The 56,936-nt window shown below is 65.4% G+C and carries 56 protein-coding genes and 1 tRNA gene (2 of these 57 cut by a window edge); 40 read left to right on the top strand and 17 right to left on the bottom strand.

Annotated elements, in window-relative coordinates:
- A protein-coding gene (locus ACZ46K_RS27060) for an ABC-F family ATP-binding cassette domain-containing protein (RefSeq protein WP_464745784.1) crosses the window boundary here: on the bottom strand, positions 1-1,606 show its 5' portion. It extends 32 nt beyond the left edge of the window; the window shows 1,606 of its 1,638 coding nt (coding positions 1-1,606); the start codon lies at positions 1,604-1,606; its stop codon lies beyond the left edge, outside the window.
- Between the two features lie 55 nt (positions 1,607-1,661).
- Here ACZ46K_RS27060 and ACZ46K_RS27055 point away from each other — a divergent pair, with 55 nt between their 5' ends.
- Positions 1,662-2,171: a pyridoxamine 5'-phosphate oxidase family protein gene (locus ACZ46K_RS27055; protein ID WP_054807421.1), complete on the top strand. Its 510-nt coding sequence runs from the start codon at positions 1,662-1,664 to the stop codon at positions 2,169-2,171.
- Positions 2,172-2,175: 4 nt separating this feature from the next.
- Here the strand turns inward: ACZ46K_RS27055 and ACZ46K_RS27050 are convergent, their stop codons facing one another.
- The 4 genes from ACZ46K_RS27050 to ACZ46K_RS27035 form a co-directional block, all read right to left on the bottom strand.
- On the bottom strand, positions 2,176-2,820 hold the full coding sequence (locus ACZ46K_RS27050; protein ID WP_054807422.1) for an FMN-dependent NADH-azoreductase: 645 nt from the start codon (positions 2,818-2,820) through the stop codon (positions 2,176-2,178).
- Positions 2,821-2,829: 9 nt separating this feature from the next.
- Entirely contained in the window at positions 2,830-4,188 is a 1,359-nt protein-coding gene (locus ACZ46K_RS27045) for an MFS transporter (protein ID WP_054809914.1), read from the bottom strand.
- A 128-nt stretch (positions 4,189-4,316) separates the two neighbouring features.
- The gene (locus ACZ46K_RS27040) at positions 4,317-5,414 is read right to left on the bottom strand and encodes a S1C family serine protease (protein ID WP_464745782.1); all 1,098 of its coding nucleotides are present in this window, start codon (positions 5,412-5,414) and stop codon (positions 4,317-4,319) included.
- Complete coding sequence (locus ACZ46K_RS27035) at positions 5,411-6,520, bottom strand: NAD(P)-binding domain-containing protein (RefSeq protein ID WP_464745780.1); 1,110 nt, start codon at positions 6,518-6,520, stop codon at positions 5,411-5,413. Before ACZ46K_RS27035 ends, ACZ46K_RS27040 begins: the two co-directional genes overlap by 4 nt.
- A 173-nt stretch (positions 6,521-6,693) precedes the next feature.
- Between ACZ46K_RS27035 and ACZ46K_RS27030 the strand changes: the two genes are divergently transcribed.
- The 8 genes from ACZ46K_RS27030 (at position 6,694) to ACZ46K_RS26995 (ending at position 15,276) form a co-directional block, all read left to right on the top strand.
- Positions 6,694-7,581, top strand: a complete 888-nt coding sequence (locus ACZ46K_RS27030; RefSeq protein WP_054810311.1) for an SPFH domain-containing protein — start codon at positions 6,694-6,696, stop codon at positions 7,579-7,581.
- Between the two features lie 9 nt (positions 7,582-7,590).
- Positions 7,591-7,794, top strand: coding sequence for a type II toxin-antitoxin system antitoxin (locus ACZ46K_RS27025; RefSeq protein WP_054806810.1), 204 nt, complete (start codon positions 7,591-7,593; stop codon positions 7,792-7,794).
- Positions 7,795-7,948: 154 nt separating this feature from the next.
- Positions 7,949-8,590, top strand: a complete 642-nt coding sequence (locus tag ACZ46K_RS27020) for an ABC transporter permease (protein ID WP_054810312.1) — start codon at positions 7,949-7,951, stop codon at positions 8,588-8,590.
- Entirely contained in the window at positions 8,590-9,792 is a 1,203-nt protein-coding gene (locus tag ACZ46K_RS27015; protein WP_054810313.1) for an ABC transporter ATP-binding protein, read from the top strand. Before ACZ46K_RS27020 ends, ACZ46K_RS27015 begins: the two co-directional genes overlap by 1 nt.
- Positions 9,789-10,526 (top strand): ABC transporter permease, encoded by a 738-nt coding sequence (locus ACZ46K_RS27010; protein ID WP_054806809.1) that lies wholly within the window; start codon positions 9,789-9,791, stop codon positions 10,524-10,526. The genes ACZ46K_RS27015 and ACZ46K_RS27010 overlap by 4 nt, the downstream gene beginning before the upstream one ends.
- Entirely contained in the window at positions 10,523-11,503 is a 981-nt protein-coding gene (locus ACZ46K_RS27005) for a glycine betaine ABC transporter substrate-binding protein (RefSeq protein WP_464745776.1), read from the top strand. The genes ACZ46K_RS27010 and ACZ46K_RS27005 overlap by 4 nt, the downstream gene beginning before the upstream one ends.
- Positions 11,504-11,590: 87 nt before the next feature.
- Positions 11,591-13,324, top strand: a complete 1,734-nt coding sequence (locus ACZ46K_RS27000; RefSeq protein WP_054810314.1) for an ABC transporter ATP-binding protein — start codon at positions 11,591-11,593, stop codon at positions 13,322-13,324.
- Positions 13,321-15,276, top strand: coding sequence for an ABC transporter ATP-binding protein (locus ACZ46K_RS26995; protein WP_464745774.1), 1,956 nt, complete (start codon positions 13,321-13,323; stop codon positions 15,274-15,276). Before ACZ46K_RS27000 ends, ACZ46K_RS26995 begins: the two co-directional genes overlap by 4 nt.
- Positions 15,277-15,297: 21 nt before the next feature.
- Here the strand turns inward: ACZ46K_RS26995 and ACZ46K_RS26990 are convergent, their stop codons facing one another.
- Positions 15,298-16,284 (bottom strand): Acg family FMN-binding oxidoreductase, encoded by a 987-nt coding sequence (locus ACZ46K_RS26990; protein WP_464745773.1) that lies wholly within the window; start codon positions 16,282-16,284, stop codon positions 15,298-15,300.
- A 151-nt stretch (positions 16,285-16,435) separates the two neighbouring features.
- On the opposite strand from ACZ46K_RS26990, the gene ACZ46K_RS26985 reads away from it, so the two are divergent.
- The 17 genes from ACZ46K_RS26985 (at position 16,436) to mddA (ending at position 34,152) form a co-directional block, all read left to right on the top strand.
- Positions 16,436-17,167, top strand: a complete 732-nt coding sequence (locus ACZ46K_RS26985; RefSeq protein WP_464749484.1) for an enoyl-CoA hydratase — start codon at positions 16,436-16,438, stop codon at positions 17,165-17,167.
- Positions 17,164-18,282: an MBL fold metallo-hydrolase gene (locus ACZ46K_RS26980; protein WP_464745771.1), complete on the top strand. Its 1,119-nt coding sequence runs from the start codon at positions 17,164-17,166 to the stop codon at positions 18,280-18,282. Before ACZ46K_RS26985 ends, ACZ46K_RS26980 begins: the two co-directional genes overlap by 4 nt.
- Before the next feature lie 118 nt (positions 18,283-18,400).
- Positions 18,401-20,881, top strand: a complete 2,481-nt coding sequence (locus ACZ46K_RS26975; RefSeq protein WP_464745769.1) for an HAD-IC family P-type ATPase — start codon at positions 18,401-18,403, stop codon at positions 20,879-20,881.
- Positions 20,882-20,975: 94 nt separating this feature from the next.
- A complete protein-coding gene (locus tag ACZ46K_RS26970; RefSeq protein ID WP_054807595.1) occupies positions 20,976-21,221 on the top strand; it encodes an antitoxin in 246 nt (81 codons plus the stop codon).
- Positions 21,222-21,313: 92 nt separating this feature from the next.
- Positions 21,314-21,493, top strand: a complete 180-nt coding sequence (locus tag ACZ46K_RS26965) for an antitoxin (protein WP_464749483.1) — start codon at positions 21,314-21,316, stop codon at positions 21,491-21,493.
- 95 nt (positions 21,494-21,588) lie between these two features.
- Entirely contained in the window at positions 21,589-23,223 is a 1,635-nt protein-coding gene (locus tag ACZ46K_RS26960) for a Na+/H+ antiporter (RefSeq protein ID WP_464745767.1), read from the top strand.
- Between the two features lie 30 nt (positions 23,224-23,253).
- Positions 23,254-24,477 carry a sensor histidine kinase gene (locus ACZ46K_RS26955; RefSeq protein ID WP_464745765.1) on the top strand — a complete coding sequence of 408 codons (1,224 nt, stop codon included), beginning with the start codon at positions 23,254-23,256 and terminating at the stop codon, positions 24,475-24,477.
- A gap of 31 nt (positions 24,478-24,508) precedes the next feature.
- Positions 24,509-25,291, top strand: coding sequence for a LytR/AlgR family response regulator transcription factor (locus tag ACZ46K_RS26950; protein ID WP_054807827.1), 783 nt, complete (start codon positions 24,509-24,511; stop codon positions 25,289-25,291).
- 65 nt (positions 25,292-25,356) lie between these two features.
- Entirely contained in the window at positions 25,357-25,662 is a 306-nt protein-coding gene (locus tag ACZ46K_RS26945) for a hypothetical protein (protein WP_464749482.1), read from the top strand.
- A 6-nt stretch (positions 25,663-25,668) separates the two neighbouring features.
- Entirely contained in the window at positions 25,669-27,441 is a 1,773-nt protein-coding gene (locus tag ACZ46K_RS26940) for a sodium/solute symporter (protein ID WP_464745763.1), read from the top strand.
- 125 nt (positions 27,442-27,566) lie between these two features.
- The gene (locus tag ACZ46K_RS26935) at positions 27,567-27,929 is read left to right on the top strand and encodes a DUF485 domain-containing protein (RefSeq protein WP_054806936.1); all 363 of its coding nucleotides are present in this window, start codon (positions 27,567-27,569) and stop codon (positions 27,927-27,929) included.
- Positions 27,926-29,560, top strand: coding sequence for a solute symporter family protein (locus ACZ46K_RS26930; protein WP_464745761.1), 1,635 nt, complete (start codon positions 27,926-27,928; stop codon positions 29,558-29,560). Before ACZ46K_RS26935 ends, ACZ46K_RS26930 begins: the two co-directional genes overlap by 4 nt.
- 109 nt (positions 29,561-29,669) lie before the next feature.
- Positions 29,670-30,101: a type II toxin-antitoxin system Rv0910 family toxin gene (locus ACZ46K_RS26925; protein WP_464745759.1), complete on the top strand. Its 432-nt coding sequence runs from the start codon at positions 29,670-29,672 to the stop codon at positions 30,099-30,101.
- A 49-nt stretch (positions 30,102-30,150) separates the two neighbouring features.
- Positions 30,151-32,427: an ATP-dependent DNA ligase gene (locus ACZ46K_RS26920; protein ID WP_054810361.1), complete on the top strand. Its 2,277-nt coding sequence runs from the start codon at positions 30,151-30,153 to the stop codon at positions 32,425-32,427.
- 202 nt (positions 32,428-32,629) lie between these two features.
- Positions 32,630-32,890, top strand: coding sequence for a LuxR C-terminal-related transcriptional regulator (locus ACZ46K_RS26915; protein WP_054720073.1), 261 nt, complete (start codon positions 32,630-32,632; stop codon positions 32,888-32,890).
- A gap of 76 nt (positions 32,891-32,966) precedes the next feature.
- The gene (locus ACZ46K_RS26910) at positions 32,967-33,296 is read left to right on the top strand and encodes a YnfA family protein (protein ID WP_054806935.1); all 330 of its coding nucleotides are present in this window, start codon (positions 32,967-32,969) and stop codon (positions 33,294-33,296) included.
- Positions 33,297-33,372: 76 nt separating this feature from the next.
- Positions 33,373-34,152 carry a methanethiol S-methyltransferase gene (gene mddA, locus ACZ46K_RS26905; protein ID WP_464745757.1) on the top strand — a complete coding sequence of 260 codons (780 nt, stop codon included), beginning with the start codon at positions 33,373-33,375 and terminating at the stop codon, positions 34,150-34,152.
- Here the strand turns inward: mddA and ACZ46K_RS26900 are convergent.
- Positions 34,139-34,597 carry a hypothetical protein gene (locus ACZ46K_RS26900; RefSeq protein ID WP_054810360.1) on the bottom strand — a complete coding sequence of 153 codons (459 nt, stop codon included), beginning with the start codon at positions 34,595-34,597 and terminating at the stop codon, positions 34,139-34,141. The two genes, mddA and ACZ46K_RS26900, sit on opposite strands and share 14 nt — an antisense overlap.
- Positions 34,598-34,787: 190 nt before the next feature.
- Between ACZ46K_RS26900 and ACZ46K_RS26895 the strand changes: the two genes are divergently transcribed.
- Positions 34,788-35,681: a siderophore-interacting protein gene (locus ACZ46K_RS26895; protein ID WP_054806934.1), complete on the top strand. Its 894-nt coding sequence runs from the start codon at positions 34,788-34,790 to the stop codon at positions 35,679-35,681.
- 25 nt (positions 35,682-35,706) lie between these two features.
- Here the strand turns inward: ACZ46K_RS26895 and ACZ46K_RS26890 are convergent.
- Positions 35,707-35,779, bottom strand: a tRNA-Arg gene (locus ACZ46K_RS26890).
- A 242-nt stretch (positions 35,780-36,021) separates the two neighbouring features.
- On the opposite strand from ACZ46K_RS26890, the gene ACZ46K_RS26885 reads away from it, so the two are divergent.
- Positions 36,022-36,834, top strand: a complete 813-nt coding sequence (locus ACZ46K_RS26885) for a M23 family metallopeptidase (protein WP_464745755.1) — start codon at positions 36,022-36,024, stop codon at positions 36,832-36,834.
- Positions 36,835-36,986: 152 nt separating this feature from the next.
- A complete protein-coding gene (locus ACZ46K_RS26880; RefSeq protein WP_464745753.1) occupies positions 36,987-38,498 on the top strand; it encodes a glutamate-cysteine ligase family protein in 1,512 nt (503 codons plus the stop codon).
- 11 nt (positions 38,499-38,509) lie between these two features.
- On the opposite strand, the gene ACZ46K_RS26875 is transcribed toward ACZ46K_RS26880, so the two are convergent.
- The 3 genes from ACZ46K_RS26875 to ACZ46K_RS26865 form a co-directional block, all read right to left on the bottom strand.
- The gene (locus ACZ46K_RS26875; protein WP_464745751.1) at positions 38,510-40,819 is read right to left on the bottom strand and encodes a M28 family peptidase; all 2,310 of its coding nucleotides are present in this window, start codon (positions 40,817-40,819) and stop codon (positions 38,510-38,512) included.
- A gap of 79 nt (positions 40,820-40,898) precedes the next feature.
- Positions 40,899-42,131 (bottom strand): globin domain-containing protein, encoded by a 1,233-nt coding sequence (locus ACZ46K_RS26870; protein ID WP_054809683.1) that lies wholly within the window; start codon positions 42,129-42,131, stop codon positions 40,899-40,901.
- Positions 42,132-42,149: 18 nt separating this feature from the next.
- Entirely contained in the window at positions 42,150-42,590 is a 441-nt protein-coding gene (locus ACZ46K_RS26865; protein ID WP_054807200.1) for an RrF2 family transcriptional regulator, read from the bottom strand.
- A 145-nt stretch (positions 42,591-42,735) separates the two neighbouring features.
- Here ACZ46K_RS26865 and ACZ46K_RS26860 point away from each other — a divergent pair, with 145 nt between their 5' ends.
- The 4 genes from ACZ46K_RS26860 (at position 42,736) to ACZ46K_RS26845 (ending at position 47,041) form a co-directional block, all read left to right on the top strand.
- Entirely contained in the window at positions 42,736-43,644 is a 909-nt protein-coding gene (locus tag ACZ46K_RS26860) for a universal stress protein (protein ID WP_464745748.1), read from the top strand.
- Between the two features lie 64 nt (positions 43,645-43,708).
- Positions 43,709-44,749 carry an LLM class F420-dependent oxidoreductase gene (locus ACZ46K_RS26855; protein WP_464745745.1) on the top strand — a complete coding sequence of 347 codons (1,041 nt, stop codon included), beginning with the start codon at positions 43,709-43,711 and terminating at the stop codon, positions 44,747-44,749.
- A 45-nt stretch (positions 44,750-44,794) separates the two neighbouring features.
- Positions 44,795-45,703 carry a universal stress protein gene (locus tag ACZ46K_RS26850; RefSeq protein ID WP_464745743.1) on the top strand — a complete coding sequence of 303 codons (909 nt, stop codon included), beginning with the start codon at positions 44,795-44,797 and terminating at the stop codon, positions 45,701-45,703.
- Positions 45,704-45,748: 45 nt separating this feature from the next.
- Positions 45,749-47,041, top strand: a complete 1,293-nt coding sequence (locus ACZ46K_RS26845) for a TerD family protein (protein WP_464745741.1) — start codon at positions 45,749-45,751, stop codon at positions 47,039-47,041.
- 730 nt (positions 47,042-47,771) lie between these two features.
- Here ACZ46K_RS26845 and ACZ46K_RS26840 read toward each other — a convergent pair.
- Positions 47,772-48,359 carry a TetR/AcrR family transcriptional regulator gene (locus tag ACZ46K_RS26840; protein WP_054805505.1) on the bottom strand — a complete coding sequence of 196 codons (588 nt, stop codon included), beginning with the start codon at positions 48,357-48,359 and terminating at the stop codon, positions 47,772-47,774.
- A 116-nt stretch (positions 48,360-48,475) separates the two neighbouring features.
- Between ACZ46K_RS26840 and ACZ46K_RS26835 the strand changes: the two genes are divergently transcribed.
- A complete protein-coding gene (locus ACZ46K_RS26835) occupies positions 48,476-49,432 on the top strand; it encodes an alpha/beta hydrolase family protein (protein WP_464745738.1) in 957 nt (318 codons plus the stop codon).
- Positions 49,433-49,460: 28 nt separating this feature from the next.
- Here ACZ46K_RS26835 and ACZ46K_RS26830 read toward each other — a convergent pair whose 3' ends face one another.
- From ACZ46K_RS26830 to ACZ46K_RS26815, 4 genes are all read right to left on the bottom strand, one after another.
- The gene (locus tag ACZ46K_RS26830; protein ID WP_054809675.1) at positions 49,461-50,237 is read right to left on the bottom strand and encodes a hypothetical protein; all 777 of its coding nucleotides are present in this window, start codon (positions 50,235-50,237) and stop codon (positions 49,461-49,463) included.
- Positions 50,234-50,377: a hypothetical protein gene (locus tag ACZ46K_RS26825; protein ID WP_464745736.1), complete on the bottom strand. Its 144-nt coding sequence runs from the start codon at positions 50,375-50,377 to the stop codon at positions 50,234-50,236. Before ACZ46K_RS26825 ends, ACZ46K_RS26830 begins: the two co-directional genes overlap by 4 nt.
- 146 nt (positions 50,378-50,523) lie before the next feature.
- Positions 50,524-50,808 (bottom strand): hypothetical protein, encoded by a 285-nt coding sequence (locus ACZ46K_RS26820; protein WP_054805507.1) that lies wholly within the window; start codon positions 50,806-50,808, stop codon positions 50,524-50,526.
- A gap of 44 nt (positions 50,809-50,852) precedes the next feature.
- Positions 50,853-51,332: a helix-turn-helix domain-containing protein gene (locus ACZ46K_RS26815; protein ID WP_464745734.1), complete on the bottom strand. Its 480-nt coding sequence runs from the start codon at positions 51,330-51,332 to the stop codon at positions 50,853-50,855.
- 260 nt (positions 51,333-51,592) lie between these two features.
- Between ACZ46K_RS26815 and ACZ46K_RS26810 the strand changes: the two genes are divergently transcribed.
- Positions 51,593-52,375, top strand: coding sequence for a hypothetical protein (locus ACZ46K_RS26810; RefSeq protein ID WP_054805509.1), 783 nt, complete (start codon positions 51,593-51,595; stop codon positions 52,373-52,375).
- A 349-nt stretch (positions 52,376-52,724) separates the two neighbouring features.
- On the opposite strand, the gene ACZ46K_RS26805 is transcribed toward ACZ46K_RS26810, so the two are convergent.
- Entirely contained in the window at positions 52,725-52,892 is a 168-nt protein-coding gene (locus ACZ46K_RS26805) for a helix-turn-helix domain-containing protein (RefSeq protein ID WP_464749481.1), read from the bottom strand.
- Between the two features lie 255 nt (positions 52,893-53,147).
- Between ACZ46K_RS26805 and ACZ46K_RS26800 the strand changes: the two genes are divergently transcribed.
- The 5 genes from ACZ46K_RS26800 to ACZ46K_RS26780 all read left to right on the top strand — a co-directional run.
- The gene (locus tag ACZ46K_RS26800) at positions 53,148-54,401 is read left to right on the top strand and encodes an IS30 family transposase (protein WP_464749480.1); all 1,254 of its coding nucleotides are present in this window, start codon (positions 53,148-53,150) and stop codon (positions 54,399-54,401) included.
- Between the two features lie 82 nt (positions 54,402-54,483).
- Positions 54,484-54,750 (top strand): hypothetical protein, encoded by a 267-nt coding sequence (locus ACZ46K_RS26795; protein ID WP_054805511.1) that lies wholly within the window; start codon positions 54,484-54,486, stop codon positions 54,748-54,750.
- Between the two features lie 247 nt (positions 54,751-54,997).
- The gene (locus ACZ46K_RS26790; RefSeq protein ID WP_464745733.1) at positions 54,998-55,348 is read left to right on the top strand and encodes a hypothetical protein; all 351 of its coding nucleotides are present in this window, start codon (positions 54,998-55,000) and stop codon (positions 55,346-55,348) included.
- On the top strand, positions 55,345-55,944 hold the full coding sequence (locus ACZ46K_RS26785; protein WP_054805512.1) for a DUF6036 family nucleotidyltransferase: 600 nt from the start codon (positions 55,345-55,347) through the stop codon (positions 55,942-55,944). The genes ACZ46K_RS26790 and ACZ46K_RS26785 overlap by 4 nt, the downstream gene beginning before the upstream one ends.
- 153 nt (positions 55,945-56,097) lie before the next feature.
- Positions 56,098-56,936: the beginning of a DUF6924 domain-containing protein gene (locus tag ACZ46K_RS26780; RefSeq protein WP_464745731.1), read on the top strand. 1,321 nt of this gene lie beyond the right edge of the window; only the first 839 of its 2,160 coding nucleotides appear in the window; its start codon is at positions 56,098-56,100; its stop codon lies off the right edge, out of view.

The raw sequence follows: 56,936 nt of genomic DNA, 5'->3' as shown, positions 1-56,936 counted from the left end.
CGAGCATCCACCTGCGGGTGCTGCGCGTGGTTTCGAGCATGCGGCGGTCGTGCGTCACCAACAGCAATGTGCCGTCGAAACTTTCGATGGCCTGCTCGAGCTGTTCGATCGCGGGCAGGTCGAGGTGATTGGTCGGCTCGTCGAGCACCAGCAGATTCACCCCGCGTGCCTGTAGCAGTGCGAGACCCGCGCGGGTTCTCTCGCCGGGTGACAGGGACGCAGCCGGTCGCAGCACGTGGTGTCCTTTGAGTGCGAACTTCGCGAGCAGCGTCCGCACTTCGGCGTCGGGCCAGTCGGGAATCTGTCGCCCGAACGCCTCGACAAGTGGCTCGTCTCCTTCGAAAAGAGCACGCGCCTGGTCGATTTCACCGATGAGTACCCCGGACCCGAGGGTTGCGCGTCCCGAATCGGGGGTGAGGGTGCCGAGGAGCATGCGGAGCAGGGTCGTCTTCCCGGCACCGTTCGGGCCGGTGACGATGATCCGGTCGCCCCACTCGACCTGGGTGGTGACGGGACCGAGCGTGAACCCGCCGCGCGTCACGACTGCGCCGTCGAGCGACGCGACCAGAGTGCCGCTGCGCGGCGCCGCAGCGATCGACATGCGCAGTTCCCATTCCTTGCGGGGTTCCTCGACCACGTCGAGACGTTCGATCCGCCGCTGGGTCTGCCGCGCCTTCGCCGCCTGCTTCTCGGTGGATTCGGCGCGGACCTTCCGTCCGGCCTTGTCGTTGTCCTTGGACTTGCGGCGCGCGTTGCGCACGCCGTGTTCGAGCCAATTGCGTTGCATCTGCGCACGATCCTCGAGCGCCGACTTGGTGTCGGCGTACTCGTCGTACTGTTCGCGGGCGTGCCGACGCGCGACATCGCGCTCGACGAGGTACGCCTCGTAACCCCCGTCGTACACCGAGATCTGTTGCTGCACAGGGTCGAGTTCGACGATCCCCGTCACTGTGCGCGCGAGGAACTCCCGATCGTGACTGATGACCATCAGTGCGATGCGGGTCTCGGCGACGAACTGTTCGAGCTGTTCGAGCCCGGCCAGGTCCAGATCGTTCGTCGGTTCGTCGAGCAACAGCACGTCGTATCGCGACAACAGCAGTGCTGCCAGGCCTGCGCGGGCAGCCTGCCCGCCCGACAGGCCTTCCATCGGTGCGTCGAGACCCACATCGAGACCGAGATCGGCGACGACCTTCTCGGCTCGTTCGGCCAGATCGGCGCCGCCGAGCGCGAGCCACCGTTCGAGCGCCGGGGTGTAGTCGTCGACATCGGAAGTCCCCAGGGCTTCGGCCGCCGTGTTCATGACGTGTTCGGCTTCGGTGACTCCGGTGCGTCGTCCCAGGAAACCGAGGATCGTTTCGCCGGGTACGCGCTCGGGCTCCTGCGCGAGGTAGCCGATGGTCGCGTCGGGAGGGCTCAACGTGACGGTGCCGGTGACGTCCGCGTTGCTCGTGCCTGCCAGAGTCGTGAGCAGGGTCGACTTGCCGGCGCCGTTGGCGCCGACCAAACCGATCACGTCGCCGGGCGCGACTGTCAGGTCCAGCCCGTCGAACAGGGTGCGTTCACCGCGGGAGGCCGACAGGTCGCTGATACGTAGGGTTGCGCTCACACCACGATTATCGCCGTCGCGATGAGTTCGCCGTTCGCCGCGGGTCGGTACCGGTATGCCCACACCTGACATCACCACCACCATCGACCCCCGATACGGCGAACCGGGCGCCGAACCCACGTCGTGGCCGGAGACCGAGGCGCTTCTCGCGTCGGCGCCCTTGTACTGGGTGAGCACCATACATACGACCGGTCGGCCGCACGTCGCGCCCCTCGTGGGTGTCTGGCACGACGGTGCCTTCCACCTGACGGTCGGCCCGGGCGAGCAGAAGGCGCTCAACCTCGTACGAGACCCCAGGATCGCCGTCACCACCGGACGCAACGACTGGGATTCCGGCGTCGACGTGGTGCTCGAAGGGGAAGCCCACCGGGCCACCGACCACGACGCACTCACCGCGATCGCCGCCGCGTACTTCGACAAATACGGCGAAGCATGGCGCTTCGAGGTCGGAGAGGGAGGCTTCGGCATCGCCGATGAGTTCGCCTGGGTGTTTCGGATCCCGCCTCGCAAGGTGCTGGTCTTTGCCAAGAAACCGCACGGTCAGACCACCCATCGATTCGGGTAGACGATCAGGAACCCAGCTTCGTCGCGAGCGCACGCACCGTGTCCTGCGCGGCGGCGAGGCTCGCCGCAGCCTGTCCGGCGAGCGGCGCTAGCGGTGGAATCCTCTCGGTAAGGGTGAGCTCGGCCGTCACGACCGACACCGACATGCCGAGGGAGGTGCCCAGCGTCTGCTGGAGCGGCGGGATCACGGAGTCGGTTCCTTCACCCGGTGTGCCGGGGGCGTATGTATTGCCGCGACTCGACACGATCACGACGGGCTTGCCCGCGAACGGTGCATCCGGGGTGTCGAACGGCACGGTGGTGCCGAGCACGTGGATGTAATCGATCCACGCCTTGAGCGTGGAAGGCATCGACCAGTTGTACATCGGCGCACCGATCACGACGACGTTCGCGTTCGTGACCTCGGCGATCAGTTCCGCCTGCAATGCCTCGGCACTGGGATCCGGCTGCTCTGCGCTGGTGCGCAGTCGCGGTGCGTAGTGCAGCCCGGCGTCCGGCAGGTGCGGCAGCGGCGAGCGGTGCAGATCTCGGACGAGCACCGTGTGCTCGGCGCCGAGCGCACGCCACGTGTCGGCGAACAGGCCGGTCAGACCGCGGGAAACCGAGTTCTGCAGGTCGGCGGACGAATCGAGGTGCAGCAGTGCAGGCATTCTCGCACCCTACTGGGCCGCCTTCTGCGACGCATCGGGATCGTCTGCAGGGACCGGTTGGACCTCGACGAGTGCATCCAGCGGATTGGCGATCTCGTCGCGAGGCATCCGCGCCACGACGATCGCGACCACCGCGGCGACGATGGGAACCGTTCCCGCGAGCACGAATGTCGGGACCAGGCCGACCGCGAGTGCGACCGGGCCGGCGATCGCCATCGACAACGGCATGAACACGAGCGAAACGAAGAAGTCCAGGCTCGACACCCGGCCCAGCAGGTGCGGCGGCACGCGCCGCTGCAGCAGAGTTCCCCAGATCACCGTCGGAGCCGAGAACAGTACGCCGACGATGAACACGGCGACGACGATCACCGCTATGGATCCCGCCAGGCCCACGATGGCCAAGGGTAGGGCTCCGAGACCCCACATGAGCATCATCACCGTCAGATACCGTCGCGGGAGAGTCCGGGAGGCCATGGCGAGCGAACCCACCGCGCCGCCCGCCCCGAAGGCTGCGAGAACCAGTGCGTGAGCACCGGGGCCACCGCCGGGAATCTCCTTGATCACGAACGGGATCAGCACCTCGATCGGGCCCATCAGGACGAAGGTGATCGCGGATCCGAACAGCAGGGTCGACAGCAACCACGGCGTGCGCGCCATGTACCGGAAGCCATCGGCGAGGTCGGCGGCGGCAGCGCGCAGCGGATGCGCCTGCTCCGTGGACATGTCACGCCGAAGAGGTGTCGGCCGTAGCCGGAGCAGGAACACAGCGGTGGCAGCTTCGAGGACCGCCACCACTCCGAGCGCCGCGGTGGGGGAATAGGACGCGATGACCGCACCGGCGAGCGCCGGCCCTGCGGCCTGCATGAACGCCGGACGGATCACACCTTCGATTCCATTGGCAGCCAGTAGATCACGCGGCGGAACGATAGACGGCAGCAGTGCGGAATAAGCCGGGTACTCGAAACCGTCGGCCATCCCCACGCCGAGTCCGATGAGCGCAAGGTGCCAGAACTCGAGATGGCCGGTCCATGCCAGCGTCGTGGCCAGTGCCACCATCGCGGCCTTCACGACGAACACGGCGATGAGGATCTTGCGTTGCGGGACACGATCGGCCAGCACGCCGCCCACCAGGGCCGTGATCACGATACCCAGCGCCGGACCGACGGCGACCAGCGACAGTTGTGCGGGCCCGCCGCCGATCTCGATGACCAGCCACACCAGCGCGACCAACCACATGCCGGCGGCCATCAGACCCAGCGACACTGCAAGCGCCAGTACCCGGTACTGGGGGAACCGGAACGGACGCACAGGGCCGCGGGCCCACCGCGGTTGCGGTGGATCCGGGCGGTGCACGGCGTCGTTGCGCATGGTGGGTTCTCCGGCGTCTCGTGTGTGCTGACGTGTCGAGGGTCATCGTCCGACCTCGAGTCGACTCGAGGTCAAGTCTCCGCGAGCGTCAGGGCGTCGGGCAAACGATTTTCGGTAGGAGCGACGAGTCAGCGGACGGGGCCGGTCTCGAGCGTCAGGTCGGTGGAGTGCGATGCCCCTGTTTCGTCGATCCACTCGATACGCACCTGATCGCCCGGACGAAGCCGACCGAGTGCGTCCTCGAGGTCGGTGGTCGAGGACACCGATACGTTATCGAAAGCGACTATCACAGAGCCTGTTCCGATACCCGCATGGTAAGCAGGCGAGTCGTACGACACCCACAGGATCTCGGCGCCCCGGTCGTCGCTGTCGGAGCGGGCGGTGGTGACGCTGACACCGAGGTACGGGGTGGGACCCACGTGGACGGTGTCGGAACCGACCCCGCTGCGCACTTGTTCGAGCACGTCGAGTGCGTCGCTGATGGGCACGGCGTAGGCCTCGGGTGGTGAGTCGCCGGTCTCGATCCCGATGGTCTCCGTCTGGTCGCGGTAGACCGAACCCGCGGTATTGACTCCGACCACCACACCGAATGCGTCGACGAGAGGTCCACCCGAATCGCCGGGCCGAATCGCCGCGTCGGTCTGGAGCATGCCGGTGAGTCGGTGGCGTGAACCATCGGTCGAGTCGCGCACCACGACGTTGCGGTCGTGCGCGACGACCGTGCCGGGTGCTGCGACGACAACACCACCGCCGTCGGCATTACCGAATGCGGTGACCGTGGATCCGACCTCGGGTGTTGTGTCGGACAGATCGGCGACGGGCAGATCGTGTGCCGCACCGAGTTGCAGGACCGCGATGTCGCGGGTGCGGTCGTAGCCGGTGACCGCGACGTCGTAGATCAGTCCGGTTGCGGGACTGACTGCGGTGATCTCGGTGGCGCCGCTCACGACGTGATGATTCGTCAGCGTCACGCCGTCGGAGGTGAGGACGATGCCCGTCCCCGCGACCCCGCTCCACCCGCGGTGCGCGTCGATGTTGACCACCACCGACTCGGTGCGGGAAGCGAGTTCGTCGAACGAGAGGGACGGCAGGGGTTGCGGTGGTGCGGGTGCCGCGACGGGTGCAGGCGGGGGCGCCTCGACCTCGACGACGGCGGGTGCGTTCACCAGGAGGCTAGCGGTGGCAGCGAGCGCCACCAACAGCACCGACCCGCCGCGCCCTGTCACGTCGCGTGGGCCTCCGCCTCCAGGTGGTCGACGAGTTCGCGTGCCGCCGCGCGCCCTGCGCGGTTGGCGCCGATGGTGGACGCCGACGGACCGTAGCCCACCAGATGGATTCGGGGGTCACCTTCGACCCGGGTGGCGAGTCGGCCCGTCAACGTGATCCCGCCGCCCGCGTTGCGCAGGTTCAATGGTGCGAGGTGGTCGAGGGAACTGCGAAAGCCCGTGCACCACAGGATGACGTCGACGTCGAGTTGTGATCCGTCGGGCCACTGCACGCCGGTCTCGGTGATCTCGGAGAATATCGGCTGCCGTTCGAGGACGCCGCGCTCGCGGGCGGCTCGGATCGCCGGGGTGACGGGTAGTCCGGTGACGGAGACGACGGAGCCGGGCGGCAGGCCTCGCCGCACACGGTCTTCGACGAGCGCTACTGCGGCCCTGCCGATATCGGAAGTGAATTCCTCGTCGCGCCACGCGGGTTCGCGTCGTGTGGTCCAGGTGGTTCTTGTGACGCGGGAGATCTCGTCGAGTAGTTGCACCGCAGAGATGCCGCCGCCGACGACCAGTACGTGTTTGCCGACGAACTCGTCGGCGGAGTGGTAGTCCTTGGTATGCAACTGTCGCCCACGGAAGCGGGTGGCTCCGGGATACCAGGGGACGAAGGGGTGTTCCCAGGTTCCGGTGGCGTTGATGATGCCCCTGGCGGTGTAGATCCCGGAGTCGGTTTCGACCCGTAGATGGTGGCCGCGGTCGCAGACCACCGTGACCTGGACCGGGCGGTGGATCGGGAGTTCGAACCGCTTCTCGTAGTCTGCGTAGTACTCGGGCACCGCTGTGGACGCGGGGGCGAGTCCGGACCCGGAACCGGCGATGTCCTCGAATGCGGACCCGGGAAGATCGTGGATGCCGTTGACGGTGCTCAACGTCAGGGACGGCCATCGGTGCTGCCATGCTCCGCCGGGTCCGTAGGAGCGGTCCAGGACGACGAATCCGGTTTCCGGCGGGACACCGAATCGGCGCAGGTAGTACGCGGACGACAGCCCTGCCTGCCCGGCGCCGATCACGACGACGTCGACGGCCTTCGCTTCGGCCGCGGTGTCCTCGGGCGTCATCGAATCCCTCCCCGTCGACTCTCGTGTAACCAATGATGCCTCGCAAAGCGGGGGAGTGCGCGGCAACGGTGCAGGGAGTCGGGTCGACGTCCGGTACGTCGGGTTCGTGATGGCGCTCCCGCTCGACAATGTGATATCACTTTAATATCGTCAAGGTATCGAGAGGGAACCTCATGGACACACCGGACACATTCACAGTCGAGCGACCGGGCCGCTCGTTCAACGGCTGGGCCGTGCTCGTCGCGGGCCTCGTCGTGGGGCTCGCTGCGATCGGGCTCATCGTGTGGGGCGCGATCGAGGTCGACGTGCCGCTGATCGTCATCGGCGCGGTGATCTTCGTCGTCGCCACCGTGCTCCTCGCAGGACTGGTGTTGGTGGAGCCCAACGAAGCTCGCGTTCTGCAGCTGCTCGGCGGGTCATACTCGGGCACCTTGCGCGAACCCGGCCTGCTGTGGATGAACCCGCTCAACTCGCGCCACAAGATCACCACTCGCATCCGTAACCACGAAACGGGAAGGGCAAAGGTCAACGACGCCGATGGCAACCCCATCGAGATCTCCGCGATCATCGTCTGGCAGGTCGAGGACACCGCCCGCGCAGTGTTCGACGTCGACGACTTCGAAGAATTCGTCGCGGTCCAGACCGAAGCCGCCGTCCGCCACGTCGCAGGCAGTTACCCGTACGACGGCCCCACCGAGGTGATGTCGCTGCGTCAGAACGCCGACGAGATCACCACCAGGCTCTCGGAGGAAGTCCACGAGCGCGTGCAGTCCGCGGGAGTTCGCATCATCGAGACCCGCATCAACCAGCTCGCTTACGCACCGGAGATCGCACAGGCCATGCTGCGCCGCCAGCAGGCCGGCGCTGTGATCGCCGCCCGCGAGCAGATCGTCCAGGGCGCCGTCACCATCGTCGGCAGCGCACTCGACCGGCTCGTGGCCGAGAACACCGTCGAACTCGACGAAGAACGTAAGGCCGCGATGGTCTCCAACCTCCTCGTCGTCCTCTGCGGCGACCAGAATGCACAGCCCGTCGTCAACACTGGCTCGCTCTACCAGTAGGACTACGGCATGGTCGAACGTAAGAAGGTGCTGCTGCGGCTCGACCCCGCGGTCCACGACGCGCTCGCGCGGTGGGCTTCGGACGAGTTGCGCAGCACCAACGCGCAGATCGAGTTCGTCCTCCGTCGTGCCTTGACCGACGAGGGACGGATGCCTCGGGATGCCGGGCGGATCCGCAGGCCCGGTCGTCCCCGAGCGGACGAGGAGGAGTGACCCGGCGTCGAGGTGTCGACGGCGAACAGCGCGAACTGCCCACGCGCACGCTCCGTTGCGGTTAGCTTTGTGCGGATGACGCCTCGCCGCTACGACGGGCGTCTCCGACGCCGACACGACGAGGCGGCTTCGACACGAGGACAAGAGGAATGCCGTGAGTCTGTGGAGCTACGTACAGGGACGTGAGGAGACCTTGCTGTTCCTGACGTACCAACACGCCTCCCTCGCGTTCCAGACCGTCCTCGTCGGCAGTGTCGTCGCGTTGGCGATCGGCATTGCCGTCTACCGCCTCCCGGTGCTGTCCTCGCTCACGCTCACCGGCAGCCGTGTGGCGCTGACCATCCCGACGCTCGCCCTGCTCGCGCTGCTGATCATTCCGTTCGGGCTCGGCGTCACCCCCTCGTTCGTAATGCTCGCCTTCTTCGCGGCAATGCCGGTGATCGGCAGTTCCATCGTGGGGTTGCGGTCGGTGTCGCCGGCGGTGGTCGAATCGGCGCGGGGGATCGGCCTCGCACGATGGCGGATACTCGCTTTCGTCGAACTACCGATCGCGTGGCCGGTCATCCTCAGCGGAATCCGCGTCTCGACCCAGATGGTCGTCGGTGTCGCCGCGATCGTCGCCTACGTGCTCGGTCCGGGATTGGGTTCGCTGATCTTCAACGGACTGGCTCGTCTCGGCGGAACCAACGCCGTGGAAATGGCACTGACCGGAACCATTCTCGTCGTCATCGTGGCGTTGGTCTTCGATGCCCTCCTCGTCCTGCTCGGACGCCTTACCATTTCGAAGGGACTCTGATGTCGGATCGGCGCATCACCGGCACTTCGATACGTCTCGACGGCGTGGTCAAACGCTATCGCGGACAGGAGAAGCCTGCCGTCGAACGACTCGACCTCGATATCGAGGCAGGCGACATCGTCGCCTTCGTCGGGCCGTCCGGATGCGGGAAGACCACGACCCTGAAAATGATCAACCGGCTGATCGAACCCACCGAGGGCCGTATCCTCATCGGCGACCGCGACGTCACCGACGAAAATCCCGACCGGCTCCGGCAGTCGATCGGATACGTGATCCAGTCGGGCGGGCTCTTTCCGCACTGGTCGGTCGCGAAGAACATCGGCGCGATCCCGCGGGTCCTCGGCTGGAGTCGCGCGAAGATCGCCGAACGCACCGAGTATCTCCTCGAACTCGTCGGCCTCGATCCGGGCACCTACGCCGACCGGCTCCCCCGAGACATGTCCGGCGGGCAGCAACAACGTGTCGGTGTCGCCCGTGCCCTTGCGGCAGACCCGCCGGTACTGTTGATGGACGAGCCGTTCGGCGCGGTCGACCCGCTCACCCGGGTCCGCCTGCAGGACAGTCTCCTGTCCATCCAGCAGGAGCTGGGGAAGACGATCGTGCTGGTCACGCACGATTTCCAGGAAGCGACCAAACTCGGCGACAAGGTGCTCATTCTGTCGGAGGGCGGCCGCATCGAGCAGTACGCAACACCCGCGGAGATCCTCGCGAACCCTGCCACCCCTTTCGTAGAGGAGTTCGTCGGGTCCGGCGCCACCCTCGCGCAGCTCACACTCACGAGGGTGCGCGATGTCGACTACGAACAGGTCGTCACAGCGTCTGTCGGGGAGAACGCCGAGGAAGTGGCGGCCCGTGCCCGCATTGCAGGCCACGATTGGATCGTCGTGGTCGACGGACGAGGCAGACCGCGTGCGTGGCCCACCCTCGCCGAGATCGCCACGAAACCACAGATTTCCGACTACATCGACGCGAGACTTCCGGTGGTCAGCGAGTCATCGACGCTCAACGATGCGCTCGACTCGATGCTCGCCGCGAGCCAGGGCGGAGTCCTCGTCACCGACGGTCGCGGGGTGATGCGGGGAGCGCTGCGAATAGACACGGTCATGGCGGTAATTCGCGCGCACACGGCCGAGGTGAGATCGGACGACGAGGAGCCCTCGTACGTCTCGCACGAAGAGGACCAGCACCAGGAGGGGTCGTGACGTCCGCGCGGCGTGTGCCGGTGGACGTCTGGTTCGAGCCACTGATCATCGTGGTGGTCGGCGCCGGTTACCTGTACTGGTACCTGACGTCGTCGTTCACCGAAACCGAGCAGGCGGCGCTGGGGTGGGACAACCTGCGCGCGACCATCGTCGACCACATCGTGCTGACGGTGGTGGCGGCGATCATCGTGATCGTGATCGCCTTGCCACTCGGGATCCTGCTGAGCCGCGACTCGATGCGCTGGCTCAACCCGGTCGTCGTCAACGCGGCGAACGTCGGGCAGGCTGCCCCCGCAGTGGGATTGCTCGTCCTGTTCACAATGTGGCTCGGCACCGGATTCCGGACGGCGGTGATCGGTCTCGTCGTGTATGCGATCCTTCCGATTCTCCAGAACACGATCGTCGGTCTGCGTCAGGTGGATCGGCGGGTGGTCGAGGCGGCACGAGGCATCGGGTTCTCCAGCGCCCGCACCCTGGTGCGCGTCGAGTTGCCGCTCGCAGTCCCGATCATCCTCAACGGTATTCGGACCGCGCTGGTCATCCTGGTCGGAACCGCGACACTGAGCACCTTCATCGGTGCGGCCAGCCTCGGAACTCTGATCACCACGGGCGTCACGCTGTTCCTTCCGGCTCTACTCGTCTCTGGTGCGATCCTCGTGGCCCTCCTAGCGCTGATCATCGATTGGCTGGGTCGGCTCGTCGAGCTCGCCGCGACACCGCGAGGCGTCTCGTGACCCGGATCCCGCACGTTGCGCGCGTGCTCGTCGCTCTCGTCTGCGCGGTAACCCTTGCCGCATGCGGTCTTGTCAGCTCGTCGGGCACGTTCCGGGAAGCCGCCCTTCCGGACGGAAGTGAGCCCTTGGCCGGAGCTTCGCTGGTCGTCTCGTCGAAGAGTTTCACCGAGGGCGTCATCCTCGGCAAGATCACGGCCACCTACCTCGCCGCGGCAGGCGCGGACGTCTCCGACCTCACGGGTGCACCCGGTTCGGCGTCGTCCCGTCAGGCATTGCTGAACGGCGACGTCGACATCGTCTGGGAGTACACGGGTACCGGATGGGTGACTTATCACGGACAGACCGAAACGATCGTCGATCCGAACGAACTCTGGGAACGTGTCCGCGAGATCGAGAAACAGGAATACGACCTCGAATGGCTACCGCCGGCGGATTTCAACAATACCTACGCGTTCGCTGCCTCTTCCTCGACCGCGGAGCGACTCGGTGTGCAGCGCCTCGAAGACATCGCGAGCCTTCCGATCGAGGAACGCACGTTCTGTGTGGACGACGAGTTCTTCAGTCGCCCGGATGGTTTCGTTCCGATGCTCGAGGCATACGGGATTCCGTTCAACGATCCGAACGGTGTTCCCGCCGCAAACGTGACCAGGATGGACACGGGCGTCATCTACACGTCCACCGCGTCGGGTGAGCCCTGCAATTTCGGGATGGTCTACACCACCGACGGTCGGGTGCGGAACCTCGACCTGGTCGTCCTCGAGGACAACCGCAGTTTCTTCCTGCCCTACAGCGGGACCGCGGTGGTTCGCGGAGAGGTATTGGCAGCGCATCCGGAGATCGCCGACCTCATGGGCACGCTCTCCGAGCGGTTGACCGAGGACGTGCTGCAGGACCTCAACGGCAAGGTAGACATCGAAGGGGAGGAGCCGTCGGAGGTCGCGTACGAATGGTTGATCAGAGAGGGCCTCGTCGTCTAGAGCGAACGGAGCGAACTCGATCGAGCCGCCGAAATTCTCTGGTCGAACCATGATCGTTCCCACTAGTGTCGTGGAGGTGAGGACGTCATGCTGATCCGCCTGATCGCCGCGTACCTTCCGCGATATCGCGTGAACGTCGTGGCGGTGGTGATCCTGCAGTTCGTGGCAACGGTCGCGATGCTCTATCTGCCGACGCTCAACGCCGACATCATCGACAACGGTGTCACCAAAGGTGACACCGGATACATCCTGCGTATCGGTGGCTGGATGTTCGCGGTGGCGTTCGTGCAGCTGGTCTGCATGATGTACGGGCAGTACTTCGGTGCCCGCGGTGCGCTTGCAGTGGGACGCGACCTCCGCCACGATCTGCTGCACCGGGTGAACACCTTCTCGGCGCGCGAGGTCGGCTCGTTCGGTGCGCCGTCGTTGATCACCCGCACCACCAACGACGTCCAGCAGGTCCAGCTGCTGCTGGTGATGAGTTCGTTCATCCTGGTCACAGCACCGATCATGTGCATCGGCGGGATTGCCATGGGGATTCACGTCGCTGCACCCATGGCGTGGGTACTCGTGGTGGCGGTGCCTATTCTCGGTGTCACGATGGCGCTGATCATCCGGGTGATGGTTCCCGGTTTCCGGGTGATGCAGGCCCGGCTGGACAGCGTCAACCGGATCCTGCGGGAGCAGATCACGGGGATCCGTGTGGTCCGCGCATTCGTTCGGGAACGGCACGAGGCCGACAGGTTCGAGGTAGCCAACGACGAGTTGGCGGATGCGACCCTGCGGGTCGGACGGATGATGGCGCTGATGTTCCCCGTCGTCATGGGGATCACGAACGTGACCATCGTCGCGATCATCTGGGTCGGCGGGCACGAGATCTCCGACGGCACTGTGGAGATCGGTGCACTGAGCGCGATGATCAGCTACGTCATGCAGATCATGATGTCGGTCATGATGGCGTCGTTCCTTGCGATGATGGCTCCGCGAGCAACAGTGTGCGCGGAACGGATCGGTGAGGTCCTCGCGACCGAGACGTCGGTGGTGCGGCCGGCGGAGCCGGTCGGATTTGCCGGGGATCCGGCCACCGTCGAGTTCCGCGACGCGCAATTCCGGTATCCCGGTGCCGACAGCGCGGTCCTGGATGGAATGACGTTCCGCGTCGAACCCGGCACCACCACGGCGATCATCGGGTCGACGGGTTCGGGCAAGACGACCCTGATCGGATTGGTGCCGCGCCTGATCGATGTCACGGACGGCGCAGTCCTGGTCGGCGGCACCGACATCCGAACCCTCGATCCCGACGCATTGCGGGCGGAGATCGGGCTGGTGCCGCAACGCGCCTACCTGTTCTCCGGCACCGTCGCCTCCAATGTGCGCTACGGGAAGCCGGATGCCACCGACGACGAGGTCTGGGAGGCACTGCGCATCGCACAGGCCGACGAGTTCGTCCGCGCGATGCCGCAGGGACTGGACACCCCGATCGCCCAGGGCGGCACGACGGTGTCGGGTGGTCAGCGACAGCGCCTGGCGATCGCGCGGGCCCTCGTCCGCAGACCCTCGGTCTACCTGTTCGACGACGCGTTCTCGGCGCTCGACCTGGCGACCGATGCGCGCCTGAGATCCGCGCTGCGGCCCGCGACCACCGCCTCGGCGGTGATCATCGTTGCGCAGCGCGTGTCGACGATCATGGACGCCGACCAGATCGTGGTGCTCGATCGCGGACGGATCGTCGGGTTGGGGCAGCACGCCGAGCTGCTCGACTCGTGCGAGACCTACTCCGAGATCGTCCGATCGCAGCTCGCCGTCGAGGAGCGGTCGTGACCGGCCCGGGCGGCAGGCAGCCGCTGGGTGCCCCGGTGCAGAAGCCCCGGTCGTTCGTGCCGTCCATGAAACGGCTACTGCATCTGCTCGTGTCGTATCGCGGCTTCATGATCGTGATCCTGACCGCGACGGTCGGATCGGTGATCCTCACGGCAATCGCGCCGCGGATCCTGGGCCATGCAACCGACCTGATCTTCAACGGTGTCGTGGGCAGGATGCTCCCGGCCGGCACCACCAAGGAGCAGGCGGTCGCCGACCTCCGGGCGCAGGGACAAGACACGTTCGCCGACATGGTCGGCTCGATGGACCTCACCCCCGGTGTCGGCATCGACTTCACCGCAGTCGGACAGGTACTGCTGACCGTTCTCGCCCTGTACGTGGGATCGGCGCTGCTCGCGTGGGTCGGTGCCTATCTGCTCAACATCGTCGTCGTCGGCACCATCAAGCGATTGCGCTCCGATGTGGAGGACAAGGTTCATCGCCTGCCCCTGCACTACTACGACACGACCCCGCGCGGGGATCTTCTCAGCCGCGTCACCAACGACCTCGACAATCTGTCGCAGAGCCTGCAGCAGACTGTCTCGCAGGCACTGAACTCGGTGCTGACCGTCATCGCGATCCTGATCATGATGCTCTCGATCTCACCGCTGCTCACGCTCATCGCGCTGGTGGCGATCCCGCTGTCGATCGTCGCAACCGTCCTGATCGCCCGGCGATCCAAACCGCACTTCGCCGCGCAGTGGTCGTCGACCGGCAAGCTCAACGCTCAGGTCGAAGAAGCGTTCACCGGACACGAACTGATGTTGGCGTTCGGTCGGCAGCAGGAGGTCGAGGACGAGTTCGACACCCGCAACGACAAGCTCTACAACTCGAGTTGGCGCGCCCAGTTCATCTCCGGTCTTGTCCAGCCGAGCATCATGTTCCTGGGCAACCTGAACTTCGTCGCGGTGGCAGTCGTCGGCGGACTTCAGGTCGCGTCGGGCTCGATCAGTCTCGGGTCGGTGCAGGCATTCATCCAGTACTCGCGTCAGTTCACCCAGCCGCTCGCCCAGATCGGCTCGATGGTCAACCTCCTGCAGAGCGGAGTGGCCTCGGCAGAGCGGATCTTCGACATCCTGGACGCCGAGGAACAGAGTGCCGATCCGGTCGACCCACAGACCCCGTCGACGAACAGCGGGCGCATCGACTTCGACGACGTGTCGTTCCGCTACGTGCCCGACAAGCCGCTCATCGAGAACCTGTCGCTCGTGGCCGAACCCGGGCACATGGTCGCGATCGTGGGACCGACGGGCGCAGGCAAGACCACCCTCGTCAACCTCATCATGAGGTTCTACGACGTCGACTCGGGAACGATCCGCGTCGACGGTGTGGATTCGCGCCGCATGACCCGCGACGATCTGCGTGAACGCACCGGGATGGTCCTGCAGGATTCGTGGCTGTTCGGCGGCACCATCTACGAGAACATCGCCTACGGCGACCCGACCGCCAGTCGCGAAGAAGTCATCGAAGCGGCCGAGTTGAGCCACGTCGACCACTTCGTGCGGGCCCTGCCCGACGGGTACGACACGATGCTCGACGAGGAAGGCGGCGGCGTCAGCGCCGGGGAGCGACAGCTGATCACGATCGCGCGAGCATTCCTGGCCAAGCCGGTCGTACTGATCCTCGACGAGGCGACCAGCTCCGTCGACACCCGCACCGAACTGCTGATCCAGCAGGCCATGGCGACACTGCGCACGGATCGGACGAGTTTCGTCATTGCGCACCGGCTTTCGACGATCCGAGATGCCGACGTCATCGTCGTCATGGAGGACGGGCACATCGTCGAGCAGGGCAACCACGAGCAGCTGCTCGCAGCACGCGGTGCCTATTACGAGCTGTACATCAGTCAGTTCACCGGTCCGGTCGAGACGGTGGACAGCACCGAACAGCCGACGGTCGTCGAGCGGACGTGACGTGCGTGGCCGAATGATCGGTCAGCGCCGGCTCGACGTAACCGACAACACCGACTCGGTGGGCAGCCGCGGTGTCGGTGCCGGCCGGCCTTCAGGAGCGGCGGTCCCGATCCGGATCAGCGCCTGTGGACGGCCGCCGCCGGGGATGAGCTCGGCGATGATCTCTCGGCTGCCCGGGAGTTCGGTCACGTGGGTCAGGGGGCACGTCGCCAAGCCGTGCGCCGTCGCCTCGAGGAGCAGCTCCGAGAGCATCCGGCCGGCGGCCAGCCACGCGTGCCGCTCGTCCGACGAGGTGCTGACCAGCAGGACAGTCGACGCATCGACCTCGATTGCTGCGCCTTCCGGAGTAGTTCTGCTGCCCGACGGGAAGCGGCGTCCGACGTCGACCCGGTGATGTTGCTCCGTGGTCACCAAAGCCTGGGGCGGAATGCCGAGGGTCTTGGTGGTGTGTCCCGCCCACCACCTCAGTTCCTCCTGGTAGGCGGCGTCGTAGCGGCGAAGGGCGGCGCTGCGCGCCGTAGCGTCGGCCAGAACCTCCCGTGCTTCGGGGGACAGGACCGTCACCTGCGCGTCACCTGGCCCGGCGCAGGACACGATGCTGCGCGCTGCGGTGGCGTCGGGTGCTGCGAGCGGGCGGCGGTCGGAATAGCGTCGCCTGATCGCGGCGACGAGATCGAAATCGTGCGAGGCCGGCCGGGCGTCGTGCCCGAAACGCACGGTGGCGAGATGATCGGAATGTGCGCCGTCGGGGAGACGTCGGACCTCGGTCGACCATTTCAACGCCGTGAATGCGACCTGCAGGTGATGCAGCGCCGCACCGCAGCTCAGAACGAGTTGCCTGCCTGAAGGGTCGATGGCTCCGAGCATGCGTGACGGGTCGCCGTGTAGATCGAGTGCCCCGGTCTCGTACCGCCAGTGCCACGGCTGACTGTTGTGTACCGAGGGCGCGCGGCACGCGAGATCCACAGCCATCCGCACCACGTCGGAATCGGGAATCCGGGTGCTCATGATCGCTCCGTACTCGTGCGACAGGTCGGACCTGGTCCCCATTGTTCGCTGTCGGCGTCCGCAGGTCCAGGGACATTGGTCATCGGCTTCAACACCGCGGGCACAGTGGTGGGATGATGCGGATGCTCGAGTCGAACAGGATGGGGTTGTGATGATCGGAATCAGCCGCGACGGTGCCGTGGTGACGGTGGAACTCCAGCGTGAGGAACGCCGCAACGCGCTCACCACACAGTTGTGTGTGGAAATCCGCGAGGCAGTGGAGAAGGCTGTGGAGGACGACGCCCGAGTCGTCGTGATCACCGGACGCGGTACGTCGTTCTGTGCAGGTGCCGATCTGTCCGGCGATGTGTATGCCGAGGGATTCACCGACAGTCTCGCCGAGCTGCTCCGCACGATCGTGGAGGCACCGCTCCCGGTGGTTGCCGCAGTCAACGGTCCGGCGATCGGCGCGGGCACCCAGCTGGCGCTCGCATCGGACCTACGCGTGGTGGCACCCGGCGCGAGATTCGCGGTGCCCGCGGCGAAGCTGGGCATCTCGGTGGACCGGTGGACGGTGCGGCGGCTCGCATCGCTCGTCGGTGGTGGCCGGGCCCGCACGGTGATGCTCGCGTGCGAAGCGATAGAGGCCGACGACGCGCTCGCCTACGGTCTCGCCAACAGGATCGGTGATCTGGCGGCCGCTCAGGCGTGGGCGCAGGAGATCGCAACGCTCGCACCGCTGTCGATGCACGCACACAAACTCTTCCTCAACGACGACGGCACGCGCCGCGACCCCACCGCGGAACAGCAGGCGGCCGCCGCCGCGGCGTGGCTCAGTGAGGACGCGCAGGAAGCCCGCCAGGCGCGGGCCGAACGCCGCGACCCGATCTTCCGCGGCCGATGAACATCAGGAGGGTGGCGTCCTCCGCCGCCGCGGGCGTCGGGCTCGCGTGGCTTGCCCGCGCAGCACGCGGGCTGCCCACATCGATCGGTGCATCGGTGTCCGACATCCGCCCGTATGCGGCCGGATCGCCGCAGTACCGGGAGGGACGGTTCCACAACACCGAGCCCTCGTCTGCCCTCGATCCGGAGGCCGGTGGTGGGTTGGTCAAGGACCTGCTCGCTCGCGGTTCCCGTGGAAAGCCGTCGGGGGAGGTCCCGATCGCCCCGTATGTCGCACCCGTGGACTCCGGGCCGCTCGCGGTCACGTGGTTCGGGCATTCGAGCGCCCTGGTGGAGATCGACGGATATCGGGTGCTCGCCGACCCGGTGTGGAGCGACAGGGTCTCGCCCTCGTCGACGGTCGGTCCGATGCGCCTGCACCGCCCGCCCGTCGAACTGTCGGTACTGCCACAGATCGACGCGGTGATCATCTCGCACGACCACTACGACCATCTCGATCGCTTCACCGTCGAAACGCTCGCGGCAACCCAGCCCCGGACCAAGTTCCTCGTGCCCGTCGGGGTGGGAGCGCACCTGAGGAAGTGGCGCATCCCCGAGGAACGCATCGTCGAACTCGACTGGGATCAGCACACCGAGATCGGCGGACTGAAGGTGACGTGCACCGAGGCCCGGCACTTCTCGGGCCGGGGTCTGCAGCGCAACATCACATTGTGGTCGTCGTGGGTGCTCACCGGTCCTGCGCACTCGGTGTTCTTCGGTGGCGACAGCGGATACACGCGCCGCTTCGCCGATCTCGGAGAGAAGTACGGGCCGTTCGACCTGACGCTTCTCCCCGTCGGGGCGTACGACCTGCGGTGGCCCGATATCCACATGAACCCGGAAGAGGCGGTGCGCACCCACCTCGACCTCGGCGGGACCGAGCGTCGCGACAGCCTCCTCGTGCCCGTGCACTGGGGCACGTTCAACCTCGCGTTCCACGACTGGTCGGAACCGATCGCCCGACTCCTGCCTGCCGCGGAGGCCGACGGTGTCGCGACGGCCGTGCCGATACCGGGACAGCGGGTGGATGTGTCGCGGCCGCGGACGGACGAGCCGTGGTGGGCCGACCTCAGCTGACCTCACCGGCTGATCGTCGCCACAACCGTGGAAGACGGATACACGCCCTCGGAAGGTGTGTATCTGTCTTTTTCCGCACCCTGAGGAAACGCGGGCCGACTGGCATAACCTGATCGGCATGACAGCTGAAGAGCCCACCGTGACGGTCGGGCCGGGTGAGACGGTCGTGACGACGGATCCCGTCCATGTTGCGACCGGATTGACGACCGAACAGGTCGCCGAACGGGTCGCGCGGGGCGAGACCAACGACGTTCCCGACAGGGCATCACGGTCCGTCAAAGACATCGTGCGCGGCAATGTGTTCACGCGCATCAACGCCATCCTCGGTGTGCTCTTCCTGATCGTGCTGTTCACAGGGTCGATCATCGACGGCATGTTCGGGTTGCTGATCATCGCGAACAGCGGGATCGGCATCATCCAGGAGGTGCGCGCCAAACGCACACTCGACAAGCTCGCGATCGTCGGTCAGGCCAAACCGGTGGTGCGGCGGGACGGCATGTCCGCAGAGCTGGCACCGCGCGAGGTGGTGCTCGACGACATCATCGAACTCGGCCCCGGCGACCAACTCGTGGTCGACGGCGTCGTGGTCGACGCAGCCGCCCTCGAACTCGATGAATCGTTACTCACCGGTGAAGCCGACGCGATCGACAAGATTCGCGGGTCGACGGTGATGTCGGGCAGTTTCGTGGCGTCGGGCAGTGGTGCATACCGGGCGACGAAGGTGGGACGCGACGCCTACGCCGCGCGGCTCGCGGACGAGGCCAGCAAGTTCACTCTCGTACATTCCGAGCTCAATTCCGGCATCAACAAGATCCTGAAGTTCATCACCTACCTGATGATTCCCGCGGGTCTGCTCATCATCTACAACCAGTTGTTCTCGAGTGGTGAAGCTCTCGGACCGGCGCTCAGCGGCATGGTGGCAGCGCTCGTGCCGATGGTGCCCGAAGGTCTCGTTCTGATGACGTCGATCGCGTTCGCAGTGGGCGTGATCCGGCTGGGCCGCCGCCAGTGCCTCGTGCAGGAACTTCCCGCGATCGAGGGACTCGCCCGCGTCGATGTCGTGTGTGCCGACAAGACCGGCACGCTCACCGAGAACGGGATGCGGCTGGCGGACGTCGTTGCCGCGGACGGCGCCGAGCTCGATACCGCGCGAGCGGCGTTGGCCGCGATTGCCGCCGACGATCCGCGACCGAATGCCAGTGTGCTCGCGATCGCCGAGGCATTCGCGGACGATCCGGGATGGGGGGAATCGACTGCCGTCGCGCCGTTCTCGTCGGCAAAGAAGTGGAGCGGGCAGTCGTACGGCGAGCACGGCAACTGGTTGCTCGGTGCTCCCGATGTGCTGCTCGATCCCGCATCGGAGTTCGCGCGGCAGGCCGAGGAGATCGGAGCGAAGGGCCTGCGTGTGCTGCTGCTCGCCTCCAGCGACCGTCCCGTCGACGACCCTGATGCTCCCGGAGTGGTGACACCTCAGGCATTGGTGGTGCTCGAGCAACGGATCCGACCCGACGCGCAGGACACGCTCGAATACTTTGCCGGCCAGAAGGTCGACGTCAAGGTGATTTCCGGCGACAATGCCGTGTCGGTGGGTGCGGTGGCGTCGTCGTTGGGTCTTCCGGGTGGTGACAACCCGATCGACGCTCGCACGTTGCCCGACGACCGGGATGATCTTGCCGAGATTGTCGGATCCGCAACGACATTCGGACGAGTCCGGCCGGATCAGAAACGCGCGATGGTCGGGGCCCTGCAGTCGCGGGGGCACACCGTCGCGATGACCGGCGACGGTGTCAACGACGTCCTCGCGCTCAAGGACGCCGACATCGGTGTCGCGATGGGGTCGGGCAGCCCGGCGACCCGTTCGGTCGCGCAGATCGTCCTGCTCGACAACAAGTTCGCGACCCTGCCGTATGTGGTGGGGGAGGGCCGCCGCGTCATCGGCAACATCGAACGTGTCTCGAACCTGTTCCTCACCAAGACCGTGTACTCGGTGCTGCTCGCCTTCCTGATCGGTGTGTCGGGTGCGTTGTCGCAGATCTTCGATTTCGAACCGCTGCCGTATCCGTTCCTGCCGCGACACGTGACGATTGCGGCATGGTTCACCATCGGAATTCCGGCGTTCCTGCTCTCGCTCGCACCGAACAACGAACGTGCGCGGTCGGGCTTCGTGTCGCGGGTGATGCGACTTGCGATTCCGTCGGGCGTGGTGGTCGGTGTGGCCACCTTCGTCTGTTATGTCCTCGTCTACGGCGGCCCGGACCAGACGGAGCAGCAGAAGATCCAGGCAGGGACGTCGGCACTGATCACGCTGATCATGATTGCGCTCTGGGTTCTCGCCGTAGTGGCACGGCCGTACCAATGGTGGAAGGTCGTCCTGCTCGCCGGGTCGTTGCTCGGCTACGTGGTTCTGTTCTCGGTGCCGTTCACGCGTGAATTCTTCGCTCTGGATCCGTCGAATGTCGCGTACACGACCATCGCGGTGACGTGCGGTGCGATCGGTGTGGTGCTCGTCGAGTGCATCTGGTGGGTATCGGGCAGGTTGCACGGCGAACATCGACGTCTGTTTGCGGCCCCGGACGACCTCCTCCCGGGAGTACACTGACCGACGACCACCGCCCGGTCCGTCGATGCGTGTTTCGCAAGACCTCTCAGGTGGGAATCCGTGTCGACGACTCCACCAACAGAAGGAGGACGGCATGGGAATCATGGACTCGCTCAAGGGACTACTCGGCAAGGGTAAGGACTACGCGGCGCAGAATCCCGACAAGGTCCAGGGGTACATCGACAAGGCCGGCGACACGGTCGACGGGAAGACCGGCGGCAAGTATTCGCAGCACGTCGACAAGGCGCAGGACGCCGCGAAGAAGCACCTCGGCGGGTCAGGTGGGGACGGTGCGCCCGGGCAGGGCGCCGGAAACCCGCCGCCGCAACCCCCGCAGTAGCTTCCGCCGGCCGGGCATCCCTGCAGTCCTGTTCGGGTTGTGGAAAGCTTGATCGTCGCTGTACCCGAACGAAAGGACCATCAGTGGGCTTCATGGATCAGGCAAAAGGTCTCATCGAGAAGGGCAAAACGCTCGCCGCCGAGCACCCCGACAAGGTGAACGAGGCCATCGACAAGGCCGGTGACCTGGCCGACGACAAGACCGGCGGCAAGTTCGCCGACAAGGTCGACAGCGCCCAGGATGCAGCGAAGAAGGGCCTCGGCACAGCCTGAAGGCCTATGCCCCACCCACGTCCCGACACCGCGGCGTGTGTGGGGCACCATGCTTCGGGCCCACGCCACAGCCTTCCTGAAGCACAATCGACCAGGTGAGCGGAACCTGGATTCTCCTGGTGGTCGTCGCGGCGATCGCCGTGACCGGATTGGCGAACCGCGGGAACCTGCAGGCGCCACTGGTACTGGTCGTGATCGGGGCGCTCGCGTCGTTCATCCCGGGCCTACCGCAGCTGGAACTCGAGCCACACGTCCTCCTCGGAGTCGTCCTGCCGCCGCTGCTGTATTCGGCCGCGCTGCGATTCTCGGTCCCCACCTTCAAACGCAACCTGTCGCATATCCTCCGGCTCGGTATCGGGACCGTCCTGGCCACTGCTTTCGCCGTGGCATTCTTCGCGGAATGGCTCGTTCCGGAGCTGACTTTCGGTGCGGCACTGGTGCTCGGTGCTGTCGTTGCGCCCACCGACGCTGTCAGCGCGGTCGCGGTCGGCCGGAGACTCGGGTTGCCGAAGCGCGTCATCGCCATCCTCACCGGCGAAGGCCTGGTCAACGATGCCACCGCCCTGACGTTGTTCACGGTCGCTGTCTCCGCGGTGGTGGGGACCCAGGTCCTCGTCGACTCGCCAGTGGTGTTCTTCGGCTACGAGGTCGTCGGTGGTGTCGCGGCCGGGCTCGTCCTCGCGGTGATCGTGCACTGGGTGCGTGCCCACATGGATCATCCGTCGCTCGAAACCGTATTGGGCCTGGTCATTCCGTTCACCGCGTATCTCGTGGCCGAGGAGATCCACGCGTCCGGAGTACTCGCGGTCGTCGCGGCAGGCCTGTATATGGGGCATCGCGCGACCGATCTGTCGGTGACGACCAGGCTGCAGGAACGGTACGTCTGGGAAAGTCTCGACATCCTGCTCGAGATGTTCGTGTTCGCCTACATGGGTCTGCAGCTGAAGTTCGTCCTCGATGAAGTGACCGACAACGGCTACGACGTCGTCACGATCCTGTTGTACGCGTTCGCGGTGCTGGTCGTGGTCATGCTCGTCCGCCCGGTCTGGGGCCTGCTGAACTGGGGTCGGCGACGAGCCGCCCGCACGGCCGGGCTGAGCAGGATCGGCCGCGACCAGCTGAGCTTTCGAGAACACATCGTGGTGTCCTGGGCAGGGATGCGAGGTGTGGTGACCCTTGCCGCCGCAGGCGGAATCCCGTTCGTGCTCGAGTCCGGTGCGCCGTTCCCCGGCCGCGAGATCATCCACCTCACCGCGATTGTCGTCGCCGTCGGCACCCTGCTCATCCAGGGTTCGACCATGCCCGCGTTGATCAGGCGTCTCGACGTCACCGACCCCTACGAGCGACTACGCGCCGAAGAACAGCGTGCGCTGGCTCGGTCGATCAGTTCGGATGCGGCGAGAAGCCGACTGCAGGCACTGTCCGTGGAGCTACCCGACGGACCCGACGCCGACGCGGTGCGGCGGATCCTCGACCGCGTCGAACGCTCGATCCGAGCGCGTGTCGATGTCGAACAGGCCGAATCGGAAGTCGATGCCGAACCGGGTCCGGATGCGGGTGTGCTGTTCGACCGGTTCCGCCGTTCCGTGCTGCGCGCCCAACGCACCGCACTCATCGCAGCACGCGATGACGGCGCACTCGACGACGAGACGCTGCGTGCCGAACTCGAGAGCCTCGACATCGAGGAAGCTGCGGCAGAGGAACGGATAGACCGGCGCGGTCGCGACTGATCGACGCTCCTCGCGTCGTAGCGTAGGGCCGTGACCGGAACCGTCTTCCTCGTCGTCGCTGTCGTGACACTGAGCGTTGCCGCGGGGATCGCCGCGGTGTGGGCGCGAACCCGCCGAGTCGTCACGACACCCGCAGAGCGTGCCGTGCACACGACACTGCACACCGCGTCGCTCGCGGCGCGGCCGCTGCGCAGCGGTCTGGACGCCACCTCCGCGCAGGAAGCGGCCCCGCACCTGCGGATGCTCCTCGCGGAAGCGCAGGCCGTCGCCCTGTTCGATGCGGACGGCGACCTGCTCGCCTGGGACGGCCCGTTCGAATCGCTGTCCGATCAGGTCCGGGATGCCGCGACCCGTGCCATCGACGGTGAACGGCGGGTCCTCGTCGGACACGGCTCCCTCGCGCGCGGACCCGACGATTTCGCCGCGCGGGCCGTGGTCGCGCAGCCGCTGGTCGTCGACGAAGTCGGCGTCGCGGGTGTGCTCGGTGTCGTCACCACCACCGACCCGGGGCCGGCGCTGCTCGGGGCCCTCACCGAAGTGGCCCGATACGCGTGCAGCCAGCTCGAACTCGCCGAACTCGATGCGTCCCGGGCGCGTCTCGACCGCGCCGAGGTGCGGGCTCTTCGGGCGCAGATCAGTCCCCATTTCATCTACAACGCACTCAACACGGTTGCCTCGTTCGTGCGCACCGATCCCGACAGGGCCCGGGAACTGCTGCTCGACTTCGCGGACTTCACCCGCTACTCGTTCCGTGCCACCGGGGAGTACACGTTGCTCGCCGATGAACTACGCAACATCGACCGCTACCTGACGCTGGAACGGGCCCGATTCGGCAACGCACTCGAGATTCGGCTGCAGGTCGCGCCCGAGGTGCTCAACGTCGCGTTGCCGTTCCTCGCACTGCAACCGCTGGTGGAGAACGCCGTGCGGCACGGCATCGCGGGTACGCCCACCCGCACCGGCACCATTACGATCGTGGCTGCCGACGAGGGCACCGACTGCGTCATCAGCGTGGAGGACGACGGTGTGGGCATGGACCCGGAACTGTTGCGGTCGGGGATGCTCGACTCCACCGCCGACTCGGTGCCGGGCAGCGGAGTCAAGGAGTCCGCGCACGTCGGGCTCGCCAATGTCGACGACCGGCTGCGCGCCGCCTTCGGCAACGACTACGGCCTCGTCGTCGACACCGGGCCCGGTGCCGGTACCAAGGTGAGCATGCGTGTCCCGAAGTTCCGGGCGGGTATCCGGCCGTGAGCAGATTCGTTCGTGGCACGATGAGTTCGCTGTGAAAGAGATCACCGAGAACCTGAATGTGCTCGCCGTCGACGACGAACCGCCCGCACTCGACGAGCTGGCGTACCTGCTGCGTGCCCGTCCCGAGATCGGACAGGTCCACACCGCGGGCGACGCAACCACCGCGCTTCGGCTGCTACGCGACGGGGGCATCGACGCGGTGTTCCTCGACATCAACATGCCGGGACTCGACGGGCTCGAACTGGCCGGGATCCTGCGGAACTTCGCGGCACCACCGGCGGTGGTGTTCGTGACCGCACACGACGACCGGGCGGTGTCGGCATTCGACCTGGGTGCGGTGGACTACGTGCTCAAACCTCTGCGAGAAGCGCGTCTCGCCGAGGCGGTGCGCCGGATCGTCGAACGCCGCCGACCGGCAGGACACGACAGTTCCGACGCGGACACCCGGGACGAGGTGATCCCCGTCGAACTCGGTGGCGTGACCACTCTCGTGTCGCGGTCGTCGGTGCGCTGGGTGGAGGCCGACGGAGACTACGCACGGCTGCACACCGACACCGGATCGCACCTCGTACGCATTCCGATCTCGTCCCTCGAGAGCCGCTGGGCGGATGTGGGATTCCTCCGTGTTCACCGTTCGTACCTCGTGGCACTGAATCTGGTGACGGGCGTCCGCAGCGCCGGGACCGGTCTCGTGGTGTGCATGAAGCCTGTCGGCGACCAGTCTCCGGTCGAACTTCCGGTCAGCCGTCGCCACACGCGTGAGCTCAAGGACCGGCTGATCCGAGGGCCGATGCAGACGTGGACGTCGCGGTGACGGGGCCCGCGGCCGGGGGACCCCACCGCGAACGCGTCGTGCTCGCGAAAAGGCGCGGCGCGCGCATGGTGCGGACCCGGGTGGAGGTGCAGCAACAGACCGAGGTGGGCGACGCGATGGTCCGGGGGCTGGTGCGTGCGCAACTCGGGCTCGCGTTGCGGATCGGGGTGGTCCCGGTGTGTCTGCTGGCTGCGATCCCGGTGGTGCTCGCTCTGTTCCCCGCGCTGGCCGACGTCGCGCTGTGGACCGTGCGGCTGCCGTGGATTCTCCTGGGATTTGCCGCGTACCCGCTGCTCATCGGTTTCGCATGGCTGTATGTGCGCCTGGCCGAACGTAACGAGCAGGACTTCACCGATCTGACCGACGACTGAGACTTCATGAACACCTCCGTTCCCGTCCTCACCGTGGTCGGCATCGTCGCCGCTGCGGTCGCGACGGTCGCAATCGGGATCTACGGAGTGCGGATCTCGCGCACCACCTCGGATTTTCTCGTTGCCTCCCGCAGCGTCGGGCCACGCTGGAATGCCGCCGCGATCTCGGGTGAGTACCTCTCTGCCGCGTCGTTCCTCGGTGTCGCGGGTCTCGTCGCGAAGTACGGTGCCGACGCCCTGTGGTATCCGGTGGGTTTCACCGCCGGGTACCTCGGCCTGCTGTTGTTCGTCGCCGCACCACTGCGACGTTCGGGCGCCTACACCGTGCCGGATTTCGCCGAATTCCGTCTCGGCGAACCCTGGGTGCGGTCGCTGTCGATGATCGTCGTGGCGATCATCTGTGTGTTGTATCTGGTACCGCAGTTCCAGGGCGCGGGCCTGACGCTCAACATTCTGCTCGGCCTTCCCAGCTGGGTCGGGGCGGTAATCGTCGGCGTCATCGTGATCGCCAATGTGGTGGGCGGCGGCATGCGGTCGATCACGTTCGTGCAGGCCTTCCAGTACTGGCTCAAACTTTCCGCGGTGGCGCTTCCCGCGCTGGTCCTGACGATCTACTTCGTGGGCGACAGTCGCGGCGTCGACGAACCGGTACCCCCGACCGTCACCGAGACCACCACCGTCGACATCACCGTCGATGTCGTCGTGCAGGTCGCAGAGCCGATCCCGGTGACGGTGACCGGCGAGGTGGACTCCCGGCCCGTGGCCGGCCGGATCGTCCTCGCACCCGGTGAACACGAACTCGGCGCAGGCACCGAACTGGTCCTCGATGCCGGTTCGCCGGTGCCGGTGGTGGCAGGGGCGCCCTCCGACAACGACGCGTGGGCCTCGCCCGGCGCGGGGATCGGCGCCGGCGGCGAACACCACCTGTTCCAGGTGTATTCGCTCATGATCGCCACGTTCCTCGGAACGATGGGCCTGCCCCACGTCCTCGTGCGCTTCTACACCAACACGGACGGCCGGGCCGCACGCATGACGTCGTTCGCCGTGATCGGCCTCCTCGGGTTGTTCTATCTGTTTCCCACCGTCCTCGGAGTATTCGCGCGCTTGTATGTGCCGCAGTTGCTCATCACGGGCCGATCCGACGCCGCGGTGTTACTGCTACCCAACTCGGTGCTGTCGGGGTGGGGCGGGCAACTTCTCGCGGCGCTCGTCGCATCGGGTGCGATCGCCGCGTTCCTGTCGACATCGTCGGGGCTGTTGGTGAGTGTCGCGGGGGTGCTGTCCACCGACGTACTGCGGGGCAGGGTCCGCGACTTCCGGGTGGCGGCGGTCCTCGCCGGCGCCGTTCCACTACTGCTGGCCGTGTCGGTGACCTCGCTGGATCTGTCCAGGTCGGTGGGGCAGGTGTTCGCGATTGCCGCGTCGACACTGTGCCCGCTGCTCGTACTGGGAATCTGGTGGCGCGGGCTGACCGCGATCGGCGCCGCCGCCGGCATGGTCGTGGGTGGGGCGGTCGCGGGGGGTGCGGCGCTGCTCGCGGTACTGGTCCGATTCGATTCGGCGGCCGCCGGAGGATGGCCGGCCGTGCTCTCCGCCTACCCGGGAGCGGTGAGCGTGCCGCTCGCCTTCCTCGTCATGATCACCGTGAGCCTGGCGACGAGACAGAAGGTGCCCGCCGACGTCGGGCGTACGTTCTCCAGGATGCACGTTCCCGAGCGACTCGGAATGGGCCGCGATCGGGAGCTGGGTGCATTCGATGAGCGCCGTTCGTCGCAATGAGACGACCGTTCGGCGCACGCGACGACAGCTCGGCGTGCAACCGGTACGCACCCCTATCTGTGTGATGGCGGTCTCACTAGCGTGTGTGTGCACTACACCTCACACGGACGACCAAGGAGTCGGCAGTGACCACAGCACCACTCAGCGAGAGTGACGTACCGGAGCGGCGAGAACCGACTCCACAGGACTTCGTCGACATGCAGGCGAGTCCGGAGTTCCAGGAACTGCGTACCCGTCTGCGCCGGTTCGTGTTTCCGGTCACGGTGTTCTTCCTGGCCTGGTACGCCCTGTACGTTCTGCTCGCCACCTACGCGGCGGACTTCATGGCGACCAAGGTGATCGGCAACATCAACCTCGGCCTGATCCTCGGGCTCGGGCAGTTCGTCACCACGTTCATCATCACGGCCGTGTACGTGAAGTTCGCCGGGCGTGAACTGGATCCGCGCTCGGCAGCGATCCGCGAAGAGCTGGAAGGACCGCAGCAGTGAACGTACTTGCGCAGGGTCATACCGATGTCGGTAACCCGCTGCTCAACATCGCCATCTTCGTGGCGTTCGTCGTCATCACGATGGGCTTGGTCATCAAGGCCAGTCGCACCACCAAGAAGGCGTCGGACTTCTACACCGGTGGCGGCCAGTTCTCCGGCCCCCAGAACGGTTTCGCCATCGCAGGTGACTACCTGTCGGCCGCGTCGTTCCTCGGTATCGCCGGTGCCATCGCCGTCTACGGCTACGACGGCTTCCTGTACTCCATCGGCTTCCTCGTCGCATGGCTCGTCGCATTGCTGCTCGTCGCCGAACTCCTCCGCAACACCGGACGATTCACGATGGCGGATGTCCTGAGCTTCCGGCTCAAACAGCGGCCCGTGCGGATGGCCGCGGCGCTGTCGACGCTCGCGGTGTCACTGTTCTACCTGCTCGCCCAGATGGCCGGTGCCGGCGGTCTCGTCGCGTTGCTGCTCGACATCCAGGACAAGGCCGGACAGGCGATCGTCGTCGCCGTCGTCGGTGTGCTCATGATCGTGTACGTCCTCATCGGCGGCATGAAGGGCACCACCTACGTGCAGATGGTCAAGGCGGTGCTGCTGATCGCGGGCGCCGGCATCATGTTCGTGCTCGTGCTGTTCGCAGTGCGCGGCAACTTCTCGCAGCTTCTCGCCGACGCCCAGGCAATGGCATCGAACTCTACGGACGAAGCGGTCGCCGGCCGCGACATCCTCGCACCCGGCGCGAAGTACGGCATCAGCGGCATGACCCGGATCGATTTCATCTCGCTGGGTATCGCACTGGTGCTGGGCACCGCAGGTCTGCCGCACGTGCTGATGCGCTTCTACACCGTTCCGACCGCCAAGGAAGCACGACGCTCGGTCACGTGGGCGATCTCGCTCATCGGTGCCTTCTACCTCTTCACCCTGGTGCTCGGCTACGGCGCCGCGAAGATGGTGGGGCCCGACGTCATACTCAATGCGCCGGGTAAGGAGAACGCAGCCGCGCCGCTCCTCGCATTCGAACTGGGCGGCACGATCTTCCTCGCGGTGATCTCCGCGGTCGCGTTCGCCACGATCCTCGCGGTCGTCGCAGGTCTGGCGATCACGGCGTCGGCATCGTTCGCACACGACATCTACGCGAGCGTGCTCAAGCACGGTAAGGCCACCGAGGACGAGCAGGTGCGGGTCTCACGTATCACCGTTGTCGTGATCGGCCTGGTGTCCATCGTTCTCGGCATCCTCGCCATGGGGCAGAACATCGCCTTCCTGGTCGCGCTGGCCTTCGCTGTCGCCGCCTCGGCGAACCTGCCGACGCTGCTGTACTCGCTGTTCTGGAAGAAGTTCAACACCACCGGCGCGCTGTTCAGCATCTACGGCGGTCTCATCAGCTGCCTCCTGCTGATCGTGTTCTCCCCGGCAGTGTCCGGCAGCCCGTCGTCGATGTTCCCGAATGCCGACTTCTCGTGGTTCCCGCTGTCCAACCCGGGCATCGTGTCCATCCCGCTCGCATTCGCCCTCGGCATCCTCGGTACCTACCTCGGCCGCAACAAGCCGGAGGATTCGTTCAAACAGGCGGAGATGGAGGTCCGCTCGCTCACCGGTGTCGGTGTAGAGAAGGCCGTGTCGCACTGACTTCACGACCGCGCCCGTAAGCCGAACGTCACCTTCGGTCAGTTCAACTGACAGAAGGTGACGTTCGGCCGTTCCCGGTGCGGGCACCCGCCTCCTCTACGCTGCAATCATGGCGAAACTCGAAGTCGCGACCGACCTTCCGCTCGACCCGCAGACTGCGTGGGAGAAGGCTTCCGACCTGGAAGCGTTCGGCGACTGGCTGAGCATCCACGACGGCTGGCGCGGCGAGCTCCCCGACACGCTCGAAGCCGGGGTGGTGCTGCAGTCCGTGGTGTCGGTCAAGGGAATGCGCAACCGGGTGGAGTGGACGGTCGACGAGCTCGACGCGCCGCACCACGTCGTGCTCCGCGGGACCGGCAAGGGCGGCACCAAGTTCAAGCTGCGGCTCGCTGTGTCCGGCGCGGGGTCGGGCTCGCGGTTGACGATGAAGATCGAACTCGGGGGAGCGCCGCTGTTCGGGCCGATCGGGTCGGGTGTCGCCCGCGCCCTGCAGGGCGACCTCGACGCCTCGCTGCGCAAGTTTGCGGAACTCTACGGCTGAACCGGCTCCACAGCCCACGTGAACCGGGTCGCGTTGGCACAATGAGACGATGCCGACCCGCACGATCGGGGACCGTCGCATCACATTGACGAACCTCGACAAGGTGCTCTATCCCCGCACGGGCACCGTCAAAGGTGAGGTGATCGACTACTACGTCGCCGTCGCCGAGGTCATGCTGCCGCACGTCGTGGGCCGTCCCGGTACCCGTAAGCGCTGGCCCAACGGTGTCGACGAACCGGCCTTCTTCGAGAAGAACCTCGCGCCGCATGCGCCGTCGTGGCTCGATCGTCGTACGGTGCACCACAAGCAACGGTCTGTCACCTACCCGGTGTTCGACTCGGTGGCGGGTCTGGCATGGCTCGGGCAGCAGGCCTCGCTCGAACTGCACGTGCCGCAGTGGCGGTTCGACGGATCCGCGCCCGGTCCCGCGACACGCCTCGTGTTCGACCTCGACCCCGGGCCGGGGGCGGGGCTCGCGCAGTGTGCGGAGGTCGCGCGGTACGTGCGCGACATGGTCGCCGAACTCGGGTGGGAGACCTATCCCGTCACGAGTGGCAGCAAAGGTCTCCACCTCTACGTGCCGTTGGATCGGCAGCTCGGCTCCGACGGTGCGTCGACCGTCGCGCGACAGGTCGCCACGAATCTTGCGACGCTGCACCCCGATCTCGTCACCGCGACCATGGCGAAGGCGGTGCGCGGCGGGAAGGTGTTCGTCGACTGGAGTCAGAACAATGCGGCCAAGACGACGGTCGCTCCGTATTCGCTGCGTGGCCGCGACGAACCGTGGGTGGCAGCGCCGCGCAGCTGGGACGAACTCGACGACCCGAAGCTGCGGCAACTCACGTTCGACGAAGTGCTCGAACGGGTCGCCGACCACGGTGATCTGCTCGCGGGCCTGGACCCCCCGCTCGGCGACACGCAGTCCGGAGATCCCGCCGACGACCCGCTCACCGACTACCGGCGTAAGCGCAACGCTGCGCGTACCCCGGAGCCGGTCCCGTCCCGTGTCGCCGCGACCGGCCACGACGATCGGTTCGTCATCCAGGAACACCACGCCAGGCGCCTGCATTACGACCTGCGACTCGAGCGTGACGGTGTGCTTGCGTCGTGGGCGGTGCCGAAGAATCTGCCGGAGGACACCGGCCGCAACCACCTCGCCGTCCGGACCGAGGACCACCCACTCGAGTATCTCGATTTCCACGGCACCATTCCGTCCGGTGAATACGGTGCCGGGACGATGACGGTGTGGGACACCGGCACCTACGACACCGAGAAGTGGCGTGACGACGAGGTGATCGTGCGGTTGCACGGTGAACGAATCATGGGTCGATACGCACTGATCCGCACAGAGAAGGACCAGTGGCTCGCCCATCGGATGAAGCAACAGTCCGGGTCGGGACGGTCGGAGGAGTTTCCGACCGATCTGCGTCCGATGCTCGCGACCGTGGGCGACGTCGAGAAGCTCGACGGCTCGACATGGGCATTCGAAGGCAAGTGGGACGGATACCGCGCGGTCGTCGAGGTACACGACGGTGAGGTCCGGGTGCGTGCCCGCTCGGGGCGGGACGTGACCGGAGAATTTCCCGCGCTCGGTGAGCTGGCGCATGTGCTCGACGGTCACGATGCCGTCCTGGACGGGGAAATCGTCGCCGTGGACGCGGAGGGCGTCACGAGCTTCGAGCGGTTGCAGCGCGGGGCGATCCCGGAGTACCGGGTGTTCGACCTCCTCTATCTGGACGGTGTGTCGCTGATCCGCAAGACCTACGACGATCGCCGTCGTGTGCTGGAGGCTCTCGCTGCGGCGACGGAGAGGCTGATAGTGCCCGACCGGTTGGCCGGGGACGGCGCCGACGCACTCTCCGCAAGCCTGGAGCGCGGGTGGGAGGGCGTGGTCGCGAAGCGTCGCGACTCGGTGTATCTGCCCGGCAAACGGGGTGCAGCGTGGATCAAGGCGAAGAACTGGCTCACGCAGTCGGTGGTCATCGGTGGATATCGACCGGGACAGGGGAACCGTGCGGGGTCGTTCGGATCGTTACTGGTCGGTATCCCGGGCGACAGCGGGCTCGTCTATACGGGAAGAGTCGGCACGGGATTCGACGACCGAACTCTCGCGGCGCTGACATCGTCACTGCGGGCACGACGGCGGGACACGAGCCCGTTCGCGGGTGAGCTGCCGATCGTCGACCAGCGTGACGCCGTATGGGTGGAACCCGAGCTGGTGGGGGAGGTGCGGTTCGGTTCGTGGACCGAAGGCGGCCGACTTCGGCACCCGAGCTGGCGCGGCCTGCGCGGCGATCTGGACCCACACGACGTGCACCGGGAATGAAGCCGGCCCGGCCCGCACAGGGTGGACCGACGACCATCTCTGCACCGCGTCCGCTGGGCGACGCGGCCAAGGCGTTTGTCTGGCAGACACTCATTCGGTTGGTGGTTGTCGGCGCAAAATCGTATGTTCTTCTCAGACCGGACTAAATCGGCTTTGTCGGGGAGCCGCCGGTCGTCATATCGATCGAAGAAGGAATCCCGACATGACGAGTGTGCTCGCGCCCTCCCGCACCTACTCCTCTCCTCAGCTCTCGGCCCGTGAAACCGAGATACTCAGGGAGTGGCTCCTGTGTGAATCCAAGTCGGAGGCCGCGGCTCGTCTGTTCGTCACAGCGGCCACGGTGAGCACCCACATCGCCCGTATCCGCGACAAGTACATGCGAGTGGGGCGTCCCGCCACCACCAAGACATCGCTGCTGGTGCGCGCTCTCCAAGACGGTGTCGTCTCCATCGACGAATTGTGACGCCGCGGAGACCTGCAGCGTGCGGCATGCTCGGGCCCGTCGAGGTCGGCCGGTCCGATCCGTAGCCTGTTCGACCATGAGCGTCCTGAAATCCCTCGTCCTGTTCGGCGTGGCCGCGTTGTTCGAAATCGGCGGGGCGTGGTTGATCTGGCAGGGCGTGCGCGAGCATCGAGGGTGGATCTGGATGGGCCTGGGTGTGCTTGCGCTCGGGGCGTACGGATTCGTGGCGACGCTGCAACCCGACGCCAACTTCGGCCGCATCCTCGCGGCATACGGGGGAGTCTTCGTCGCGGGTTCGCTCCTGTGGGGTGTCGTGATGGACGGCTTCCGCCCCGATCGCTGGGACATCGCGGGGGCACTGGTGTGTCTCGTCGGCGTCGCGGTGATCATGTACGCACCGCGGTGACCGAGCGCCGAAGGGTGGGCGTTTCTCCACCTCAGGGGATCTACTGGGCGGCGGTCGCCGTCTCGACACTGGGCGCATGACATCGACAACCAACCCGGGTCCTCGCACCCGCACCGCGGCTTCCCGCCTGCTCGCCACCGGATACGGAGTGTGTGCCTATCTCATTTTCCTTGCGGTGTTCCTGTACGCGATCGGATGGGTCGAACGACTGGTGGTACCCCGGAACATCGACGAGGGGCCGCGTGCCCCGGCCGGAATCGCCATCGTGATCGACCTGGCGCTGCTCTCGTTGTTCGCGGTGCAGCACTCGGTGATGGCCAGACCCTGGTTCAAGAAACGCTGGGCCCGGATCGTGCCCGAACCGGTGGAGCGTTCCACTTACGTCCTGCTCGCCTCGGCAACGCTGGCACTGGTGATGTGGCAGTGGCGTCCACTCCCACACCTGATCTGGGACGTCGAGAGCACTCCACTGCGGATCGTGCTCTACGCGCTGTCGCTCGCCGGGTTCGGTCTCGTGCTCGTGTCGACGTTCGCCATCGACCATTTCGACCTGTTCGGATTGAGGCAGGTCGTCCGTCACCAGCTCGGAAAACCGACCGCCACGAGCACCTTTCGGATACCGCTGCTGTACCGATCGGTGCGGCACCCGCTCTATCTGGGTTTCCTCATCGCATTCTGGGTCGCGCCCACCATGTCTGTCGGGCATCTGCTCTTCGCGGCGGTGACCACCGCGTACGTTCTGGTCGCGATCAGGTTCGAAGAGCACGACCTCATCTCGACGTTCGGCGAGCGATATCGCTCCTACCGGGCCCGCGTGCCGATGATCGTGCCGTGGAAGGTGCTCAGCCGACGGTGATCCCGCCGGTGGCAGGCGTCGAATTGCACAGCGGACCGCTGGCGAGGCTCACCGACCCGAACACGGTGGTCAGCACCTCGCCCGGTCCGGTGTCGACCGTCGCAGACAGATTCGGGTAATCCCCGGTGAGATCGACGATGCCGGTGCGCCCGTTGCCCCGGTTGAGCCATGCGACGGTCACCTGACCGGCGGCCGGTACCGGCCACAATGCCTGCGTTGTGGTGAACTGCACATGGCCCGCAGCGATCCCGTGTTCCTCGTCGGGACCGGGGTGTGCGGCTACCGATGTCAGCGACGCGAGACTGCCTTGATTGAGGCAGCCGATGGTGATCGCAGTACCCAGCGGTTGCGTCGGAGCAGCTGTGGCGACACCGGCGAACAGAACAGCGGCTGCGACGGGGGCTGCGAACGTGAGTGTTCGACGGGTGAATCGCACTGCAGACATGCTGCGGGCTCCTCGGATGTGAGATGACGTGTCCGGGTGCCGACCACAGTGCGTACTGCTTGCGTGGCGCGTCCCGCGACCGAAAGACTTTCGTGATTCTATCGAGCTGTCGATCATCGAGGGGCGGTTTCGAGCACCGCAGTGTTGTGGCGGTCACAGGTGCGGAATCGTGATCGGTTAGCCTGGCCTAATGAAGTGGGAGAACTTTGTTGCCACGCTGGTCGCGCGTGAACAGGTCGCCGAACACCTGTTGCGTGCCCGCCTCGAAATCGGTGAGGGGACCGGGTGTGGTTACCTTCCGCTCGCTGCAGCCGACGAGTCGGTGGCGTTCTACCTCTCGCACGACGCAGAGGAACTGCACGCCCGACCCAGTGAGAATCCGAATGCGCTGGGCGGTTGGGAGATCGTCGACGAGGAACGCAGCGCCGGGCACCGCAACTACACAGTGCGCTCCTACGACGCGGAGTCCCGCGAGATGGTGGTCGACTTCGCGGAGCACGATCACGGTCCCGCGATCGAGTGGCTGCGCGCTGCGGAACCCGGCTGGCGTGTGCTGATGGCCGGTCCGCGCTCGTGGCACGAGCCCCCGTCCTCGGCGACCCGTCATGTCCTGGCCGGAGATCTCGCCGCGTTGCCGGCATTGGCAAGAGTCCTGGAGCAGACAGACCCTGCAGTTCATGTGACCGTCGTTGCCGAGGTGCTCGACCGCAGCGAGCTCGAGTACTTGCCTGCGCGGGAGAACACCGAGATCGTCGAACTCATCGGTACTGGAAACGGGGTGTCGCGCACACGGCTGTCCGCTGCGCTCGCCGAGCTCGACCTGCCCGCCGACGGGTACTGCTGGTTCGCGGGCGAGGCCGCCGATATTCGCGCCGCCAAGAAGCATCTCCGTTCGCTCGGCTGGTCGCGCGATCAGTACGACATCGTCGGCTATTGGCGTGAAGACGCCGAGCGGTGGACGGCGAAGTTCGAGGAGCAGGGTGACGAGCTGCGCGCGGTATACGCGGGCGCGCTCGCAGAGGGGAAGTCGGTGGAAGAAGCGATGGATGTGTACGAGGCCGCGTTGGAGAACGTCGGTCTCTAGACGTGATGTCCAGGGAGTGAGTGTGTGCCCTCGGCAGGATTCGAACCTGCGACCTACCCTTTAGGAGAGGGTTGCTCTATCCCCTGAGCTACGAAGGCGCGCGCCCATTCGGCGGACCGAATCTCGGCGCGGTGTGAGTGTAGCGGTCGTTCCCGCGCGGTGACGAAGAGAGCAGAAAATTCGCTGCTTGTTACCGACCGGTTGGTTTCATTCCCGCTCTATGAGATCAAGAAGAGGTAACGCTGGACCTCACGTATATCGTTTTGTTACCTTGAATCGCCAGGAACGACCGGGGTGTTACGCGCCGGCCGAAATCGGGACTACGAACGGGACAGCGACTGTGGCACGGCACCAACGGACACGCGAAGACGTATCGGCATTCGAGGCCGACCTGACGGTCGGATCGATCCGGCGGGGGCGTCATCGCATCGAACCGACGGGTCCGTCGGCTCCGGCCAAGGCCGCCACGGTTGCGTGCGCAACCGGCGCCTTCATGGCCATCGGCGCGCAGTTCACCGCCGGCACCGCTGCTGCTCACCCCGGCCACGATCAGGGCGCCGTTCAGGCGGCACCTGCACCGCAGCTTCCGTTCGAGCTGCCTGCAGGCATCGAGCTTCCCGCGATCCCCGGCATCACCACTCCCGCCGAGCAGGGCGCCCCGCAGCTGCCCGTCGAGGTCCAGGGCCTCGTCGACCAGTTCGCCGGTGGCGGCAATTGGCTCGACAACCTCAACCCCATCAAGCCGAACACCGTGCAGCCGGTCTCGGGCACGCTGACGTCGGACTGGGGTTCGCGCTGGGGTGAGCACCACGGCGGAATCGATATCGCTGCCCCCATCGGCACCCCGATCCAGTCGGCCGCCGATGGCACCGTCCTCGACGCAGGCGCTGCATCCGGCTACGGCCAGTGGGTTCGAGTCCTGAACGACGACGGCACCACCGCTATCTACGGCCACGTCGACACCTACCAGGTCTCTGCAGGTCAGCGCGTGAACGCGGGCCAGCAGATCGCCACCGTCGGTAACCGCGGCTGGTCCACCGGGCCGCACCTGCACTTCGAGGTGTGGGACGAGGCCGGCAACAAGACCAACCCGAACACCTGGCTCAGCGACCGCGGCGTCATCGCCGACTGGAGCAGCTACCGCGCAGTCTGAGCCGCCACTGGCGACGCTGTCGAAACACACCCGGTCCTGTGGCCGGGTGTGTTTTCGCGTTCACGGCACGCCCGTGGCCCGATCATGCGATTCGGTGACGGGCAGCGGTTACGCTTGCGGAAACATCCGTCGGCACAGACCGTGGAGAACCCGTGGGCACAGAGATTTCTGCTCGTTCGTTCACCGGCGCAGACCGCCGACAGTTCCGGCACAAGGTCCGCGAGTGCATGGGCGCGCTCGAACGCATGCTCCGCGACGGCACCTTCGCCGATGCGCACTCCTCGCCGCAACCGCAGCTCGGTATGGAAATCGAGTTCAACCTCGTCCAGGACGATATGGCCCCGGCAATGTCCAACCTGGAAGTTCTCCAGGCGATCGACGACCACGCGGTCTTCCAGACCGAACTGGGTCAGTTCAACGTCGAGATGAACGTCGAACCGGGTCCGCTCTCCGGCGACGCGACCATCGAGATCGAGGATTCTCTTCGCCAATCGCTTCGGCGTGCCGACGAACGGATGCATCTGTTCGACGCCCAGCTCGTCATGATCGGGATGCTGCCGACACTCGAGCTGGACCATCTCGGTCGTGATCGGATCACCGCGAACCCTCGCTACGAGGCACTCAACGAGCAGATTTTCGCGGCCCGCGGCGAGGACATCGAACTCGACCTCGACGGTGTGCCGCTTCCCGGAACGGTCGCGATCGAACGTCTGCGCGCCGACACCAACTCGGTGGTGCCCGAAGCGGCCTGTACGTCGCTGCAACTGCACCTGAGGGTGGCACCCGAGGATTTCGCGCCGCACTGGAATGCCGCGCAGTGTCTCGCGGGGGTGCAGGTGGCGCTCGCCGCGAATTCGCCGTTCCTGGCGGGTAAAGCGCTGTGGCACGAGAGCCGGATACCTCTGTTCGCCCAGGCAACGGACACGCGGCCGCTCGAGTTGAAGAATCAGGGTGTGCGTCCACGGGTGTGGTTCGGGGAACGCTGGATCGAGTCGCCGATCGATCTGTTCGAGGAGAATTCCCGCTACTTCACGGCATTGCTGCCGGAGATCACCGATGCCGACCCCGCTGCGGAACTCGATGCGGGCCTGATTCCGCAACTGCGCGAACTGCAGATGCACAACGGCACCATCTACCGGTGGAACCGTCCCGTCTACGACATCAGCGACGGTCAGGCTCACTTGCGGATCGAGAATCGCGTCCTGCCTGCCGGACCGACCGTCCTCGACACCATGGCGAACGCGGCGTTCTACTACGGATTGCTGCGCGCGCTCGTCGAGGACGACGACCCGCTGTGGCGGCGGATGACGTTCGACGCGGCCGAGGAGAACCTGATCATCGGTGCCAAGCACGGACTCGAATCCCGGTTGTACTGGCCGAAGCTGGGTTGGGTCGGTGCCGACGAACTCGTCCTGCGAAGGTTGCTTCCCCTCGCGGATCGGGGCCTGGAATCGTTCGGCCTCTCAGCGCGTGCCCGCGACCGTTACCTCGGGATCATCGAGGGCCGGTGCTTGAATCGACAGACGGGAGCGGCGTGGCAACGCAAGCATGTCGCACGGCGTGAAGCCGCGGGCGAGGATCGTCGTACCGCGTTGTCGGGGATGCTTCGCGACTATGTGGCTGCGATGACCGACGGTCGGCCCGTACACGAATGGGTCGCCTAGCGTCGTAGCCATCAGACCCGCAACGACCGGCTGACGACGACCGTCGGGGCCAGCACCACCTGATCGGTCGGTGGTTCGTAGCCGGGTACGACACTCAGATCGTCCGACAGATCGATGATGCGCAGCCCCACCTGATCCTCGAGGACGCTGAGGGTGAGCGTCACCTCGACTCCATCCGGTCCGGCCGCCCAGAAGCGGAAACCGAAGTTCTCGGCAGGCTCGGCACGGTGCCCGTCGACGGTTGCGCCGTGGACGGTCGCTGTCGTGCTGTCCACCCACAGGCCGACGGCGTTCGCGCCCCGGGGAGACGACAGGCGTAGACGCAGTTCACGCGCTCCGCCCGCCGAGGTGTCGTCGAGCACCTCGACCTCGGGAGGTTGAAGAGGTGCCACGGGGGCCGGTCCGTGCGACATCGATTCGGTCGCGCGCCAGGGGAATTCCGTCGGCAAGGGGCTCGCGGGGTCGGTGAGCAATCCGCGGCTCCAGTCCGAGCGCGGCGAGTCCGGTGACGCCCAGACCGCCGCGTCGAGATCGCCGTCGAGTGCGTACCACAGGTGCTCCTGCCGGGGCTCCGTTGCGCCGTCGCGATTGAGGTAGCCCGCGACGAGTGCACACACGAGCACCGATGCAAGGGTCGCGGTTCCGGCCATCTGTGTGACGGAGACGCGACCGACCCGCGTCGCGGACGACGGGAGCACCGCATCCCACAGCACGAGCGTCAGGGTGAACAGCACTGCGACGAACACTCCGGCGAGCGGCGCGCCGTACAGAAGCCCCGCGTCGAACGACTGCACGACGGCGGTTGTCAGGAGCACCGCGGCGGGTACGGCGCCGATCGTCACCGCTACCAACGGTAGTGGCGGGCGAGTCGTGAAAAACCGTGCGACGTGCAGACTCACGAGTACAGGAAGCGCGGGCAGAACCAGCGTCGACGCGGCACCCGCGAACGGCAATCCGATCAGCGCGACCAGCGCGAGCAGTACGAACGCGCCGATGACGACGGACGCCGCGGACATCCGCGCGCGAGCCCACAGGTAGGCGGTGATCAGCACCCCCATCGCTGCGACGACGGCAGCGAATTGATACATGCCGGGGCGGAAGGGCTCGGAGGTGACGGGGGACGCCATTCCCGGGGCGAGCCGCATGGCGATCCACCAGGGAAGCCACGCCGCGAATACGGTGAAGCCGACCGTGGCCACCGACACCCCGGTGGCGGTGGCAACGGACCAGTAGGTGGCTTCGCCACGTCGGATCCGTGTGACGACGAGCCAGGCGACCGCGACGACGAACAGTCCGGTCAATGCGATCTCGACCCAACTCGGGTAGTGGAGCAACCCCCAGGGAACGGTGGTCACGATCACTTCGCCCCCGGAGTCGAGGGCGGTGAGGTCGGAGTCGGCGAGTTCACGTGTGACGGTGAGGCTGGTCTCGCCCATCTGCTGCAACGACTCGGGATTCAGCCGGTCGGGAGTGTCGAGGGGGCTGTGGTAGAACGCCGAGCCTCCTGCGATCGCAGTGTCGTACGCGTGGAACCCCGCGGTGTCGAAGTGCGTGAAGTCCGTGTCGTTGGGAAGCAGCTCGAACCCGAGTTGGGTGAAGGAGTCGGCATTGGCGCCGGGCGCGTGGGAGAGGGCCTCGACGAGGGCAGCGTTGGGGTCCGTGATGCGGAAGGTCATGGGAGCGCCGGTGTTGCCGCGCGCCTCATGGTTGAGGACGACGGTGGCACCGAGGGACGGCGAGCGCGTCTGGGTGAACATGTGGGAGCCGAGGAGTCCGTCCTCCTCGCCGTCGGTGAGCAGGACCATGACGTCGTTGCGCGGCGCGGGTCCGGCCGTGATCGCGCGCGCGGACTCGAGAACGGTGCCGATACCGATGCCGTCGTCGCCGGCGCCGGGGGAACCTCGTACCGAGTCGTAATGTGCGGCGAGTACGACCGTTCCGGTGGGATCGGTTCCGGGTAGGAGCGCGACGATGTTGTGTACTCGGGCCCCCCGCTGCGTTCTGCCGTCAGGGGGAGAGAACCAGCCGACCCCGCTCTTGACAGAGGTACGCCAACCGAGTGTTTCGAGTTGTCCGACGAGATACTCGCGTGCCGCTCGGTGTGCGGGTGAGCCCAGTGCGCGGGGTTCGGTCGAGATCGTCTCGATGTGGGCGGCTGCGCGCTCGGCGCTGAACGCATCGTCCGGCGCGTCCGCACCGAGTGGGGACGTGGGGGAGTGGAGCAGCAGGGTCGCGAGACCGACGACGACGAGCGCGAGCAGCGCGACGAGACTCGGCAGTCGGGGCAGAGCCCGATCGTCGAGGGCCGCAGCGGTGTCCATGGACCCGAGCGTAGCGGTCAAAACGGGCAGTGCCCCGGCCGACAAGCCGGGGCACTGCCCGCCGTTGGATCATCCGAGCTCAGGCGCTCGTAGGTGCCGGTGCCCAGCTGTCCGGGCCGAACACCTCGTAGTGGATGTTCTCGGCGGGCACGTTGCGCTCGATGAGCGCCTCACGCAGTGACAACATGAACGGGAGCGGCCCGCACAGGTAGGCGTGGGTCTTCGGGTCGAGTGGGAGATCCGTGATGTCTGCGCGGCCGACGCGGATCGTTTCGAGGGGCTGACGTGCGCCGAGGTCCTCGTACCAGCGGTACACATCGGCCGACGGGATCCTCTCGACGAGTGTCGAGAGCTCGTTCCGGTGCGCGTGGTTGGCGGCCGAGCGGTCGGCGTGGAGCACCGAGATCGGGCGCTGATCGCCGATTTCCGCGAGATGCGAGAGCATCCCGATCATCGGGGTGCAGCCGATGCCGGCGGATGCGAGGAACAGGGGGGTGTTCTCGTCGGTGAGGACGAGGTCGCCGAACGGCGTGGTCACCTGGAGTTCGTCGCCTTCGAAGAGGTTCTCGAACAGGAAGTTCGAGACCTCACCGGCGGCAATGACGGTTCCGTCGGGGGCCGTGGACGCTGCCACGCGCTTGACGGTGATGCGCCAGTCGCCCCGGGACGGAGCGTTGGTCAGGCTGTACTGGCGGAGCTGGCGGGCACCGTCGGGCAACTTGACGCCGACCGAAAGATACTGTCCGGGACGGAAGGTGGGCAGGGGAGCGCCGTCGAGGGAGGTGAGGACGAACGAGACGGTGTCGGCGGACTGGTAGACGCGCTCGGCGACACGCACGGTACGCCACACTTCTCCGACCTCGACGCCGGCGGCCTTGTAGAGGTCGGCTTCGAGCGAGATGAGGGTGTTCGCCATCAGCCAGTACAGCTCGTCCCACGCCTTCGCTACCTCGGGAGTGACTGCGGCACCGAGTACTTCGACGATCGCTGCGAAGAGGTGCTCGTGCACGATCCAGTACTCGTCGGGCTTGATGCCGAGTGAGGCGTGCTTGTGGGCGATGCGCGAGAGGATGGCCTCGACGCGGGCGGGGTCGGGATCGAGCTGGAGCGTCGCGAATGCTGCGATGGACCCGGCGAGGGCCTTCTGCTGCTCACCCTGCTTCTGGTTGCCCCGGTTGAACAGGTCGCGCTCGAGTTCGGGGTGCGCCGCGAACATCTTCTTGTAGAAGAGGGGAGTGATATCGCCGATTGCCGCGCCGACGGCGGGCAGGGTGGCGGCGATGACTTCCTTGGATTCGGGCGAGAGCGCCATGGTGAACTCCATTTCGTGTCAGGGTGTGGGCTGGGTGAGGGTCAAGAGGACCGGTTCGATCCGTGATGTCGTCAGGTCGTCGACGGTGAGATCGTCGAGCGTGGCGTAGAAGGCCTCTTGCGCATCGCGCAGTGCCTTGCGGAGTCGGCAGCCGTGACGCAACGGGCACGGATTGGTGCCGTCGCAGTCGACTACCTCCTCATCTCCTTCGAGCTGTCGCGCCAGCCACCCGATGGTGGCGGTGCGGCCGAGTTCGGTGATCGCCAGCCCTCCGCCTCGTCCGCGGCGGGTGGTGACGATGCCGAGCTCGCTCAGTCGGGCGACCACCTTCGTCGTATGGGCGTACGACAAATGTAGCTGCTCGGCAACGAGTTTCGTTCTCGGCACGCTGTCCGCAGGGGATGCGGCCAGGTGCATGACAACTCTCAGTCCGAGATCGGTGAACTGGGTGAGTTGCATGCCCTCACGTTAGATAATTTGCATCCAGGATGACAATTTAATGTGATGTAGATCGCTGCCGGAATCTCGTTGTCTCGCTTACTTCTCCGGTTGCAGGGACGAAAGTCCATTCCACACCACATCCTTAGGGGCTAGTCTCGATCTTGTGAAACCTCACGGTGAAACACCTCGAGACCACAACAATGTGACTGTCGGCGTGGACGGATCTCCCGCGTCCGGTAGGGCGGTCCGATGGGCTGCGGCCACCGCGGCGCAGCGTGGACTGTCTCTGCACCTCATCCATGCGGTCGATTTCGCCACGACAGGCTGGGCCGCGACCCCCTTCGTTCAGACCTCCCGGATATTCGAGTGGGCAGAGGAGGACGCTCAGGCCGTTCTCGGCGAGGCCGAGCGGATTGCGCAGGAGAGCGCGCCGGGTCTCGAGGTCACCGCCGCGGTGGCGCTGACCGGCACCGCCAAATGGCTGGTCCGGTTGTCGCAGGAGACCCGGATGCTCGTACTCGGACAATCCGGAAGCGGACGCCTCGGGGAGGTCTTTCTCGGTTCGACACCCGTTGCGGTGGTCGGCCACGCCGCGTGCCCCGTCGTCGTCGTGCGCGGCGAGGAGGCGCCCGAACCCGACTATCGGCCCGTCGTGGTCGGCGTCGACGGCAGCCCGCTGAGCGAGAACGCCCTGGCCGCGGCGTTCGAGGAGGCATCGTTCCGCGACGTCGACCTCGTGGCCGTGCACATCTGGAGCGATCTGAAGGTCGGAAGCCTCGAAGCGATGCCCCTCGACTTCGAGCCGCAGGCGCTCGAAGACGTCGAGCGCGTGCTGCTCGGTGAGCGACTGGCCGGCTACGGTGAGCGCTATCCCGACGTCACCGTCGTCCGCAAGATCTACATGGACGGACCACGCACCCATCTGCAGGCGTGGAGCGAGAGTGCGCAGCTCGTCGTGGTCGGCAGTCGGGGCCGAGGTGGATTCAAAGGGCTCGTCCTCGGTTCCACGAGCAACTCGCTCCTGCGTGAGGCCCATTGTCCGGTCATGGTCGTGCGCCCGGACGAAACCTGACGGCGGTAGTGTTCGGGGCACGGTCCACCAGCGTGCCCGCACGCTGCAGAGTTGAGGTGTGCGCATGCGAATCGGAATGGGTTTGAACTACAGCGGCGGATTCGCCGAGACCGTCGCGGAGGTCGCCGACCTCGAGCGCGCAGGCCTCGACATCGTCTTCGTCCCGGAAGCCTATTCGTTCGACGCAGTGAGTCAGATCGGTTACATTGCTGCCAAGACGTCGCGCGTCGAACTCGCGTCCGGCATCTTCCAGCTCTACACCCGGACGCCCACGCTGACCGCGATGACCGCAGCCGGTCTCGACTACGTGTCGGACGGCCGCTTCGTCATGGGCATCGGCGCATCGGGCCCGCAGGTCATCGAAGGTTTCCACGGCGTCCCGTACGACGCACCGCTCGGACGTACCCGCGAGATCATCGAGATCTGCCGCAAGGTGTGGCGCCGAGAGAAGGTCGAGTACCAGGGCAAGTACTACCAGCTTCCGCTGCCCGAAGAAAAGGGTACCGGCCTCGGTAAGCCGCTCAAGCTCATCAATCAGCCTGTGCGCGAACGGATCCCGGTGGTCATCGCGTCGATCGGGCCGAAGAATGTCGAGCTGACGGCGGAGATCGCAGAAGGTTGGGAGCCCATCTTCTACTACCCGGAGAAGGTCTCCGAGGTGTGGGGCGACGCGCTGGCCAAGGGTAAGGCCAAGCGCGACCCCGCTCTGGGGGAACTGCAGACCTACGTCCAGGTCGCGCTCGCGATCGGAGACGACGTCGACCACATGATCGACTGGGTCCGGCCGATGCTCGCGCTGTACATCGGCGGCATGGGCGCGAAGGGCAAGAACTTCTACAACGATCTCGCTGTCCGCTACGGCTTCGAGAAGGAAGCAGCGCTCATCCAGGAGCTCTACCTCGACGGCAAGAAGGAGCAGGCCGCCGCGGCAGTTCCCGAGGATCTCGTGCGCGCGGTCTCATTGATCGGTCCAGAAGGTTATGTGCGTGAGCGTGTCGCAGCGTTCGAAGAAGCGGGCGCGACAACACTGAACGTCACCCCGCTCGCCGGCGACACCGCCGGTCGGGTTCGTCTGATCGAGCAGATGCGGAATATCTGCGGCTGACCACTCGCCGGGTCGGCGTCACCATCACGGAGAAAGGTTCCGGACATGAGCGAGATCAAGCCGATCGTCGTCGCGGTCGATGGGTCCGATGCGGCCTCGAGCGCGGTGATCTGGGCTGCCCGCGCGGCAAGCGCCCGATCGCTGCCGCTGCGCATCGTCACGGTCGTCCATATTCCCGCGTTCTACTATTCGGAGCCCTACCTCGCGCAGAGCTTCCACGACGAGATGAAGGCCACGGCGCGCGACAGGCTCGCCAATGCCGGGGTCCTCGCTCGTAAGGTTGTCGACGACAACGACGGCTCGGTGCAGATCAGCACAGAACAGATCGAGGGCAAGGTCGCGCCCACGCTGGTCGAACTGTCTTCACATGCCGACCGGCTCGTCGTCGGTTCGCGTGGGCTCGGTGAGGTGAAGGGCTTGCTCGCGGGTTCGGTGTCGACATCCGTGGCCGCACACTCCCTCGCCCCCGTGGTGATCGTGCGCGGTCGCACGCTCGACGGAGCGCCCCCTGTGGAAGGGCCCGTCTTGGTCGGTGTGGACGGGTCGGAATCCTGCAGGGCGGCCGTCGAGGTCGCGTTCGAAGAGGCTGCTGCACGGCGAGCGATCCTCGTCGCGGTCAATGTGTGGAGCGATGTGAGTGTGCAGCCGTCGCTGGGTGCTGTCCCCGAGGACCCGCATTGGAGCCGCATCCAGACCGGCGAGGAGATCGTGCTCGCCGAACGCCTGGCCGGGTACCAGGAACGGTATCCCGACGTCGTCGTCGAACGGGTGGTCGCGCGCGACCGGCCCGTGCGGGTGCTCAGTGAATATGCCGAGAGCGCACAGCTTCTCGTGGTGGGTTCGCGCGGGCGCGGAGGATTCAAGGGTCTGCTGCTGGGGTCCACCAGCAATGCTCTGATCCAGACCGCCGACTGCCCGGTGTTGGTGGCGAGGTCCGAGGTGGGCGGGGAGTAGGCGCCCGCATCAACAGTCGAGAGTGACGTAGGGGTGAGGAACTGAATGGTCGCGGTATCGAAGGGCTCGAAAACCGATCTCACCGATGTTCGGTACGACATCGGCCTCGGTGCTGGAGCAGCGGGCGTAGCCGACCTGATGGTTGTTCTCCTCGCCGACAACGGGCGTGTCCGCAGCGACGACGACTTCGTCTTCTTCAACAACCCGAAGGCTCCCGGCATCCAGCTCACGTCCGATACCTCCGCGGTCGTCGTACTGTCCGAGGTGCCTGCAGATGTCCAGCGGGTGCTCGTCGCTGCGAGTACCGAAGCGCAGGGACGAAGGTTCGGGGACGTGCAGGGAGTGGGTGTCGAAGTGCGAGGGCCGGGCCAAGCCCTCGAGTTCGCCCCGCCTGGATTGACGACCGAAACAGTTCTCCAAGTCGTCGCACTGTACCGACGTGGTGACGGATGGCGCCTCGACGCCATCGGGCAGGGATATCAAGATGGGCTTGCAGCGTTCGCGACCGATCACGGTATCTCTGTCGACGACCCAGGTGACCAACCGGCACCCGAGCCCGCGAGCACCTCGGCGCCTGTGGCTGTGGAGCGTCCGATCTCTTTCGAGAAGGTGCAGGTCTCACTCACCAAAGATTCGCCCACCCAGAGTGCCCGGATCGACCTGCGGAAATCACAGGGCGATCCGAACTGGGTGCTCACCGTCGGTCTGGAATGGGATGGGCGCGGTGCGACCTATGACCGGAACGGCAAGGTGAAGAAGTTCGGTACCGGCGACCTCGACGTCTACTTCTACTGTCGTGACGAGGAGACCGACAAGTACGTCGTCATCAGCGGAGACCCCGGACATCGCGGCGATCTTCAGACGTGGCCGTACATCCATCACTACGGCGACAGCCAAGGTCCCGGCCGTGGGAAGAAGCCCGCGGTCGAGCAGGTTCGGGTGCTGCCGAACGAAAACGGGGATCTGCTCGTCAACATCTATCAGAGCGTCGACAACGGAGCAGGCGCGATCGACACGTTCGGAAAGCCGCGCGTCGCAATCCGATACGGACGCGCGGGGCGCGATGGTCTGCCCGGCCCGGACGCCGACGAGATCCTTGTGTACGTGGGCAACGGCAAGGATTCGTACTGGGCGACGGTCGCTCACATCGACGTCCAGGACGGCGTTCTGACCGTGGACGGCGAGACCCGATATGGCGATCGCGGGAGTGAGCGCATGCCCGGGTTGGACTCGAGCAGTAAGTGGGTTCGCAAGCCGAAGGGCGGGCCCACCGGTCGGAGCAAGAAGCGGAACAAGGGGCTCGGTCTCGACCGGTACAGCGGAACCTGCCCGAAGTGAGAAGAAGCGGGCGCCCTGCGGGCGGCTGCGCCCGACCGAACGGAGACCCTACGGGTCCCTGAGTTGCCTTCGGCCCCTTCCCCAACGCTGCCCGGTCGCCATACCCCGATAGACCGTCTCGGCCAGCACTTCTGGCCCCACGTCGGAGGTGACGTGTGGCTTGTACTGGACCCGGTCGGTTGTGTCGACCCGCGCGATCGGGTGCTCCACCGCCAGCTGTGGAGACGAAGGATACTGGCGCCCAGTCGGTTTCGTTCCGGGGAATAGCACCCCGGCACGCAGCGTCGATGCGCTGACGTCGGACTGTGGGAGGCGAGCGACGATGCCTCTCGACGTGCCGTGGTTGCCGAAACGGCCCTTGCGCACGCGGAAGCAGGCGAACACCTCGAGCCCCTCGATGCGCACTGCCGAACCGGCAGGGATCGAGGGGCTCGAAGATCAGGACGTCAGTGAAGAACCTGGTGACCAGGTGATGTGTCGGCCGACGCGGAAGAATGCGCTCGCGGCTCGTTGCTGATTTACGCCTCTGACGGGCGTGTGGATAGAATCCACCGTACGGTGCATGACAGTCCGTTCTGTCTTGTGCCCAGACCCCGGTTCGGTGTTAGCGCACCTGCCGGGGTCGACCTGTATTCAGGCCGGTGGAGCGATGATCTCACGTGGTGTGGTCGGGGTCAACTCGAACGATTGTTCGGTTCGCTGTGGAGTCTTACCTGGTCACGGCACATGTCTACTGATCGGAGCCGGTGAGTATGCCGGTGACGAGGAGTTGAACGAGTCGGTCGGCGTCGTAATTGGGGTCGCCGGCTACTCCGATGCAGAGGTTTCCGATGCCCCTCATCAGGTTGTATGCGTCGACCGGTGCGATGTGTCCGGCGCCGCGATGTTCGAACGTGGCCTCGAGGAGTGAGTTGCAGACCGGTACGAGGCGATCGATGAAGTAGGCGTGTAGTGCGTCGGATCCGGCGCTGTCTCCTTGCAGTGCGCCCGCGAGGCCATGCTTGGTGACCAGGAATTCCACGAACAGTGCTACCCATGCGCGTAGGGCGGCTTCGGGTGTCGGGCTCTCCTCCAGCAGTCGCGGACCGGCGTCGGCGCATGCCTCGACCTGATGGCGGTACACCGCCACCACGAGTTCCGGCCGAGTCGGGAAGTGCCGGTAGATCGTTCCCATTCCGACCCCGGCTCTCGCCGCGATCTCACGAACCGGTGCGTCGACCCCGGAGGTGACGAACACCGCCGCTGCCGCGTCGAGGAGCGCCTGCTCGTTCCGCCGCGCGTCGGCGCGCTTCGTGCGGCGTCCACTCTCATCGATCACAGAACACACTCTTTCATGCCGTCACCGGTTGCCATCCGGAACGTTGCTCCGTATTATTCGGAACAGTGCTCCGATTATGATTCTTGCAGAGAGTCGACCATCGAAAGGACCCCACCGTGACCTCTTCCGTCCTGACTACTCCACTTGTGTCCACCCTCGACGATCTCGTCGGTGACGGCACTCCTGTCGTGTCCGTTGCCCCCGTCGAACTGTCCGCCCATGGTCGTGCGCTGCCGCTCGACGTGCGGATTTCCGCGCCTGCCACCGGCTTCGACCTGCCGATCGTGCTGTTCTCGCACGGCAACGGGTGGCACCACGACGGCTATGCGCCTTTGGCCGCGTTCTGGGCCTCCCGGGGCTTCGTCGTGGTCCAGCCCACCCACTTGGACTCCCGGCGCTACGGGATCGGATTCGACGACCCCCGCTACCCGAGCATCTGGACCGAGAGGATCGCTGACTTCGGACGCATCCTCGACCAACTCGACGTCATCGAGGCCGCCGTCCCGGGCCTGGGCGGACGGGTCGACCACACCCGCATCGCCGTCGCCGGTCACTCCTGGGGTGCGCAGACCGCGCAGGCACTCCTCGGCGCCCGGATCCTGGGTAAGGACGGGCAGGTCGGGAAGGACATGTCCGACAGCAGGGTCGCGGCCGGCATCCTCCTGTCTGCGACCGGTGTCGGCGGCGAGGAGTTGCATCCCTTCGCGCAGGCCAACTTTCCGTTCATGTACCCGTCGTTCGGGGAACTCACCACGCCGACGCTCGTCGTGGCGGGCGATCGCGACCAGTCCCACATGTCGAGCCGCGGCCCCGACTGGTTCACCGACGCCTACACCCACAGCCCCGGCGCCACCGATCTCATCACCTTCTACGATGCTGAGCACGCGCTGGGCGGGATTCCCGGGTACGAGGTCGCGGAGACCACCGACGAGAACCCGGAGCGTGTGGCCGTAATACAGCGGATGAGCACCGTCTACCTCCGCGCCGCGCTCGGCATCGACGACAAGTGGGCATCCGCCCGTGTAGCCCTGAACGGCAGCGCCGAACCGATCGGCCGCGTCCACAGCAAGTGATCCGCCCCGGAATACCAACGCGACACCGTCACACGTACAAGACTCCGTCGACAGCACGCGAGGCGGGCGGATACGCACCGGTGCCGGCTTGCTCCATCAATCGCGCAGGCACGTACTTCATGATGTCTTCGAGCCGCGCTCCTTGCTCGTCATACAAATTCAACCGGGCCACTAGAGTCAGATCCGGATATCGGGTGTGCATGAAACTCAGATGTATTCGGCCGTCAGGCCACTGCCCGACATATCGAGCGTGCACATTGCTCACCGAATCGGAGAAGTGCAACCCCTCCAACCGGCGCAGGCAATACCGCACATACGAATCATGATCGAGCGGCTCAGGTTCGATCGGCCAACAGTGCGCGGAAATGTCGACGGCGTCGACGGAACCGACCCGATGAACCTCCTCGCTGTCGACGTCGCAGATGAACACCTGCGGCCCTTCACCCGCCCGGTTTTCTGGCGAGCCGATCAGCCAGAGTTGTCCAGCCGCGACCGCTCCGTCAGAAATCCGCATGCTGTCGAGTTCGAGAACACGCGCCGGGGCAGGTGCGCCATCCCGGTACGCCGCGATCACGGTGATACCGGGTCGAGTGCGGTCCTTGCCCCAATACCACCTGATCCCGTCGCCGAATGCTCTCTTCCGGCGGTGGTCCTCGTTGTAGGAAACGCGCCGCCGCAGCCGGTAGTCGGCCTCCAGCGTGGAATCCTCGAACGATTGGTAATGCTCGGGTAGCGGGCCTACGAAAGTCAGCCAACCGCGAGGATCATCGGGCCGCTGCGCCGGCATGCCGGTGATAGTTGTCATTCGAGGGCCTCCGCGATATCCGCCTGCTCCTGGAGCCGCTCATTGCGTTCTCGGAGCTCGTCCCCGGTCAGCCCGTGGTACTTGGATCGTTGGCATCGCAACACGGCTCGGGTACTGCTGCTCGTCTCGTCATCGGTCATTTCGTGCCTCCTGGGCAACGGGGGAAGGAAGGGGGTGAGCGGAACTGGGGGATGGTTGGGGGTTCTTGGCTCCGGCGCAGCCGGTGCACCGCTGTGATGGAGAGAAAAAGATGGCTTGGGATGAGATGAGGAGCCACTCTTTCTCGTCATCGGAGGTGGCTAGCTCCGACATGAATGTCGGTGTTGTCGAAGTCACATATTCCTTGTGGGAACTCGACTTCTTCCCGGCCGACGCTCGTCGCATCGAGGTACTGCCAGAACGTGGAGTCCCACGTTGTGCGGTGCTCGAAGTGCATCTGCTCCCGGAACTTGTGCTCGACGATGTTGATGTCCAAGCCGAGTTGACTCGCTTCTTCTCGATGCCGCGTCTTGACCTTCCAGAGTTCGAGTGGCTGGTCTGAAGAGTTGTCCTCGGACCAGTTCTGCGCCATCGGTCCGGGAAGCTGACCGCTTTCTATACTCGGATCTGATGTAGTTAAGGATCTGTTAGGGGTCGTGGATGACCCTGTTTTTCGATTCCAGGGTCACCGGTGGCCCTGTTTTCCGGTGACTGCTCAAGTTCTCGTCGTTTTTTCGCGGGAGTGTATGGTTCCCACATAGCGGGCACTGCGAGGCGATACACGTTGGCGAACTTCACTCCGTTGCGCTTCCCGCCACGTTTCGTGAGGACCAGCCACCCCAGTGCGACGAGCGTGCGGATCGCTCTCTTCGCCGTCGACTCCGACACGCATGCTTCGCCCTGCACCTCCTCCAGCGACGGGAACGCTCGTGTTCCATCACTGCCTGAGTGGTCGAAGAACACCATCAGGACGCGGTACTCGGTCCCGCTCAACTGGTTCTGTCCGCCCAGCTTCTTGTGCCAGGTGAACTTGCAGAACTTCTCAGATGCAGCTACCCCGGCCGATGAATTGTATTGATTCTTTGAGTAATGTTGTGTTGCAAAATCATTGGTCACGTAGGCGTTGCGTATCTGTTGAATTCTCGTCGAGTTCGTACCTCGACGAGGATTCGCGATTCACGGGAAATTCTGTCTCGGTACGGGGCCGGTAGGCAACCTCCTCGGCTTTCGCTGACCGGAGTGTGCCCGTCTGGATCGGTTCCGTCGCAGATCACAACCTCATTCTCGCCATTCGGTGCTGTAACGCCCCCGGACTGATCGAGGATTGATGAGTCAAGCGGTTATTTACCGATACAACACCATTGAAAGAGGAAGCCATGGCCAATCAATACGGACCCACCGGTCAGTACCCTGGCGGGCCCAGCGGCCATCCCAAAGACCTGCCAGGCAGCCAGGAGTCGGGAAGTAAGGCCAAATGGCTATGGATTGGCGGCGGTATCGTCGTCGCGATCATCGCCGGCATCGTCTTGGACGTTACCGTCGGTAACCCTAAATTGACTGCGTCAGAGACTACTTCCACTACGAGAGGCTCCGTCGCCACCTTGACGCCCGAGGAAGTGGAAGCTGCGCGACAGCGTGGTGCAGCGTCAGCTGCCCCGACATCAACCACTACGAGAGGCTCCGTCGCCACCCTGACGCCCGAGGAAGTGGAAGCTGCGCGACAGCGTGGCGCAGAGTCTGCTGCACGTCAGGAAGCGGCCCGCGCCGCTGCCGAAGCCGCCGAAGCAGCGCGCTTCGACCCGAACACCTATGAGCACGTAACCGATCGCGAATTAGCGCTCATTGCTCGCGACCCCGATGCCAATAGAGGCCGGAAGATCGTTATCTACGGTGATGTGACCCAGGCTGACGCGGCGACTGGCAAATTCCAAATACTTGTCAACGCTGCCGGGTCGCAATACTGGAACTGGTATGACTTCGACGAGAACGCCATGATCAGCGTCACCAACTCGCATCTTTTCTCGAACGTAGTCAAAGACGACCTGGTCCAGCTCTATGTCGAAGTCAAGGGATCCCGGTCGTACAGCACCACCTTGGGTGGGAGCACAACAGTTCCCGAGTTTACCGCGCTTATCGTCAACGTCTACGGATCTAACTAGGAGCCTCGTGTCTGGAACGGGGGTGCAGGGGCCCGCGAGGACAGCAACATGACATGCCCGTGGACATAGATCTGTCCTTCATGGTCGGTCACTGTCGGATCAGCTTCGGATCAGTGTTGCCGGTGCGCATCAGGGAGCTAATGAGGGCGATCTGCGCTTCGTCAAGGGCGGCGCCTCGGCGACGATGCGGTCGATATGCTCGGCGATCCGGGTATCGAGGGGGATTCGCATTATGGTTCTCGGGTTCAGGATGCAGTCGGTGTAGACGTTGCATCGCGAGCGGGTGCCCTGCTACTTCACAGGGCGCCGGAGAGGGGTCTCCGGTTTCGTGGATGTGGGAAGTTGTTGACTAGGCGCTCTCGTGCACGGGCTGGATCAGCTGCCACACGTCGTCGGGGTTGATGTAGAGCCGGTTGCGCCCGAGGCGGATCGCGGGAAGGGCTCCGCTTTTGATCCAGGCGTACACCGTACTGGGTGGCAAATTGTATGTCTCCCATACATTTCGCGGGGTAAGCATCGTCGAGAGATCGGGGAACTGCGATTCATTGTGCATGCATCAATCTTCATTCGGGAAGTCTCCTCCGTCTACCTATTGCGAGGCATTGAGGCGGCAGGAAAGTTGGAGTGCGCCAGAGCAGCTGACTTTCTTGTCGTTGGATGTGGGCACTGACCATTCGGAACTCAATCTTCGACGCCTGCTGGGAACCAAACTTTTCGGAGTGGTGGTCTCAATCCATCGTTGCAACACGCACCTGAAATTCTGGAGGCCGTGTTGTCATCGACTCGACGTATCAAGAAGGGCCCCGGCCTGCGCCCACTGTCCGCCAAACGACGACGGTTCATGGAACTACGCGCCCGCGGTTGGGGCATCCGCGCCGCCGCCCGAGGAGTCGGCGTCTCACCGGCCGCCGTCCAGAACTGGGCCAGCGGCTACACGATCTACCACGACGGCAAAGCCGTCAAGACCGTCGCACCGCTCGACCGGCTCGCTGTCCGCGAGATCAGTCCGCGCTACCTGTCCGAAGACGAACGCATCCAGATCGCCGACCTACATCGCGACGGTGTCAGCGTCACGAAGATCGCAGAACAGTTGAACCGGGCACCGTCGACGATCTACCGCGAACTCAAACGAAACGCGTCCTCCTCCGGCGCGTATCGACCACACGAGGCCCACAAGCAAGCCGTCGACCGACGCGCCCGCCACCACCGGAGGCGGATCGACGCTCACCCCGAACTGTTCGACGCGATCGCGGAGTTGCTGACGCAGCGGTGGAGCCCGGAACAGATCAGTCGTCATCTTCGAGTGCGCTACGTCGACAACCCGGCGATGCAGTTGTGCCACGAAAGCATCTACCAGGCGCTTTACCAGCCAGGATCACTGTTGATGCGCCCCTCACGGTTGGCGCCACACCGTCGATCACCCCTGCGCACCGCACGCGATCATCGCCGCGCTCACGTTGCTCAGAACCGCCGTCGGCCGCGATTCGAGCAACCGATGCTCACCATCCATGATCGTCCTGCTTCGGCCGACGATCGGAGGGAAGCAGGGCATTGGGAGGGCGATCTCGTCATCGGAAAGGAGGGCCTGTCCGCGATTGGAACCCTCGTCGAACGATGCACTCGCACAGTCAGATTGTTGCACCTGCCTCGCCGCGACGGAGTGACAGTGCGCCAAGTATTGACGGAGCGGCTGAAGGACCTCCCACCGGAGTTGTTGCGGTCGATCACCTGGGACCAGGGAACTGAGATGGCACGGCACAGTGAGGTGACTGCGGCGTTGGGCGTGCCGGTGTATTTCTGTGACGCACGATCTCCGTGGCAACGAGGTTCGAACGAGAATATGAATGGAGTGCTGCGGGATTATTTTCCGAAGGGCACCGACTTGAGCGTGCACTCGCCGGAGCATCTGCTGGCTGTCGAGAACGAACTCAACCACCGACCACGCCGTGTGCTCCAAGACCTCTCCCCGGCAGCACTGTTCGGCGCACTGCTAGCCTCTCAATCACCCCGAGTGTTGCAACGTTGACTGGAACCCGCCCCGGAAAACCTGCTCAGACTTCAACCGGAGCCGACACAACGAATCGATCTGGAGCTATTTCGGAAATAGTATGGTGATCGCTTTGGCTGTGCCGGCAATGGTGTGTTTGATTCCGGCAGTGGTGCCGCGCCCCTCTGCCGCGTGGATGGTCGCCGGTTCGCTGATGGTGGCGTCGCTGCTCGGCTTTCCTGAGGGGATGTCGTCTACACCGTCGTTGCTGGGTGTATACGGTTTCTACCTGCCGATCGCGCTTCTTGCTGTTCTCTTGGCAATTCAACATCAGAGGATCATTCACCGCCAGCGCACTTCGAAAGCTCGGCACACCGTCAGAGAATGAGTGTCCGGCACTTGAAACAGATGAGAGCCGCCGGGACCGTGTGTCCGGCTGCCCGAGGGTTGGTCCTCAGCGAGGAATCCTTGAATTCGATGACCACAGGCCAGTGGCACTCGCCGGTGATGAAATGAGCAATACCATCGGATGCTGCAACGTTGATTGGAACCTGCCGTTTGTGTAACCAGTTGTACGCACCCTCTATCATGGGAAGAGTCCGAGCGGACGCTACTACTTGGAGTGGGTGAGGCAGATGTCGGTCGTCACGCCGAAGACTCTGCGTCAGCAACTCGTCCAGTCCGCGGTCTTGGACAAGATCATGCGAGAAGGCCTCTCCGTTGATACCGAGCGGGTACGTCGAAATCTAGAGACGACGCGCCGGCAGGTGGGCAGTAGTCCGTTGATGGATCGCTACCTGGACCGCTGGGAGAAGATCCTCCGCGACAACGATATCGACGGCATCCGTTTCATTGTCGAGAACGACGATGACACCAGTCGGGACATGCGCAATCTGTCGCCGTTGTCAGCGCTTCTCAGCGACGACGAACGCCACCGCGTCATCGTTGAGTTCGGAACCAAGCTGAAGGCCGCCCCCGAGCGGTGAATCGAGACGAACTCGGACGGGCGATCAAAGCCGCATGCGCGAACCTCGACGAGCCACGTGTGATCGTCCTGGGATCGCAGTCGATCCTCGGCAGCTTCGACACCGATGAGCTGCCTCCGGCGACCTTCCTTTCCCGTGAAGTCGACATCTTGCCGTTGAGTGGGATCACGGACCCGTCATCTGTCGAGGACAAGCTCCTGATGCTGGACAGCCGGCTCGGCGAGGACTCACCGTTTCACACGTCGTTCGGTTTCTACGTCGAAGGTATCCACAAGGACGTCGTGGTCCTTCCGAAGCGTTGGGGCAGCCGACTGGTCCATTTCGTCGTCGACGATGATGCCTCGATCCTGTACGGACGGACGGGGCTCTGCTTGGACCCGGTGGATCTGTGTGTGTCCAAGACAATCGCCGGCCGCGAAAAGGATCGCGAGTTCGTCTCCGCGCTCGTAGCGGCAGCGCTGGTTTCTGTCGCTGACATTGGCGCCCGGATCGTTGGCGGAATCGAATGGCCCTTGACCTATACCGAGGACAGGACGCTCGCGCTCGAGAGGGCAACGAGCTGGCTGGCGAGTCTTCCCAACGCCGAAGGAGGATAGTCCCGCGATCATCGACCGAATCACATGCCGGTGGTCTACCACCGCGTGAACCGCGTCGACGGCGATGCCCCTCCACCAGTAGGGCGTCGGACCCGCCTCGGGACCCCTCCACAGACTTCAACTGGAGTCGGCACCGTCGGGTAGGTTCCGATCATGACGCCGACGTGGGAACAGGTCCGGGGCTCGAACTACGGCACGATGGGACGCACCGTTCGCGGAACTGTCCACCGGCCGGACGGATCGTGGAGCCGCGTGTGGCACGCGCCCGAGAACACCTGGCGTTACGAGAACGAGTCAGGTGAGCCCACTTTCATCGAGAACGCCACCGACAGGTGGTCCAATGACGGGAACGGCACGATGGTGCACGCCGTCAAGTCTCCCAACACCCTCTACGCAACCGTGGGCATTGCGTCGCCGTCCCTTCTTCTCCGCGCCTACGACATGTTTCCTCCCTCGGGAACTCGCGGGTTCGACGACCAACGATTCGTCGGACCGAGTGCGCCCAGGGCAGTCCGCGTTCGTGGCCGCGACGGCTGGGAGGTGAGCGCCCTCGACCAGCACGCGAACGACACGGTCACCTACGTGTTCGACGCAGAACTCGGCGTCGCGCTGCGGTGGCAGCGCGGTGAGGACTGGATGGAACTCGAAAACCCCAGTCTCGACGACGTATTCGAGCCTGCATTGTTCTCGTGGACAGGGCCGTCTCGCCCAGCTGAGGATGACTTCGCGAGAGTGCATCGGGAGCAGGAGGAACGTCAGCGCGCTCTGGCCGGTATTCCTCAGTCGCTTCCGACGTGGCTGCCGATGACAACGAACGTGCGGCCTCAATCCGGCGATGCCCGCACCGGCGAATTGAGTGTGTCGATCAGCGGGCACGCACCACAGTTCATGTTGCGACGATGGGTGAGCGCGATCGGCGAGCCGAAGGTCGAATGGCCGAACGATTCGACGCCGGAACGCTACCGTCAATCCATCGGCGACTGGACGTACGA

This window comes from Rhodococcus sp. JCM 9793 (assembly GCF_055380405.1).
The sequence above is the reverse complement of the archived record's forward strand: the minus strand, read 5'-3'. Positions and strand labels throughout refer to the sequence as shown.

What these genes read in the sequence shown, in the direction of transcription:
- ACZ46K_RS26895 (WP_054806934.1), top strand. Translation starts at nt 34,788, where the DNA reads ATGAAGTGGGAGAACTTTGTTGCCACGCTGGTCGCGCGTGAACAGGTC.
- ACZ46K_RS26845 (WP_464745741.1), top strand. Translation starts at nt 45,749, where the DNA reads ATGGTCGCGGTATCGAAGGGCTCGAAAACCGATCTCACCGATGTTCGG.
- ACZ46K_RS27035 (WP_464745780.1), bottom strand. Translation starts at nt 6,520, where the DNA reads ATGACGCCCGAGGACACCGCGGCCGAAGCGAAGGCCGTCGACGTCGTC.
- ACZ46K_RS27030 (WP_054810311.1), top strand. Translation starts at nt 6,694, where the DNA reads ATGGACACACCGGACACATTCACAGTCGAGCGACCGGGCCGCTCGTTC.
- ACZ46K_RS26795 (WP_054805511.1), top strand. Translation starts at nt 54,484, where the DNA reads ATGGTGATCGCTTTGGCTGTGCCGGCAATGGTGTGTTTGATTCCGGCA.
- ACZ46K_RS27055 (WP_054807421.1), top strand. Translation starts at nt 1,662, where the DNA reads ATGCCCACACCTGACATCACCACCACCATCGACCCCCGATACGGCGAA.
- ACZ46K_RS26805 (WP_464749481.1), bottom strand. Translation starts at nt 52,892, where the DNA reads ATGCTTACCCCGCGAAATGTATGGGAGACATACAATTTGCCACCCAGT.
- ACZ46K_RS26975 (WP_464745769.1), top strand. Translation starts at nt 18,401, where the DNA reads ATGACAGCTGAAGAGCCCACCGTGACGGTCGGGCCGGGTGAGACGGTC.
- ACZ46K_RS26970 (WP_054807595.1), top strand. Translation starts at nt 20,976, where the DNA reads ATGGGAATCATGGACTCGCTCAAGGGACTACTCGGCAAGGGTAAGGAC.
- ACZ46K_RS26865 (WP_054807200.1), bottom strand. Translation starts at nt 42,590, where the DNA reads ATGCAACTCACCCAGTTCACCGATCTCGGACTGAGAGTTGTCATGCAC.
- ACZ46K_RS26790 (WP_464745733.1), top strand. Translation starts at nt 54,998, where the DNA reads ATGTCGGTCGTCACGCCGAAGACTCTGCGTCAGCAACTCGTCCAGTCC.
- ACZ46K_RS27000 (WP_054810314.1), top strand. Translation starts at nt 11,591, where the DNA reads ATGCTGATCCGCCTGATCGCCGCGTACCTTCCGCGATATCGCGTGAAC.
- ACZ46K_RS26945 (WP_464749482.1), top strand. Translation starts at nt 25,357, where the DNA reads ATGGTGCGGACCCGGGTGGAGGTGCAGCAACAGACCGAGGTGGGCGAC.
- ACZ46K_RS26985 (WP_464749484.1), top strand. Translation starts at nt 16,436, where the DNA reads ATGATCGGAATCAGCCGCGACGGTGCCGTGGTGACGGTGGAACTCCAG.
- ACZ46K_RS26850 (WP_464745743.1), top strand. Translation starts at nt 44,795, where the DNA reads ATGAGCGAGATCAAGCCGATCGTCGTCGCGGTCGATGGGTCCGATGCG.
- ACZ46K_RS26870 (WP_054809683.1), bottom strand. Translation starts at nt 42,131, where the DNA reads ATGGCGCTCTCGCCCGAATCCAAGGAAGTCATCGCCGCCACCCTGCCC.
- ACZ46K_RS26900 (WP_054810360.1), bottom strand. Translation starts at nt 34,597, where the DNA reads ATGTCTGCAGTGCGATTCACCCGTCGAACACTCACGTTCGCAGCCCCC.
- ACZ46K_RS26820 (WP_054805507.1), bottom strand. Translation starts at nt 50,808, where the DNA reads ATGGCGCAGAACTGGTCCGAGGACAACTCTTCAGACCAGCCACTCGAA.
- ACZ46K_RS26855 (WP_464745745.1), top strand. Translation starts at nt 43,709, where the DNA reads ATGCGAATCGGAATGGGTTTGAACTACAGCGGCGGATTCGCCGAGACC.
- ACZ46K_RS26910 (WP_054806935.1), top strand. Translation starts at nt 32,967, where the DNA reads ATGAGCGTCCTGAAATCCCTCGTCCTGTTCGGCGTGGCCGCGTTGTTC.
- ACZ46K_RS27045 (WP_054809914.1), bottom strand. Translation starts at nt 4,188, where the DNA reads ATGCGCAACGACGCCGTGCACCGCCCGGATCCACCGCAACCGCGGTGG.
- ACZ46K_RS26940 (WP_464745763.1), top strand. Translation starts at nt 25,669, where the DNA reads ATGAACACCTCCGTTCCCGTCCTCACCGTGGTCGGCATCGTCGCCGCT.
- ACZ46K_RS27050 (WP_054807422.1), bottom strand. Translation starts at nt 2,820, where the DNA reads ATGCCTGCACTGCTGCACCTCGATTCGTCCGCCGACCTGCAGAACTCG.
- ACZ46K_RS26980 (WP_464745771.1), top strand. Translation starts at nt 17,164, where the DNA reads ATGAACATCAGGAGGGTGGCGTCCTCCGCCGCCGCGGGCGTCGGGCTC.
- ACZ46K_RS27025 (WP_054806810.1), top strand. Translation starts at nt 7,591, where the DNA reads ATGGTCGAACGTAAGAAGGTGCTGCTGCGGCTCGACCCCGCGGTCCAC.
- ACZ46K_RS26875 (WP_464745751.1), bottom strand. Translation starts at nt 40,819, where the DNA reads ATGGACACCGCTGCGGCCCTCGACGATCGGGCTCTGCCCCGACTGCCG.
- ACZ46K_RS26810 (WP_054805509.1), top strand. Translation starts at nt 51,593, where the DNA reads ATGGCCAATCAATACGGACCCACCGGTCAGTACCCTGGCGGGCCCAGC.
- ACZ46K_RS26920 (WP_054810361.1), top strand. Translation starts at nt 30,151, where the DNA reads ATGCCGACCCGCACGATCGGGGACCGTCGCATCACATTGACGAACCTC.
- ACZ46K_RS26825 (WP_464745736.1), bottom strand. Translation starts at nt 50,377, where the DNA reads ATGACCGATGACGAGACGAGCAGCAGTACCCGAGCCGTGTTGCGATGC.
- ACZ46K_RS26990 (WP_464745773.1), bottom strand. Translation starts at nt 16,284, where the DNA reads ATGAGCACCCGGATTCCCGATTCCGACGTGGTGCGGATGGCTGTGGAT.
- ACZ46K_RS26830 (WP_054809675.1), bottom strand. Translation starts at nt 50,237, where the DNA reads ATGACAACTATCACCGGCATGCCGGCGCAGCGGCCCGATGATCCTCGC.
- ACZ46K_RS26915 (WP_054720073.1), top strand. Translation starts at nt 32,630, where the DNA reads ATGACGAGTGTGCTCGCGCCCTCCCGCACCTACTCCTCTCCTCAGCTC.
- ACZ46K_RS26925 (WP_464745759.1), top strand. Translation starts at nt 29,670, where the DNA reads ATGGCGAAACTCGAAGTCGCGACCGACCTTCCGCTCGACCCGCAGACT.
- ACZ46K_RS27015 (WP_054810313.1), top strand. Translation starts at nt 8,590, where the DNA reads ATGTCGGATCGGCGCATCACCGGCACTTCGATACGTCTCGACGGCGTG.
- mddA (WP_464745757.1), top strand. Translation starts at nt 33,373, where the DNA reads ATGACATCGACAACCAACCCGGGTCCTCGCACCCGCACCGCGGCTTCC.
- ACZ46K_RS26965 (WP_464749483.1), top strand. Translation starts at nt 21,314, where the DNA reads ATGGATCAGGCAAAAGGTCTCATCGAGAAGGGCAAAACGCTCGCCGCC.